We start from the raw sequence: 55,708 nt of genomic DNA, 5'->3' as shown, positions 1-55,708 counted from the left end.
CCCAATTTGTAGGGTAATCGACGCCAGCTTTTAATAAATACGATGAAGTTTTCATTACTACATATTGACACTGGTGGCGCTAAATGGATAGCCCTTATGAAAAAGCACTACATAAATTCAACATCGATGTTTGGGAACCTGACATGGACGCTATTAAGCAACATGCGGACGGAATAATTGATGACGTCAAAACTCAACTAACAAAATTCCTATACAAGTCTGCAAACATCAATTTCACCAAAGAACAGATGGCTCTTGGAGTTGACATAGTAATTGCTCATGCTTTTGTTGAGTGTTACGTGTTGGAGAACCCTAATGATACTGACTAGAGGTGCTAATCCGGAAATCAACGTTGTCTATATTGGAGCATTCGTAATAAAACGACTTCAAGAGTCAAGAGGTCGTAAAATGAAGATTACTCGCCTAATGAAGCTGGGAGAAAGTGAGCTTTCTATTTCCATCGACCATATGATCCTAACTCTTGACTGGCTATTCACTATTTCTGCTATTAAACATAATAACAATGAGGTTTCCATTAATGAAACTGCTCAAATTAAAGACAAAGGTTGATGGATGTATAATTCGAGAGATTGAATTCAAAGATACTCTAAATATCATCACCAATAAGAGAGATTCTAGTTTATCAGGTAACCAGATCGGTAAGTCTGTGCCTGGTCGTATCATCGATTTCTTGTTAGACGGTTCTATTGGCCCTATTTATATTGATGAAGAATTTGGCACACCTGAACCACACATTCATAATTTATTTAATGAACACAATGTAACCTGTACCCTTTCATATATTGGATTGGACGGTAACATCACTGAGATAAAACGAAACCTTGCCATTGAAAGTACTGATTGTTCTTATTATGTTAACGATGAAATTAAGAGCAAAAAAGAGTACAACCATCATATATTGAATACTATGTTCAATGTATATTCTGACAAGCCGACCCTTAGAAAGCTAGCACCAAAGTTTCTGAGAACAGATACTCATCGAATGACAAAGACAGTCAAGTTCAATGATGATAAGTTTAAAATATCTCAAGCAGATAGAAATACTCTGTTCTTATACCTATTTAACTTTAGTGATACTGAAATTCTGAGTGCAATTCAGGGTATTAAAACATTCCTTAGTAACTATGATAAGAAGCTTAAATCATTTAATGGTATTATAAAGGATGACAAAATCCTTAGTACTATTAACAGCACTCAAAAAGAGCTCCAAAAGCTAGAAAGATCACTACTACTGAGCGAAAACAATACAGATAAGCTAGCGATAATCGATGAAATTAATCGCATCGATAATGAACAAAATAAATTATCTGACCAGATTCTATCGTTAGATCTAAAAGTAAATAATATCAAGAAGACTCAGAAATTACTTGAAAGTAACAAAAACCATCAACTACTTAGTGAACTAGAGACTATCTATGGCTATGCATCTGTTAAGTTAGGGGCAGTTATTAATGACTATGATAGTGTACTTAAATTTCATAATTATTTGGTCGAGACGAAAACAGAATTTGTTACTGATGGTCTTGAGATACTTGAAGACCAACATATTAATACTACTATTAACTTCAAGGCGTTAGATCAAAAAAATCGTCGCTTTACCATGAACTGAAGTCTAAGAAGAAAATTGAAGAGATTTCTGAGTCCGTCAAGACTATTGGTGAACTAAATAAAAAGCTAATTGAGCTAAATGCTATTGTCGAAAAGAAGAATAGTATAGAAGACAGATTAAACAAAGAGACCGAAAGGCTAGAAAGGCTTTCCGAAAGACTTGCAGCTGAACTTCAAAACGTTCATATATTTGAAACCGAATTTAAGAAACACTTCAAGGCTTACACTAATACCTTCTATGGGGTCGAATATAACTTCAATCTGAACTTAGACGCTAAAAATGGCAATTGCCAACCAACTGTAGATGATATCCAGTCAAACAATGATGGAGGATTGAAGCGTCTTGAAGCAATCACTTTTGACTTGTCCTATATCAAAACTGTCGATTCGCTTGGCCTTAAAAGGCCAAAGTTTGTTGTACACGACTCTATAGACGAAGTTGACATTAAACATATACGTCAATTATTCGATGAATCGATAAAACTCTCTGGTCAGCAAGTCGTATCAATGTTAGTGAGCCAACTGGAAGATACTGATTATGAGAAGTACAAAGATTATATAGTTCTAGAGCTATCTCAAAAGGACAAGTATTTCAAAGTCTAGATTAATGTATGGAAAGCATTGCTTTTTTCCTTTGTGTATTTACCCATACTTGAAGTAATCAATTGATAGTTAATTTAGTAAGGTCGCTAACTCATTCCTGCCCCAAAGCTTATTAATCGCAACTATTTAATTGGACGATATTAATTAGCTAACTCTAGCTCCTTTGCAGCGCAAAAACGCCACCTTACGGTGGCGTTTGGCTCATAGATAAACCTAAAACAGACGATTACTCATCATCGGCTTTATATTCGACATAGGCTTCGCCTTGGCTTAACCAGGCTGGTGCGGGTTTGCCTTTAAGATAATGGTCGAAGTATTCCATCATCCGAATGCTGTAATCGAGCTTATTAGGGTATTTTTTCAGATGATGTGGCTCATCTTCATATTGTAAAAACACCACATCTTTACCCGCACGGCGCATCGCTAAGTACATTTCAACACCTTGCTCCCAGGGCACCGCATCGTCTTTATCGCCAAACATGATCATCAACGGCGTTTTAATGCGATCGGCATAAAACACGGGCGAGTTCTCAATGTATTTTTGTGGCGCTGCAAATAAACTTGCACCTATGCGGCTTTGGCCTGTTTCGTATTGGAATTGTCGTGCAATGCCGGTGCCATGGCGAATACCGCTGTAGGCGCTGGTCATATTCGCCACTGGCGCACCAGCCACCGCGGCTTTAAACATCTTAGTTTGGGTGATGGCAAACGCCGTTTGATAACCGCTCCAAGAGTGCCCTTGTAAACCAATGGCGTTAGCATCGGCAACACCCAGATCGATAAGCTTTTGCACGCCAGAGGTCAGCGCTTGAACCGAACTAGCACCGGGATAACCGATATCGAAACGAATATCCGGCAAGAATACCGCATAACCGTTATTCACATACCAAGCAAAGTTTGGTCTATGGTTAACCTTCATTTGCGGAAAGGCATGCAGTCTGTCGGTCATCAATTCATAGTAGTACACCAGCACAGGATAACGCTCGCCCGCTTGATAGTTGGTCGGTTTTATCAACACACCATCGAGGGGTTTACCATCACCATTGGTCCAATGCACTAATTCAGCTTGGCTCCAATTAAAAGCTTGGCGCTGCTTATCAAAATCGGTTTGCTTCACTGCTTGTTGTGGTGCTTGATAGCTTGCGGTGTATAAATCGGGAAAGAGATCAAATCGCTCCTTAGAAAACACCAAGGTATCGGCATCTTTACTGCGCCCAAGCACAGTTAATTTATACTCGCCTTCCATCAAGGTCTTAACGCCCGCTTCGCCAAGGGTCGCTTGATAAAAACCATCGGCCTTAGTCTTGTCGCTGTAACCATGCAGCAGCACAGTAGCGTTGTAGGCAAGCGTCGTTGGCTCATCGGGATTATCGACTAAACCTTCGACACGATATTGAATTTTTTGAGCGCGTCCCTGCCCTGCTGTTAAGGCAAAGCCCGTTTTCGATGCGGTGTTAAACTGCCACACATCGAATTTATCGTAGACAAGGAAGCCGGCATCGTCCTTAAGCCAAGGGCCAAAACCATAACCCGGTGCATTGGAGGGAGAATCATGATCTTCATCGGCAAAACTCACCTTTAAAGACTGGGTCAGATTAGTGCGGCGACCTTCGGCAATATCGTATAAATACACATGACCTTGCTGATAATAGGCCACATATTTACCGTCGCCCGATAAGCTTGGCTCAGCATCACTGGGTTGTTGGGTTAACAGCGGCAACTTGCGACCCGTGTTGATATCCACCAAGTAATAATCTTGATAGAACCCTGCCCAAGTGATCATCTTGCGATAGGGTAAGTCAGAGCTTGCCAGCATATAACGCTTGTGCTGTGACAGGGCCACATCCGGCACCGTTTTATCGCCAAGCTGCACCACATTGTTAGAGCCTAAATGCAGTACCGCTAAATAAGTACGCTTTTGCTCTGCCTCATATTGCTTAATTTCATGGGGTTTAATCCGCGGATCTTCCCCATGCCAAACTTTAAGTTTGCGCTGGCCAGTCACAATCTCTTTATCATAAAGATCTTTTTCTTCGGCGATTTTCTTCAGGCTGAGCTGTTGGCTCACCTCAGGCACACGGCCAAAGAAAAGTCGCTCACTGTCTAATGAAAAGTTTAAACTGGCGTAACGGTTTAACGTCCACTCTTTGGTGTTTGGCACAGGGCGAATTTTGCCCGAAGCAATATCGACTAGGCTTAACTGATAACTGCGGCCATAGGGTAATTCACTCGCATCACCTTGAGTAAAGGCCAGCCAGCGACCATTTTTTGAAAGTGCTAGCGCGCCAATTTGTTGGGTTTGAGACTCAAATGCCGTTGATTTTTTGTAGTTTTTCAAATCAATCAGTTGCAATTGATGTTGCTTTGCTTCGATATCATTAACCGCGACAGCCAAGCGGCGACTGTCTTTATCAAACTGATAGGCGGTCACATGCTCCAGATCCACCCGCTGCGAAGGCGAAGATAGATTCACTAAGCTAAAACGACGGCCTTGGTCGAACTTATCGACCTTCACCTTTTCGGCTTTGGGCTTATCTTCGGCGCCTTCAGCCTTCTCTTTGGCGTCTTTTTTGGCCTCTTCGTCGGCTTCAAACCAAATGGCTAAATGCGCGCCATCGTCACTAAAGACAAATTCTTTTACCCGTTCAAATTTAGTTTGCATGCCCGTTTCAGTGTCGAGCAGCACCATATCGGCCTTAAGCTTTTTCTTGGCTTTAGCATCACTGGTTTCAACTTTAAGCAAACTAGGCTTAACGGCCATCGCCACATAACGGCCAGTGTGACTCACGATAGGGTCTGAGCCACCTTCAATCTGAAAGTCTTTTCCTGTTTGCAGATTTTTAATTAAACCATGGCTATCGCCACGATCCGGCGCCACCTCAACCGCCAGCACCTGACCATTGTCAGCGATAACGGGCTTTTCGAGGGACTCAAAATGCATAATGTCGGTCAGGGTAAGCGGTTTAGTGCTAGTTTCAGCATGGGCATGCGGCAATATTCCGAGGGATAACAGCACTAGCGATGTGATAGGTAATAACTTCAATGTCTTCCTCTTTTATGTAGTTGTTAGACTAAAGTAGACTTTTTTAACCATTGGCTCTCCATCATCGTTATAACCCAGTATTTTTACAAGTTTTACCCAATAAAAAATCGTGATATTGCTCACTAATTCCTGTGAAGTTTGACCAAACACGGTTAAAATAATAGGGAGAAAAAATACCAAATTCATAGTCATGTTACCCGGCTGATCCCGGGTCGGACAATTGCAGTAACGACGAACCGTGGAAGGACTTCTCCATGTCAAAAAGAACGATAACCGTAATTCCAGGTGATGGAATTGGCCCAAGTATTATTGATTCAGCCTTAAAAATTCTTGATAAAGCTGGTTGTGATTTTGAATATGAATTTGCCGATGCAGGCTTAACCGCTCTCGAGAAGCAAGGCGAACTACTTCCGCAGCGTACTTTAGAACTGATCGAAAAAAACCGTATCACCCTCAAAGGCCCGCTGACGACACCAGTAGGCGAAGGTTTTACCTCTATCAACGTGACATTACGTAAGAAATTCGGCCTGTACGCGAACGTGCGCCCAGTGTTGTCTTTCAAAGGCACTCAAGCCCGTTATGAAAACATTGATATCATCACAGTGCGTGAAAACACCGAAGGCATGTACTCAGGCCACGGTCAAAAGGTTTCTGAAGACGGCAGCACCGCAGAAGCGACCAGTATCGTCACTCGCCAAGGCGCTGAGCAAATCGCGACCTTCGCTTACGAACTGGCCCGTAAAGAAAACCGCAAGAAAGTCACTATCGTGCACAAAGCAAACATCATGAAGTCAACTTCAGGTCTGTTCCTGAAAGTGGCCCGCGAAGTGAGCCTTCGCTACCCAGACATCAAAACTGAAGAAATGATCGTCGATGCGACTTGCATGAAGTTAGTGATGAACCCAGAAAACTTCGACGTCATCGTGACCACCAACCTGTTTGGTGACATTCTGTCGGATCTGTGTGCCGGTTTAGTCGGTGGTTTAGGTATGGCACCCGGCGCCAACATTGGCCGTGATGCAGCGATTTTCGAAGCGGTTCACGGCAGCGCGCCCGATATCGCGGGTAAAAACCTCGCAAACCCAACCTCTGTGATCTTAGCCTCTATCCAAATGCTGGAATACTTAGGCATGGCAGATAAAGCCGACATGATCCGTAAAGCCGTATCGGCAGTGATTGAAGAAGGCGACCGTACGACTCGCGATTTAGGCGGCACCCACGGTACGACTGACTTCACTCAAGCGGTGCTTGACCGTCTGTCATAATCGCTTTGCGCGAAACAAAAAACGCACCTTAGGGTGCGTTTTTTATGGCCGCCATTTAGGGCGTGTTGACGTTTCAGGGTTATTTTTGCAGCAATGTGGCTGGCTTTTATGCAAGGCAAAGTCCGTGCAGTGTAGTTATTCTACATAAACGGACGATAACGCGGCAGAAAAGCCAGCCAAATGCTGCCCGAAGGGTTCGTCTGGCAAGCCCTTGCTCTTTGTCACTCGTCATTTGAGTAGAATAACTACACATCATTCCTCGTTTCGCGAGCACGTGCTTGCCAGAACGAACAAAATCTAATCTCGAAACGTCAACACGCCCTAGCAGAACAGCCAAATAAAAAGCCCCAAACATGACTTGGGGCTTCACTCACTAACAGAACGGTAAAAAACCGTAGATTAGTTCCAAGGCTGGCTAGGCTTAAGCCATAAGTGCACCGTCACCTCATCGCGGTCATGGTATAAGTGCTTACACTGCAACTGGAATTCGTTGATGCCGTTTTCCTTGAGGATTTCCTGCATGGTATTCAAAATCGCCATCACTTCTTTATAACGGCTCTTCATCGGCAGCTTGAGGTTGAAAATGGCTTCTTTAAACCAGCCATTGATGGCCCAAGCCTCAATCAGCTCGGCTACACGCGCCGGTTTTTCAACCATGTCACACACTAACCAATAAATGTTTTTACGCTGTGGCTCGAAGCGGAAACCATCCTCACGGAAATGTTTCACTTGTCCGGTTTCCATCAGTTTTTCGTTCATTGGGCCATTATCGACCGCGGAGACCATCATGCCACGACGCACTAACTGATAGGTCCAGCCACCTGGGCAAGCGCCTAAGTCCACCGCATTCATGCCGCTGCGAACCCGCTCTTCCTGCGCTTCTTTAGGCACAAACTGCGCGAATGCTTCATCGAGTTTCAGGCTTGAGCGACTTGGTGCATCGGCGGCCATTTTCAGACGCGGGATCCCCATAAAATAGGGTGAGCTGTTGTTGCTGAAGGAATAACCAACGTAGGCGCGTCCTGGGCCAACAAAACACACATGAATAATCGGACGCTTAGGGTTTTCCTGAGCAAGTAAACTACCGGATTTTTTCAAATGCTGGCGTAAAGGCACAGTAAACTTACGGCAAAATGCCGACAGCTCTTTTGCTTCATTGGTATCAGGGGTTTCAACCCTCAGCTCGCCCGCTTTACTCACCTCACTGAGCGCTGCCACAATCGGGCTGACACGGTCAGACTCGGGCAAATCGGCTAGCAGTTCACTCGCGGCAAACATCTGACGAGCAAAGATCAGCGAATCTAACGACAGTTGCTTGGCCAAGGTATCGCCGCCATCATCGTCAAAACATTGGTATACCACATAGGCATCGTTATTGTTGGCCTTAACAAAGCCACCCACATTGAGCTCAGCCGCTCGCTGTTGGATTTCTGCTGCGCATTCTTTCTCATAGCCTGCACGGCAAAATAAAAATAGGTTTTTCATGGAGATCCTTAAGAAATCCAAGCCATAAACATGGCCGACTATCGATTTGGGCGCCAGTATAGCAATTTCAATACACAAAAGCCCGATTTGCTATCGGGCTTTTGTGCTATTGGCTGCGTGGACGCACGGCGCAGTGGCTGCGCCATACAAGCATTATGACTCGTTACCATCCACCACTTTATGGCGCCATACGGCCGCGGCCAGCAATAACCAACCTAAGAGGAAACAGCCGCCGCCCATCGGCGTGATAGGGCCAAACCATTTGCTGCCGACCAGCGCCAAACCGTAGAGCGACCCAGAAAACAGCACTATACCCGCAATAAATAAATACGCCGCCCAATCGAGTAAACGTGAGGTTAACCACTGCCCCGCAAAAGCCACCACAATCAAGGCAAAGGTATGGTAGAAGTGGTATTGCACCCCAAGATTAAACACTTCAATCAACTCAGGGGGCGCAACGGCTTTTAAACCGTGGGCACCAAAAGCACCTAGCGCGACCGCAAAAAATCCGCTTACCGCGGCGAGTAACAACAATCCTTTACGCATTTTAACCTCCAAAAACCAATAGGCTTTACAACGGATGACGCCCGAGCCGTTAATCCAGACTCTGAGCACTTTACGTCATATCAAGAAGAAACATTAGCCAATAAATTTTGCTGATAAATCAACAGCCAGTGCAAGGTTAGCCGCTTCAGTCGTACCTGACGACTTTCTTGGGACAAAACTATGATCCCCATCGGCTAAGTATTCAATTTGAATATTACTGTTAAGTGGCCAAGTGGGGATTTGTATCTTGCCGCCAAACTTATCCCGCTCCCCTTGCAGCACTAACACGGGCACTTGGCAGTCGTTCAGGGGTTCCAACCTAGGCTCACCGCCCTTAAGCGGAATAAAGGGATAACCTAAACAAATAACCCTATCGATACGGCTGGCTTGTACGCTATCACAAGCCAGTAACGCCGCCATGCGTCCGCCCATGGATTTGCCCATCAAGACCACCCGCTTAACCTTAGGCTGAGCGTGCGCCACATCGAGCATCTCGCTAAAACAGGCAAGCAGCTTTGGTGCCCTGTCTGGCGGTCGCTTTTTACCATCCATGGCATTAGCCTGCATGTAGGGAAAATTAAAACGTATCACTTGAAAGCCCTTGTCGACAAGACCTGCGGCCATTTGGCACATAAAGTCTGAGTCTCGATTCGCTCCCGCGCCATGCGCAAATAAAATCAAGATCTCTGAGGGTTCACCTTCTAACACATGGGCACTTAGTGCAACATTTACCAACGGATTATCCGGGCAACAACTCACTGCGTGACTCCTCGGCAAACATATCTAACATCCACTCACGAAACGCGACCACTTTACCCAGCTCGGCATGATTCTGTTGGCAAACGAGGTAGTAAGCATCTTTGCTCACTAGCACTTCTTGAAATGGGCATACCAGTCGTCCCGCCTTAATATCGGGCCGAGCCAACACGCTATAACCTAACGCCACACCTTGACCATGAGCCGCTGCCTGCAAGACGAGGGAAGAATGACTGAAAATTGGACCTTGGTTAACATTGATATCGGTAATACCGCATTGTCTAAACCACGCCTGCCAATCGTGGCGACTCATATCGTGTAGCAATGTATGGTGTTTTAAATCTTCCGGCTTTGACAGCGGCTTAGGGCCATTTAACAGCATGGGTGAACACACAGGAATAAGCACTTCATTGCGAAGTTTATCGGCCCGCAGCCCAGGCCAATTGCCTAAACCATAATAGATCGCGACATCAACATCGTCAGTTAAGGAACTGGCCTCTGTGTCCACCGCCTTGATCCGTACGTCAATATCAGGATTCTTTTCACTAAACTTGGACAGACGCGGCACCAGCCACTGAATCGCAAAGCTTGGCGACATGCTCACGGTCAACGAACCAATAGCACTACGTGCGAGCAGCCTATCGGTCGCATCAGCCAATTGAATAAAGATGTCCTTAATATCGAGAAAATAACTCTGGCCTTCCTCGGTTAGCAGCAGTGAACGATTTTTTCGGCGAAATAATTTTAATCCGAGAAAGTCTTCCAGCGCTTTAATTTGATGACTCACCGCAGCCTGAGTCACAAACAATTCTTCAGCCGCTCGAGTAAAGCTCAAATGCCGTGCGGCGGCCTCAAATGCTTTAACCGCATTCAGTGGTGGTAAGCGTCTTGACATAGTGATCTCTATCTCAATTTTTAATTAGTTTTTCTAATCCGTATTGTTACATTTAATCGTTTGTAAAGGCCAGCGTTTTTGATTAAATTTTGCGCCAACGAAACACATGAGTTGGACAATCTCGAACGGGTGATGGGAATGTCTGACAGCAATACTTTGTCAGCCCGGAGGCGACTATGTTCAATTTAAAATCTGCTTTTGCGTTAGTGTTAGTCAGCGCACTCAGTGCCAATGTCTACGCTAATGTTATCAATGCCGAAATTATTATCGACACCAGTGATTTACAAACAAGTATCAATGCCGAACTGACGGCAACGATGGAAAAAATGCACCAAGAAGCGCTGCAAGATCCCACCTTATTGATTGCCGATGAGGTGTTACCAGCACAGCAAGTGGTCAAAACCGAGTAAATTGCACTGCTTCGCAATAACATAAAAGCCGCATTCCAATGCGGCTTTTTTGTATTCGTAATCCCGTAGATTGCTGCATATCAAGGTCAAACCTGAGGTTTGACCTTGCATACGCTTTGCTGGCTATCGCTTAAGGGCGGTAAACCTTAACATTGTGATAACCTTGCTCAATCAGGTAAAGTGCCTGTAATTTACTCATCACGCCACGCTCACAGTACAGCAGGTAAGTCTTTTGCTTATCGAGATCGGCAAACTGAGTCGCTAATTTGAAGAAAGGAATGCGCTTGATTTCCACGCCTTCAATCTCCAGCGGTTTATTCTCTTCTTCCTCTGGGGCGCGAATATCAATCACCACTTCATTGGTGTCGATAGCAACAACGGTCTCAGTTTCAGTGATACGGGTATTCATTTGTTCTGCTATCTCCCGGATATCAATGGCCACGGCTTGCTCTACGATACGGTCAATCAAATCCTCAGAGAATTTCGTCTCTTCCGCTTCCACCTTAGCCAGTACCGCTTTAACAGTCGGCTTTTGTGAAATCACCCCGCAATATTCCGGCATAGACTTAGCAAAATCTTCGGTGCCGATACGACGGCATTCATTGATAATATCTTGCTTATCCATAGTGATCAGCGGACGCAAAATCAACATATCGGTGCAACGATCAATCACGTTTAAGTTGGTTAAGGTTTGGCTCGACACTTGACCCAAGCTTTCACCAGTCACAATCGCCTGAATGCCCATACGCTCGGCAATACGTGCCGCGGTGCGCATCATCATCCGTTTGAGCACCACGCCCATTTGACCATTGTCGATTTTCTCTAAAATCTCGGCCACCACAGGCTCAAACGGCACGGACACAAACTTCACCTTGTGGGATTCACCATAGGTTTTCCACAAATGGTAAGCAACCTGCTTAACGCCAATCTCATGCTGCGCGCCGCCTAGGTTGAAGAAACAGTAATGGGTACGAGCGCCCTTCTTAATAAATTGATAACTCGATACGCCCGAGTCAAAACCGCCCGAAATTAACGACAACACATCTTCCTGCGTTGCCATTGGGAAACCGCCTAAGCCTTCGATACGCTTAGTCACCATATACAGTTTATCGCCCTCGATTTCGAGGTTAACAGTGACTTCGGGGTTCTTTAAGCGCACGCCAATCGCATCGGTAAACTGGTTTAAGCCACCACCGACATAACGCTCTACTTCAATAGAGTTAAAATCGTGATTACCAGTGCGCTTGACGCGTACACAGAAGGTTTTGCCGGCAATTTGGTCGCGATAAACGGGCAACACTTGCTGATAAATATCATCCACAGAGGTAAAGCTGTATTCATCCACTTGCACTACGTGGGCGATCCCAGGGATACAAGCTAAACGCTCACCAAAGGCCTGAGCTAATTCAGGTTTATCATTTGGCACCTTTACCCAAATACGGTCCCATTGACGTTGCACTTTAGCATCTTCATCAACTTTTTTGAGCACGTTACGGATGTTGGTTTCAAGCATTTTAGTGAAGCGCATGCGCACAGGCTTACTCTTCATCATGATTTCTGGGTACAGCTTTACAATAAACTTCATGGGATTTCCGCGGGCAATTTTGGCAACAGCAAAATTGGTTAAAAGAATAATCGCCGGATTATAACAAACTCACGGCGATTGGCGCACCTGTTTCCACACTAGGGCTGCTCGTGGCGTGCGCTTACGCACAGTTGAACTTATAGTCAAAAAAGCCCAAATAAAAAAGCCGTGAGCAAGTCACGGCGTTTTTATCAAATAACTGATTTGGATTAAAAGCTATTTACCTACTTGAATTTCTTCGGATTCTTTTGCTTTACCTTGTTCAATCGCAATCTCAACTCGACGATTTCGCGCGCGATTTTCAGGCGAATCATTTAAAACAATTGGATTATTTGAGGCCATACCGACCACTTTCATCCGTTTAGGATCAAAACCCTTGACCTGCAATAACACATCAGCCACAGCTACAGCACGTTTACTGGAGAGATCCCAGTTTGAGCTATAGAGCTCATCACTTATCTGCATATCGTCGGTGTAACCCGATACGGTGATAATTCCCGGCACATCTTTGAGCAACTCCCCCACCGAACGCACCACTGGTTTAAATCGCGGTTGTAGGAAACCAGAGCCTGAGGCAAATGAACCTTTTTCACGGATGCGAATAATAATTTGCTGTCCAAGTGACTCAATTTCAATCGCCCCATCGGTGATCTCTTTATTGAGCTCCTGCGCCATTTTTTTCACTTGCTGATTAATCTTATCCTGCGCTGCCGCAGCCTCGGCCTTCACTGCATCTGCGGTTTCTTGGGCTGTAGCCGTTGCTTCGCCACCTCGCTGCGAACCGTTCTGTTGTTGTACCCCACCCGCACTATCATCTTCCCCCGCTTGGAAATCCAACGTGGGTTCGGTCATTTCATTGGTTTGTTGGTTGATGATCTCAATCGGCGTGGGATCGGGACGACCAGGACGGAACTCGAGGGCAATCACAGACGTCCCCTTAGGAATATCTTTGACTTCGACTTTGTTTTGTACCCCAAATGCATACTTCATCGAACCTGCAATCTGCTTAAACTTCATCACATCCATTTCGGAGAATGACAGCAGCAACACGAAGAAACACATCAAGAGGGACATCAAATCGGCAAATGTTGCCAACCAGAGTGGTGCTCCGGGCGGTGGACAGTTGCACTTAGCCATGGGCTACTCTCCGTCCGTTGTATCGATTTTCCGCTGTTTTTCAGCAAGATAGTTCTTCAAAAAGCCTTCAATTACTCGAGGGTTTTGGCCATCTTGAATCGCCAATACCGCATCCATAATCAAGTTACGGTTTAGCATTTCCTCACCCATTCTAAGGCTTAATTTATCGGCGATAGGAATACACACCATGTTAGCCACTACCGCACCATATAGGGTAGTTAACAACGCAACCGCCATTGAAGGGCCAATCGATTTCGGGTCCGACATATTGGATAACATCGCCACCAAGCCCACTAGGGTACCAATCATCCCCATCGCGGGTCCTACATCACCAAAAGCCCGGAAAATGGCGATGCCGTTGCGATGGCGCTCTTCGGTGAGGGCGATATCTTTTTCAAGCGCGGCACGTACCACCTCACCGTCATGACCATCCACTAACATATCGACGGCTTTTTGCATAAAACTGTTGGAAATTTGTGCTTCTTCAAGAGCAAGAAATCCACCTTTACGCGCCGCATCAGCCATCGTCACTGATTGTTCAATAAGATCTTCAGGTTTATCAATTTTAAACATAAAGGCTTTTACTGCGATTTTTACCGCACCTAAAAACTGTTTTAAATTGAATTTCATCATCACGACAAAGAAGGAGCCACCAAACACGATAAAGACGGAAGGAATATCGATAAAAATTGCAATGCCGCCGCTGGTTACCATGGCCCAAAGGATAAAACCAAAGCTCCCGACTAGTCCAATAACTGTAGCTAAATCCACAACGGCTCCTCAATATTCTGTATAAACGACATGATACTGACTCTATTGGCAAAATAACACTAAATGTCATCCGTCAACGGTTAACACTTTGGTCTTAACCCAAGCCTTATTTTATGATGTCTTAAGATGATTATAAGCATAATGCTACTATTGTCATTTATCGGACAAGCTCTAAGCAAGTTTAGCGGCAATTTCTATTTTCTGAAAAAAATTCAGCAACAAAGCGTGCTATCGAGCAAATATCCATCGACTGAATTTGACCCTTGAGCCGCCCTGATATACCTTGTGTCCGCTCTTTCAAAGGAATTATTAACGTGGCAAAGAAACCCGAAAATCTCAGTTTTGAAGAATCCCTTGGTGAACTCGAGCGCATCGTTGCTGAGTTAGAGCAGGGCGATGTCTCTCTCGATGATGCGTTAAAACAATTTGAACGAGGCATCAATCTGGTGCGTAACAGCCAGGCAAAACTTGAACAAGCTCAGCAAAAAGTGGCCATTTTACTCAAGCAGGATGAAAATGCGCCCCTCTCTCCCTATGCCGTTGAGGGCGAATAAGCGTGTTAGTCAATGCAATAAAAGAATATCAACTACGAGTTGATAACCAATTAAAACAACGTTTTAGTACACTCGAAGATACAGCTCCTCAGTTAAAAGCCGCGATGACCCATGGCGCCCTTTTAGGGGGAAAACGCATTCGTCCCTTCTTGGTTTACAGTGTCGGGCAAATGTTTGGCGTAGCACTTGAAAAACTCGATGCCTGCGCCGCCGCGATTGAATGCATCCACGCCTATTCGTTAATCCATGACGATTTACCCGCTATGGATGATGATGCACTTCGCCGTGGTCAACCCACAGTGCATATCGCTTTCGATGAAGCCACCGCAATTCTTGCTGGGGATGCACTACAAACTTTAGCTTTTGAGATTGTGACTGAAGCCGTGCCAGGGATTACCAGCGAGCAACATATCGCTATGGTCAGAGCATTGGCAAAAGCCTCTGGTTATCGGGGGATGTGCGGCGGTCAAGCCATCGACTTAGCCTCCACCGATAAGCACATTGATCTTAAAGCATTAACTCAACTGCATAATATGAAAACAGGGGCGCTGATCAGCTGCGCCGTTGAGTTAGCCTTGATCGCCGCGAACGCGCCAAAAGATCAATATCAGACTATGATGGAATTTGCCCATGCCGTAGGACTTGCCTTCCAAGTCCAAGACGATATTCTGGACATTATTGCCACCACGGAAGAACTCGGCAAACCTCAAGGCTCAGATGCCGAGTCAAATAAGAGTACTTTTCCGCAACTACTTGGACTGCAAGGCGCAAAAGATACCGCCGCGCAACTGATCCAAGAGGCACTATCAGCGCTGGCTAAATTGCCATACAATAGCCAGTTAATTGCAGACTTCGCCCGCTATATTATTGAGCGAAGAATATAAAAAGAGACGAAGTATCTCGCTATGAGTTTGGACATTTCTCAGTTTCCGGTGTTGGCACAGGCCAACACACCTAATGAACTCCGCCAGCTTCCACAGGCCCTATTACCCCAATTGGCCGATGAGTTGCGGGAGTTCCTTCTTAAGTCCGTTGGCATGTCCAGCGGACATTTTGCCTCAGGGCTTGGCACTGTCGAGCTGACTGTTGCCCTGCATTATGTCTATAACACCCCGTTTGACCGTTTGATTTGGGATGTTGGTCACCAAGCCTATCCCCATAAAATCCTCACTGGTCGCCGTGATAGAATGCACACCATTAGGCAAAAGAACGGTTTACACCCCTTCCCTTGGCGGGAAGAAAGTGAATATGACACCTTTAGCGTAGGACACTCAGGCACCTCCATCAGTGCCGCATTAGCCATGGCCGTTGCCGCCGAAAAAGAACAGGCAGGCCGTAAAGTGGTTGCCGTGATTGGCGATGGTGCAATGACAGGCGGCATGGTGTTCGAGGCAATGAACCACGCGGGTGATTTGCACAATGATATGCTGATGGTGCTAAACGATAATGAAATGTCGATTTCAGAAAATGTCGGCGCACTCAACAATCACTTAGCCCAATTGATGTCAGGCCGCTTCTACACCACGATTCGTGAAAGCAGCAAGAAAGTACTCAAGGGCATGCCTGTTATCAAAGAAATGGCCAAGCGCACCGAAGAACACCTCAAAGGCATGGTGGTTCCTGGCACACTGTTTGAAGAGTTAGGCTTTAACTATATCGGCCCTATTGATGGCCACGATGTCGATGCCCTAGTGGAAACCCTGCGCAATATGCGCAATCTAAAGGGGCCACAAGTGCTACACATTATGACCAAAAAAGGTCGTGGCTATGAACCAGCCGAGAAAGATCCTATCGGCTGGCACGCAGTCCCTAAATTTGACCCATCACAATTTAAGAAGCCAGCGACTAAGCCGGGACTACCAACCTTCTCTCAAGTGTTTGGTAAATGGTTATGTGATATCGCTGAGCAGGATGAAAAAGTCTTAGGCATTACCCCTGCCATGCGTGAAGGGTCGGGTATGGTGGAGTTCTCGCAGCGCTTCCCAAAACAATATTTTGATGCAGCCATTGCCGAGCAACATGCGGTGACCTTAGGTGCAGGGTTTGCCTGTGAGGGCTATAAACCTGTGGTCGCAATCTATTCGACCTTCTTGCAACGCGGCTATGATCAGCTGATCCACGATGTCGCATTGCAGCGTTTACCCGTACTATTTGCGATTGACCGTGGAGGTATTGTCGGTGCCGACGGCCCAACCCATCAAGGGGCGTTCGATTTAAGCTTTATGCGCTGTATCCCAAATATGGTGATTATGGCGCCATCGGATGAAAATGAATGTCGCCAGATGCTGTATACCGGGTATTGCTATGATGCAGGCCCAAGCGCAGTACGCTATCCAAGAGGTAGTGCAACAGGTGCAACTCAAGTTGAAGCCATGACGGCGCTGCCAATTGGTAAAGGGGTGATTAAGCGTTTAGGCAAACGTATCGCGATGCTTAACTTCGGGACTACCTTAGCCGCAGCACTCACTGCCGCAGAGAGTTTAGATGCAACAGTGGTCGATATGCGCTTTGTGAAACCGCTGGATGTGGATTTAGTGAAAGAGATGGCGCAAACCCACGATGTGCTAGTTACAGTGGAAGAAAACGCCATTATGGGCGGCGCTGGCTCAGGTGTGCTAGAGCTTCTGCAAAAGCTTAAAATGCCTAAACCTGTACTACAAATTGGCTTGCCCGATGAGTTTATTAAACATGGATCACCAGAAGAAGTGATCCATGACTTACAACTCGATGCCGAAGGCATGTTAGCGCAGATTAATGCCTATCTCGCCAATTAAGCTCAAGGGAGCTTGCTCCCAGTTTATGAAAAATAAGCTACTGATTAACTTACAATAAAATTTTTAAACTAAAAAGGACTGCATCTGCAGTCCTTTTTATTGGTTTAACGTTTTATCGCTTACGCTTCAATATCAATCGAAGCAGACTCTTGGCTAGGGCCACCTTGAGACACCATCACCATGGCTGGGCGCAATAAACGGCTATTCAGTTCATAGCCTTTTTGCATCACTAACATCACAGTATTGGCTGGGAATTCAGCACTTGGTTGCATACCAATCGCTTGATGTTGATCAGGGTTGAAGGCTTGTCCTTGAGGATCAATTTGTTTTACACCAAATTTCGCCACAGCGGTCAACAAACTCTTTTGTGTTAACTCAACACCTTCATAGATAGCTTTAGTGGTTTCATCCTGCGGATTAGTACCTTGCAGCGCTCGCTCCATATTGTCTATCACTGGCAGCAATTCGTTGGCAAATTTTTCCAGAGCAAACTTATTGGCTTTCTCTACATCCATCGCAGCACGACGACGAATGTTATCCACTTCGGCAGCTGCACGTATTACTGAATCTTTTTGCTCATCAACTTTCGCCAAAGCGTCAGCGAGTAACTGTTCCAGCTCTTCAATACGGAAATTGGCTTGGGTAAGCTCATCAATCAGACTTGCTTCTTCGGTAGAAACTTCAGACTCTACACCCTCTTGGATCAGATCCTGTTCTGCTTTAATCGACTCGTTGCTCATTTTCACTCCAGCTAAAAATGCTTTGTTTCTAAATACTCTGGGCATATTATGGGGATCAATTTTGACGTTTCAAGGCCTAAGGCCAGATCTAGCATAAATATGACCACAAAGTTCCACACCATTGGCCTAATTGGTAAGCCGCATCATCCAGGGACAAATCAAACCCTCAAACGTCTGCACCACTGGCTGACAATGCAAGGTTATGAAGTCCTCGTAGAAGAGCGGGTAGCAACTGAGTTAGGCCCACAAATTGTGGCGGTTGATTTATTAGAGATTGGCGAGCGTTGTGATTTAGCGATAGTCGTTGGCGGTGATGGCAATATGCTCGGCGCCGCCAGAGTACTGGCACGCTTCGATGTGGGCGTGATTGGTGTAAACCGTGGCAACCTTGGCTTTTTAACGGATTTACCGCCGGATGCATTCGAAGAGGCGCTCGCTAAAGTGCTCGATGGTGAGTTTGATACCGAGCACCGTTTTTTACTTGAGGCAGAGGTCTATCGCCATGGACAGCTAAAAGCCAGTAATACCGCGGTGAATGAAGCGGTGCTGCATCCGGGTAAGATCGCTCACATGATTGAATTTGAGGTCTATATTGACAATCAATTCATGTACAGCCAACGCGCCGATGGCATGATAGTTTCCACTCCCACGGGATCAACCGCCTATGCACTGTCAGCAGGTGGGGCGATTCTCACCCCCAATTTACAGGCATTAATTTTAGTCCCGATGTTTCCACACACCTTGTCATGCCGCCCTATCGTGGTCGATGCTTGCAGCACCATTAAGATGGTGGTTTCCCCTGAAAATGGCGAAAACCTTGAGGTTAGCTGTGATGGCCATGTGCATTTAGCGGTATTACCCGGCGATGAGATCATCGTGCGCCGCAGCTCTGAGCAACTTAGGCTTATCCATCCTAAAGGCCATAATTACTTCCATGTGTTGCGAAGTAAACTCGGCTGGGGCAGTAAGTTGTTTTGAGTTTGTACGATGAGATGATGCGAAGCTTAACTCAAGCAACCTACCATAAAAAAATAGAGATAATGACTGACTATAGTTGTTAACAAAATGGAGTTGTGCAGCTGCATTGCTGTAAACAGCTTTATTAACCGTTATTAAATTTCAGATTAACTCATATTTCATAAAGTGACATTGCTCACACTCAATTTCCCCATCCGATAAAGTGTGAGCTACATCACGCTAAAAATCTCAGTCTAAAAATGATATAAAATAATAAAAATCATATATTTAAAATAAATCATTAAAAACCACCGTTCCTTTTAATAAGAATCTGAGTGACATAGATCACACCTTAATATTGTCTTAAAAATTCATTAAGTGCCCATTAATGAAATAAATGGATCAGTTAATTGCAATACTGATCGCTAATTTAGTGAAGATCTGATTTTTTATAACTAAAAAGCATACAAGTTAAATTAATTACTGAGCATAGGAATATACAAACCACTCTTTAAGTGACATTGGTCACAGTTGAAGAAATCCTATGAGAGAAGCCTCCCGCAGCACTGTAAATTAGCATTTCATACAGCAGTCAAAATGATCTAGATCATATAAGTTCAACCCCGAATAGCGTCTAGTACACACCACAGAATGTCGTAACAGTGATTATTAGTAGTGAATACTGCTGATTTATCCACCATAAGTTCTGATATCGAAGCACCAATAAGATTCCTATAAAAAATAAGACAGACCACTTTATGTAGAGGCAAGCATGACAATACTCCAACTCCTCGCCAGCTTGACGCCAGTGCTCAGTGTAATGATCTTTCTTGTATTACTGAGAATGCCCGCGTCAAAAGCTATGCCCATTTCCATGGTAGTTACGGCCATCGCCGCCGTATTTATTTGGCAAATGGATACCACTCTATTGGCCGCATCCGTTCTTGAAGGACTGCTGTCAGCGATCACGCCATTAACCATCATCTTCGGTGCGGTATTCCTACTTAATACTCTGAAATATTCAGGTGCAATGGATACTATCCGAGCAGGCTTCACTAACATCAGTGCCGATGCCCGTGTACAGGTGATTATTATTTGTTGGTTATTCGGCGCCTTTATCGAAGGTAGTGCTGGCTTTGGTACGCCAGCCGCCATTGGCGCGCCACTGCTGGTATTACTGGGAGTACCTCCTGTCGCCGCCGCCGTAGTAGCCTTAATTGCCGACTCAGCCTGCGTATCATTTGGGGCAATTGGTTTACCCGTGCTCTTTGGGATGGAACAGGGTCTTATCCAAGGTGGTGTAAGTATGGCTGCTGAGCAGTTTGCTGCCCATGGTGGAACCTATGCAGGTTATGCTCGATATATCGTAATGCATATGATCACTATCGACTTAATCACAGGTTCATTAATTCCACTGGTTATGGTGACGATGCTGACCGGGTTCTTTGGCCGCAATAAATCCTTTAAAGAAGGCTTAGCCATTTGGAAATTTGCGATTTTCGCAGGTCTTGCCTTTACTGTCCCCGCCTGGATTATTAACTACCTTGCAGGCCCTGAATTCCCATCGGTTATTGGTGCATTAATCGGTATGGCACTGGTGATCCCTGTTGCGCGTAAGGGCTACCTACTGCCTAAAACACCTTGGAATGATTTCGCAGAGAATGACAACCAAGAAGGTGTGAAGATCGAAGCGAAAGCCCAGTTTTCACAAATTGCCGCCTGGACACCTTATATCATCATGGCTGCGCTGTTAGTGTTATCTCGTACAGTCACGCCACTGAAAGCTTGGTTATCGAGTTTCAACATTAGCTGGACAGGCCTTATGGGTACTGAGCTTAAAGCGAGCTTTGCAACCTTATACGCCCCTGGCGCCTTCTTCGTCGCAGTGTGTATTATCGGTTTCTTCCTGTTCAAAATGAAAAGTCCTGCGATTAAGCAATCCATCGGTGTTTCATGCAAATCAATGTTACCGACGATTATTTCATTAGGTGCTTCAGTACCTATGGTGAAAATCTTCTTAAACTCAGGTGCTAATGGTGCTGGACTAGCCTCTATGCCAGTGGCCTTAGCCGATATGTTGGGCCATTCAATGGGCGCAGTATGGGCATGGATGGCGCCTATCGTGGGGATTTTTGGTGCCTTCCTGTCAGGTTCAGCGACGTTCTCAAACATGATGTTCTCAAGCCTGCAATACAGTGTGGCTGATAATGTTGGCATGAACCATACGCTGATATTGGCACTGCAAGGTATCGGTGCAAACGCCGGTAACATGATGTGCGTAATGAACGTGGTTGCCGCTGCAACTGTAGTAGGTATGGCGGGTAGAGAGTCGGAAATTATTCGTAAAACCATGCCTGTTGCCCTTGGCTACGCCTTACTTGCAGGCACTATCGCAACACTTTGGGGTGGCTTCTAATCCATCTTGTTCGAAGTCACGCCGAGTGACTTCGACTTTCTTCTATAAGATAAAGAGAGTGATGTTATGTCGATTAACTACAAAGAGGTCATCAATGATCTCAGAACACAATTAGGTGATCGTCCGGTGACGGATGATCCCGTCCGTCGTTTTGCTTGGTCTACCGATGCCAGCTACTTCAGAATCGTGCCCGAAGTTGTTGTCCATGCCGAGACCTTAGAACAGGTAAAACTCACCTTAGCCGTTGCCCGCAAGCATAATGCGCCCGTCACATTTAGAGCAGCAGGCACCAGTTTATCTGGCCAAGCGATTGGTGAAGGGATACTACTTATCCTTGGCCATGATGGTTTTAGAAAGATTGAAGTCAGTAGCGATGCAAAACAAATTACCTTAGGTGCCGCCGTTATTGGTTCAGACGCGAATGCTGTGCTAGCGCCACTGAATCGCAAAATCGGCCCCGATCCAGCGACGATTGCTTCGGCAAAAATTGGCGGAATTGTTGCTAACAACGCTTCAGGCATGTGCTGTGGTACTGCTCAAAACAGTTACCAAACCATCGCATCGGCAAAACTGTTATTTGCCGATGGCACTGAACTCGATACTGGCTGTGAAAAATCTAAGGCTGAGTTTGCTAAGACCCACGGAAAATTACTGCAAGATCTGAGCGAGCTCTCCCATCTGACACGCCATAACACCGTATTAGCCGAGCGCATTCGTAAAAAGTATTCCATCAAAAATACCACTGGCTACGGTATTAACTCCTTAATCGATTTTACCGACCCATTTGACATCATTAACCACTTAATGGTCGGGATGGAAGGTACGTTAGCTTTCATTAATGAAGTCACTTATCACACTGTAAATGAAGCTAAATTTAAAGCCTCAGCCATGGCTGTATTCCATAATATGGAAGATGCTGCACGCGCCATTCCGCTGATTAATGGTGAAAGTGTTTCTGCTGCCGAACTCCTTGACTGGCCATCCATTAAAGCGGTAACAGGCAAGCCAGGCATGCCAGATTGGTTGTCGGAACTGCCTGCGTTATCCGCGATTCTATTGATTGAATCCCGTGCGGATGATGCTCAAACGCTCGAACGCTATACCCAAGATGTCAGTACCAAACTGGCTGGTTTTGACTTCATCCGTCCGATGGAATTCAGTACCAATCCCGCGGTTTACGACAAGTACTGGGCGATGCGTAAAGGGCTTTTCCCCATTGTCGGTGGCGAGCGTCCAAAAGGAACCTCAGTTATCATCGAAGACGTGGCCTTTGAGCTTGAACATCTAGCCGCAGCAGCTCACGATATCACTGAGCTTTTCCATAAACATGGTTACCCTGAAGGCTGTATTTATGGCCACGCGCTAGCAGGTAACTTCCACTTCATTATTACTCCTACCTTCTCCACTCAAGCCGATATTGACCGCTTCCATGCCTTTATGGACGATATTGCCGATATGGTGATTAACAAGTACAACGGATCCATGAAAGCTGAGCATGGCACCGGCCGCGCTGTGGCACCGTTTGTTGAAAAAGAATGGGGACAAGATGCTTACACTTTGATGAAGAGCATCAAACAACTATTTGATCCTCAGGGTATTCTAAACCCAGGCGTTATTCTTAACGATGATGCGAACGTCCACGTTAAAAATATTAAGCCCTGCCCTGTTGTCGATGATTTTGTTGATAGATGTATTGAATGTGGCTTCTGCGAAAAAACCTGCCCAACATCAGCACTTAACTTCTCGCCACGTCAACGTATCGCTACTCTGCGTGAAATCGAACGCTTAGAGCAGTCCGGTGATAAAGCTGCGGCCGCTAAAATGCGCGCCGATGCAAAATACGATGTGATTGATACCTGCGCCGCCTGTCAGCTTTGTACTATCGCCTGTCCAGTCGATAACAGCATGGGTCAGTTAGTCCGTAAACTACGTACACCTTATATCAGCACCACAGAGCAAAAAGTATTGGATTTCCAAGCCAAGCATTTTGGCGCGGTAAACCAAGTGATCAGTACGGGCTTTGATGTACTTGGCGTTATCCATAAAATCACCGGCGATGGCATTACTAATGCGCTGATGAAAACGGGTCGGCTGATTTCTAAAGAAGTGCCCTACTGGAATCCGGACTTCCCCAAAGGCGGCAAACTGCCTAAACCGTCACCCGCCAAAGCAGGCCAAGAAACTGTAGTTTACTTCCCAGCCTGTGGTGGCCGGACCTTTGGTCCAACACCTAAGGATCCCGATAATCGCACCTTGCCAGAAGTGGTTGTAACCCTACTAGAGCGCGCGGGTTATAACGTTATCACGCCAGAAAAGACCCGCGATTTATGTTGCGGCCAAATGTGGGAATCAAAGGGCGACTTTAAAAACGCCGACGCCAAACGCCAGGAGCTTATCGATGTGCTCAGCAAGATGAGCAATGGCGGCAAGATCCCAGTGTTAGTCGATGCCTTATCTTGTACTTATCGCACCCTCACGGGTAACCCAAAGGTACAAATAACGGATCTAGTTGAGTTTATGCACGACAAGCTGCTGGACAAGCTGACCATCAACAAAAAGGTCAATGTTGCTTTGCACTTAGGTTGTAGTGCTCGCAAGATGAAGTTAGAGCCTAAGATGCAAGCAATTGCCAATGCTTGCTCGGCGCAAGTGCTCAAACCCGCGGGTATTGAATGTTGTGGATACGCCGGTGAAAAAGGTTTATATAAGCCAGAAATCAACGCCAGCGCCCTGCGCAATATTAAGAAGTTAATCCCAGTTGAGGTTAAAGAAGGCTATTACGCCAACCGTATGTGCGAGGTCGGTTTGACCCAACACAGTGGTATTTCCTACCGCCACTTAGCGTATCTGCTTGAAGAGTGCAGTCGCTAACACACTGACCAAACGGGGCTAAAGATAGCCCCGTTTTTCTTTAGAAGAAAACTATTCTCATTTATCGACAACTCCGCAAAGTTAACGAAATAAATCTTAAAATAAAAACCAAATTAATCATTTAAAATCATATTGTTAAAAACTTCTCATTTTTGCAAAAATCTAGTAGATCATTTACTAAATTAGGGCTACTTATTTACTTTAGATAAGCCTATATTGGATCAACTACCTTAGCATTTGTGTGGACTTTGGGGCCACAATGCAAGGCAATGTCGTTCACTAACAAGAAAGAGAAAGCACAATGAAAATCGCCCTTTTCATCCCGTGTCTTGTTAACCAAATGATGCCGGATGTGGCCATTGCCACTCTGGAATTACTGGAAAAACTCGGACACCAAGTGATTCTACCCGCAGGCCAAACTTGCTGTGGCCAACCGATGACTAACTCGGGTTGCTTTGATGCAGCACGCAGTACCACCTTGAAATTACTCAATGCCTTCAAAGGTGTAGAATGCGATGCCATTGTTTGTCCTGCCGCTTCTTGTTTAGTGGCCGCCAAAGAAAATTTCCACGAGTTTGATAGCAGCCCAGAAGCTCAAGCCGTTATCGACAAACTCTATGAGCTGACCGAGTTCCTCCACGATATCGCTCCCATTCCCGCCTTCAACAAACCTTTTGCCCATAAGATCAGCCTGCAACTAAGCTGTCACGGCATTCGTATGCTGAGCCTTGCCACGCCAAGCGAGCAAATGGGCCCACGATTCAACAAAGTTGAAGCCGTGCTTGCCAATATCGCAGGTATCGACATTGTCTATCCAGACCGCCGCGATGAATGCTGTGGCTTTGGTGGTACGTTTGCCGTCGATGAAGGTGCCGTATCCGCCAAGATGGGTAAAGACAAAGCCCAAGCACACGCGGCAACAGGCGCGCAATATGTGGTTGGCTTCGATCCCTCTTGCCTCTTGCACCTCGATGGCATGATCCGCAGACAACAATTGCCGATTGAAATTCGCCACATAGCGCAAGTGCTTAACGCCGCGCTCTAGGAGACCCACTATGGCATATCAACATAATCACGGGGCCACGGGTTCACAGGTTCACGCTCATAAAGCCGATATTTTCTGCCGCGATGAAACCCGAGTTGACTGGCACTCTAAAGCCCTTTGGGTGCTGCGCGAAAAACGCGATCGCGCCGCTGGCAGCTTACCCGAATGGGAGCAACTGCGTCAGTTAGGTTCTGAAATCAAACTGCATACCTTAACCAACCTTGCACAATACCTTGAAACCTTTGAGCAAAACTGTCTTGCCAACGGCATCAAAGTGCATTGGGCCAAAGATGGCGCCGAGCACAACCGTATCGTGCACGAGATCTTAGCTAGCCATAAAGTGAAGAAGTTAGTTAAGTCCAAATCCATGCTCACCGAGGAATGTCATCTCAATCCTTACTTAGAGCAGCGTGGAATTGAAGTCATCGACACCGACTTAGGTGAGCGCATTATTCAGCTCGCGAAAATGCCGCCTTCGCACATTGTGGTGCCCGCTATCCACATGAAAAAAGAAGAAGTCGGTGACCTCTTCCATGAGAAACTCGGCACTAAAGCGGGGGCAGCCGATCCCTTGTATTTAACCCGTGCCGCCCGCGCGCATTTGCGTGAAAAATTCCTCAGCGCCGATGCCGCCATGACAGGGGTAAACATGGCGATTGCCGATAAGGGCGCCGTGGTCGTTTGTACTAACGAAGGTAACGCCGATATGGGCGCTAACCTGCCCAAGTTGCAGTTGCATTCAATGGGGATCGACAAAATTGTCCCCGATATCGACAGCGCCGCCGTGTTACTACGCACCCTCGCACGCAACGCAACTGGCCAACCCGTCACTACTTATAGCGCCTTCTACCGTGGACCACAGGTCGATGGAGAGATGCATGTGATCATCGTCGATAACGGCCGTACCGAGATGATGAAGGATAAAATCCTTGCCGAATCATTGAAATGTATTCGTTGCGGCGGTTGTTTAAATACTTGTCCTGTGTATCGCCGCTCTGGTGGTTACAGCTACAACTACACCATTCCCGGCCCGATTGGGATTGCGGTGGGTGCCAAGCATGACGATACCAACTCCATCGCTTGGGCTTGTACTCTGTGTGGTAGCTGTACCTATGTCTGCCCGACCAAGGTGCCGCTCGATAAGATTATTCACCACCACAGACGCCTTAAGGCCGAAGCCGGACAACTCCCCTACGGCAAAAACGGCTATATGCCATTAGTGGGTAAATTTATGGCAAGCACCACTCTGCTCAATTGCTCAATGGGCGCGGCCCGAACTGCACTGCGCATTCTGCCGGGTAGTCTGCTCAAGCCCTTTAGTGGTGCCTGGGGTAAATACCGTGAACTGCCAGTCGCCCCCAACTCCAGCTTCGAAGCTTGGTTTAAGAAACACAGGAGCCTATAAGATGTCTAGTAAGCACGAAATTCTCAATGCGCTCAAACTGTCGGCTTTAACAAACCATCCTATGCCGAGCATCGATGTCGCCCCAAGGGTTGAAGATCTGGTTGGCCAGTTTGAAACCAATCTGAAAACCGTTGCGGGTACACTTCACCGTGAAGGCGGCCTCGCGGCACTGCAAGCCAAAGTGGATGAGCTTGTCGCCCAAGGCTTACAGGTTATCTCCCTCGTTGAGGGCATCACAGCAAACCGTGATGTGCCACCAACGGCTCACGAGCTCAGGGATATCGATTATGCGGTGATCCCTGGGGATATTGGTGTTGCCGAAAATGGTGCCATTTGGGTAAACAATAAGAACTTAGGCCACAGAGTAACGCCTTTTATCTGTGAAAACCTGATCTTAGCCCTGCCAGCCAATAAGATTGTGCCAAACATGCATCAAGCGGCAAAAGAAATCACGCTAGCCTCAGGTGAGTTTGGGGTGTTTATCGCCGGTCCCTCAAAAACCGCCGATATCGAACAAGCCCTCGTCGTCGGTGCTCACGGCGCCTGCAGCTCGAACGTGTATTTGCTGTAATGCCTCAAGATTTAATGTAACCAAGAAACGCAAAGGTTACGGGACAATCGAAACATGAAAGCCGACCTTTATTGGCGGCTTTCTTATTTAAAATTTAGCATAACAATATTTGAAACATTTGATTTATAAGGATTATTCGCCTACAGGTACAGGCTTGCCATGGCATTCGCCGCCGACTCGGTGAATAGAGAAATCTAGGATTTCTAAGCTTATGAACGAGAGCCATGGTCGTTCTCACGTATCCCTGCATTGCACGACATTCAGGCGTCCTGCCTATAAGATGGCGAACGGGCTGTTAAACACGGATGTAGTGCAAGTCAATCAGTGGATGCAAGGCCGCGCCGTTCTGCTCTTTGATGAGCGCCGCAGCCTAAAGCAATAGCTAGTGATAAGTAAAGGATCTTTATCAAGTCGCTTTAACCAGATGCGATAGCGCAATACTGAGGATACCTTACGAGTATACTCGACGCGGCTGGTCGTATTCTCGACTATATCTATTAGGCATTTATAGTAAAGGTGAGTAAATGAACGAGGTATTACTACAAATAAAGGCGCTCACCAATAGTGATCCTTTGTTGACGGCTGTCATTGTTGGAGTATTAACATTTACGTTAATTGGGCTCGTAGGCTACATGCTAAAAGATGTCCCCGCGAAACTGTTAAGCTGGCTCAGTAGCCAGCTATTTGTGCGGCTCACTATAGACGATAGCCATCAGGCACGCACAGAGATCTTCAATAAGCTGTCCTTTTTGATCAGTAATACTACCATTCCGTTTTTTTCACGTTCGATCTCTGAGGCTGTGTACTTTGACTATGGTGTGAATTACGACGGGCGTGTCAGTGTTAAGTCTATCGGCTATGGTATGCATCTGTTTAAATACGGTGGTTGTTTTATGTTGGCAACCCGTACTAAGGTCGATAGTACGATGGCATACGATTCTATTACTGTAAGAGCACCATGGTGGGCAAAAGATAAACTATATCGTTTTTTAGAAGATACTCGTGGAGACATTTCTACTGAGCCGAAAGTGAATATTTTCGAAGAAACCGAATGGTGTCGCTACGGTACATTGAAATCATCGGGTTTTAGTGACTTAGTGCTAGATGAAGGGTTTAAGCAGGACTTGATGAGGGAAGTTGATAACTTCGCAAGTCGGGGAAAATCGGTTGTCAGTAAGCTAACCATACTGCTACATGGAAAAACGGGCACGGGTAAGACGGGTATCGCGAGGGCCTTAGCGGTTGAGTATCATCGCGATCTATACATATTGAATCTATCGACTGTCAATGATGCCACTATTCATAAGGCGATTAGAAAAGTAGCGCCCGGAGCGATGTTGTTAATAGAGGACTGTGATTGTGTAAAGGCTACGGTATCACGTACAGCTGAAAGCAACGTAGACAACCCACCACTCACTTTAGGTGGCGTACTCAACGCGTTAGACGGCGTCATTCCTCTTGATGACTGCCTTGTCATAATGACCACAAATCATCTCGATCATCTTGACCCTGCGTTGATACGTAAAGGTCGTGTAGATGTCAGTATTGAAGTACCACTTATCAGTGCAAAGCAAGTTAATGAGGACTACTTTGAGCGTTTTGGCGCAGTTCTGAATAGAACTGAGCCATTGTTAGGTTGTGAAGTCTATGAACTCCATCGCAGAGCGAAGTTAAGATATGGTAGTGTCCATAATTCTGTGTGATTTCAGTAAAAATCTGACTATCCATTTTAGATCAACAACATAAGCACTTTTGGTTTGTCTACAACTTGTACGAGCTAAAGCTGAGACATGAAATTGAGCTAACTCATTAAAATATTGGTGTATTTAAGACATATTAACCCACCCAATAAAACCAATGAGCAGTAATTGGTTTGGTTAAGCAAGGTTACAGTGAGTTGCAGGATATGACATCCCATTTTAGAGATTGGCCAGTCTAATTGATTTTTTACTTTTTATAAGGGAACAACCAAGTGTTGTTGGGCGTTTTTATATTTGGGTTAACTAACCGCAATGCATCGTATAGTTCGCTTCGCTTATATGGATAGTTAGGGCTCAATAAAACTGATGAACCATTATTCATTTTCACTAAAATAAGGCTAGCGTTTGATCCTATATCTGTGCTGTGCTCAATTTCAATAATGTCTTGCGGATTGACACTGAACGTCCATTCTTTAAAAGTAGGGTGAAATGAGCTGAACTCGGAGTTTGTCAGCTTGATATAAAATTTCGCAGGATGAGTAAGCAACCATGCTGTTAGCGATAACAGAGCAAGTTCAGAAACCACAACAATATATTTTACGTAAAATAAAAATTCGTTATAAAAAGGATCACTTTTTGGAATGAATATCAAAATAAGCCAAAGGATAACGGGCAAAAAAAGCATATTAAAAGCGAGCATTTTGGCTTGTTGTTTTCTGTTTCTTTCATAATAGAAAAAGGTGCGTTTAATATTCATATAATTAACGCCTAGATTCAGATCGAAAAGCACCGCAGTTGGTTGACGTTATCACCTGCACCTTCTGCAGGCGATAAAATTTGATTATTACAAGTCTGAGCATTCATCAAAAATCCGTATAATTGGGATTGTCTGAAACTCCATCTCAACGACTCCATCACTGAGATAATCAAACAACTGGCGATTTTAAATCAACAACATAATGTACTTTCGGTTTGCCTACAACACGCTCAGATTAAAATGGTTTATTAAACGATCGGTTGGGTAAATTGCGTATATAAAAAATGGCAGAGAAAAATTGTTTCTCCGCCATTTTGATGAAAAAGCTCAATCTATGTTTCTACAACAACCTGCTACATAAAGGCTTTCGTAAACGCTTCCTTCGACTGGCGAATATAATTGCGTGCACTTTGAGCATGTTGTTCCCATACTGCCCTATCGCTTGGATCGGTAAAGGGATTTTGCTCGGCGGCAATCGAGCGCTCAAAGCGGTCATAGAAGGTTAACATCGCTGAAGTAATTTGATTAAAACGTTCTTTAAACTCCTGAAACTCATCCATTTTTTCAGTCGTTTTAATCATGTACTGCACTAGCTCAGCATTACTATTTGAGGCAAGTAAAGCTTCGGCCTTTGCGCTGATATTGGCATTCACTTCAGCCATGATTTGCGCCCGAGTCTGCTCATCTTTACTCATCACCTTACTGTAATTTTCGGGCGTACGGGCAATGCTGGCGTGTTGCAGATAGCTACGCAGATGTTTGTCTAAATCCTTGCGGAAATTGTCTAAGTTCTTCTGCATACTGACTAAATCATTATCGAGTGCGGTCACCTGTTGCAACTCTTTTTCGATTTCAGACATAAAGCGCTCGGCCTGCTGGTAAATCTTCAGGCCGTTTTCCTCGGCAAACTTTTTATCACTGCGACTTAAGTCGCTGTTGTCATAGTTTGAGCGGTCAAAGGTGGCCGCAAGGAAGGATTTAAAAGGTTCAGCAAAGGCTGAGTAGGCGCCAGCACTCACCACATTTAAGGTGGCGGTTGCTAAGTCGCCAAAGGGCTTAACCATAGAGCCTAAACGCGCCTGTTGAATCGGCGACGCAATCCGCTTAGCGTCAGTTAACACCGACCTAAAGGTGTTATAACCCAAAGGGTTAGACATTTTATTGCGCTCAGAGGTCGCCAGTACAAAGGTGATACTGGAATAAATCGCGTTCGAATACTCAAGGTATTGTCTTTGGCTTTCGAGCTGGGCGGCGTAGTTTTTCCCCAGCGTTCTAAAGGATTCGGCCTGAACCTCGTAGTTTTTGTCTTCTTTAAGTTTATCTAAAATGCCGCCGATAATTTTTTGCTCGTTTTTTTGCAGGGCAATATCTAAGCGAATTTTATCGAGGGTTAAATCATCCAAACTGATAGGGCCATTAATCGCTTCAATATCGAGGCGAACATATTGACGACTCGGATCGTCAATCGACACCCGATGGGCTAAATATTCATTTGTGCCAGGAGTAACATCGATAAGCGCCACATGCTGCCACTGGGCATCCAGTTTTAATACGGGCGATGTGAGCACATTAATCCGATATTGGGTTTGGATATTTTGAGTTTTTACCCAAAACTCTAATAGACCCGCTTCCGATACAGGGTATTTACTGACAATACTGCTATTGCCTTCTGCACATAACAACGCACTCTCGCCACTATGGGGCTCAGCACCCTCAAATTGGCACCCCATGATCCAAGACCAAGGTTGTGATAAGCGGTTACCCTCAAAATCGCTAGCAAACACTAACTCATTATCCTTGGCGCTGGCGTTAACACTGGTTAACATGCCAAACAACAGCATAGAGATGACTGCAGCGGTGCGCATAAGAGCCTCTTAAAACTTAAATAACAAACGAAAAGCCAGACAAAGTGGCCCAGAATTTATCCTATCCACCTGCATTACTGTCAGTCGGTAACGGTATTTTATCGACAACACTCATACTACAGACTGAGCTCATTTTAAGCAGGGTTTAAACCAGCGAAATGTATCAGAGCCCATGCCGACACGCCAGTATTAAGTCGGTTTCAAGACTAAGATAATAACTAAACAAAAATTAGGCTTTAATCTTAAGCCGCTGCATAGCAATGAACATCCAAATGACCAATAGCGTGCTACAGGTCGCGAGCGATATCCACACACCGATCACGCCAAAAGCCCAAGCAAAACAGTAGATAATCGCAGCAATCAGTATGAGTTTTGCGCCAGTTAGAATCGATGCTTGTTTCGAACAATTAATCGCTTGGAAGAAGCTCGCCCCCACTAAAATGAGGCCTTCCATCGGCAAGCCCCAGAAATACCATCGCATGCCTTCAATCGCGACGGGCGTAAGGCTTGGGTTATCACCGGCAAACAGGTACACCAACCATTCAGGGCGGGAATAAATCAACACTAGACCGAGTGCGGCGGTGAGTAGGGTCATGCCAAAGGCAATATTGCGTGCCTGTTTAACCCTATCGAAGCGCCCTGCTCCCGCATTAAAGCTATAAATCGGCTGAGTACCGAGGGCAATCCCCTCAAAAATCAGGTAGAAAAACGCTTCGGTATAACTGACCACCCCGTATGCTGCCACATGCAAAGGGCCACCAACCCATAAAAATGCGGTGTTATGCAGAGTCAATACAATCGACAGATACAGATTCATTAAAAAGCTTGGCAAACCAACACGGGCGATGTTGATGCAGTTATCAAGCTTAAGCTTCATCTGCTCTAGGTTGATTTTGAGCTGAGTGCGCGCCCCAAAAAAATGCTGCAGGCAGAGCAAGCCAGTCACAGCCTGCGACAACATGGTGGCAATCGCCGCCCCTGCTAAACCGAAGGGAAACACCACAATAAACAGCCAATCTAAAAAGGTGTTCAGCACGCCACCTAAGATCAGCACAAAGGTCACCATGGAGGGGCGACCATCGTTACGCAGCAAGGTGGTAAATGTCATTGAGATAATAGGGAAATGACATAAGGCAAAATACCAAAACAGGTATTCATTAGCATTTTCGAGTATTTCTCCCTCAGCGCCGAGGGCGATTAAAATATCTCGCGAAAAAATCCCGCCGATTAAGGCAAAAAATGCCCCTGCCAGTAAACACAAGCTAAAGGCGTTGCCGAGCAACTTACGCGCCTTGGCGACATTACCTTGCCCCAAGTTAATCGAGACTAACGCGGCACTGCCCATGCCAATCATGGCACCGACGGCGTAGAGAATCGCGCCCACGGGATAAGCCAGCATCATGCCAGCAAGCCCCGTTTCACCGAGATAATGGCCGACGAAGATACCATCAATGGTGACATATACCCCAGTCACCAGCATGGAGGCGATTGTTGGAATGGTATAGCGCCAGAAAAGCTTCGAAATCGGCTCTTGCAGCAGGCGTTGATCCGTTGCGCTATGGGAAACAGCAGTCATAACCAAATCTCACAAAAATAAAGGCAGGGTGCGCACTCAGATTGTTCTAGCGGTATTCACTTAGATAAATAGAATGATGAACAAAAATGCGGCAATGGATTGTACCTAAATTTTACTTTAATACCAAACCCGATTAGCAGGATAAATTTATAACAAAAACTAATCTACACAATATCTTACTGATGGCACACTTTTACCAACCCATCACGACAAATAAAACACTACTCAATAACAGATGTGGCGAAACTCATCATTTTTCACTACTTTTTTGGTATTTACCCCTTAATTAGGTAAAGTGTAGGTTTATATTGCCCGAAATGAGTTAATTATCGAGGCATTATTTGTCTCTGCAATTTAGCTAACCATTTAATTAATAATGAATTAGTGAAATTAAAGTCAATAACAATAATAAAGGGAAGGACATGAGTCACAATAGTCCAAATGCAGAGAATGATCTGCGCGAAGTCAAACAATTAGGTATGTGGGCCTCCATCACTAGCCTAAGTTATATTTTTTGGTTAGTGGGCGGCATGGAGTTGGTCGAGCGTATTGCCTATTACGGTGTCAAAGCCAGTGCGGGCTTATACGCCAAAGCGCCTGAATCGGCTGGCGGTCTGGGGATCAGCCTCAGCGACTATGGCATTATTATTTCGCTCTGGGCGATTATGCAAACATTTGTACCCGTCTTTACTGGCGGGATTTCCGACCGGGTCGGCTACAAGGAAACCATTTTCGGCTCGACCGTGATTAAAATCATGGGCTACCTGACTATGGCGTTCTTCCCTACCTTTTGGGGCTTTTTATCGGGGGCACTGCTACTCGCCATCGGCACGGGTATCTTTAAACCCGGTATTCAAGGCACCTTAGTGCTCTCCACCAATCGCAATAACACCTCCATGGCTTGGGGGATATTTTACCAAGTCGTGAATATCGGTGGATTTTTAGGGCCACTCGTTGCCGTGCATATGCGCCAGCTTTCTTGGGATAATGTGTTTTATGCCTGCGCTGCAATTATCTCGCTAAACTTCCTGTTTTTATTGACATATACCGAGCCAGGAAAGGCCGAGCGCCTCATCCGTAATCAGCAAATTAAATCAGGTGAAGTCAAACAAGAGTCCCTATGGCGCGACGCTTGGCATGAGCTTAAAAAGCCAATTGTGATCTATTACATGCTGGTATTTTCAGGTTTTTGGTTCTTGTTTAATGCGCTGTTTGATGTACTACCGATTCATATTTCCGAGTGGGTCGATACCAGTGTGATTGTCACTTCGCTCTTTGGTAGTGAAGGCACCAGCAACGGTATTTTACAATTCTGGCTCGGATTAAATAATGAAGGCACGAAAGTGATGCCTGAGGGCATGCTTAACCTCAACGCCGGCTTGATTATGACCAGCTGCTTTTTAATTGCCGCCCTGACCGCCAAATACCGCATAACTACTGCCATGTTGATCGGCTGTTTACTCAGTATTTTAGCCTTTGTGTTTATCGGTGCCTTCCATGCGGCTTGGTTTATTGTGCTCGCCATCGTCATGTTCTCGATTGGCGAAATGATGATTAGCCCAAAGAAAAACGAATTTATGGGTAACATTGCCCCCGAAGGTAAAAAAGCCATGTACCTTGGCTTTGTGATGCTACCTCAAGGGATTGGTTGGGGCTTAGAAGGTTATTTTGGCCCAAAACTCTATGAGATTTTCGCCTCGAAAGAGTTGTTCTCACGCGACTTATTACTCGAGCGCGGCATGAGCGCAACGGATGTGAATGCCATTCCGCAGGGTGAAGCTTTTACCACCTTAGTCAGCTTTACTGGCGAAAACGCCCATGACCTCACTCAGCTGCTCTACCACAGCCACAATATTGGTATGGCTTGGTATATTATTGCGGCGATTGGTACTATTTCGGCGGTGGGTATTTATTTCTATGGTAAGTGGTTACTGACGCTGCAACGTGCGCAGCAGGCAGCGAACTAATACCTTAACTACGTTATCTAAGCCGCTAATTAATTCCAATTAAAAAGTGAGTGTGCATGCACTCACTTTTTATTTAACGGCCTTGATACGCGACTAAGTCATTAAATCTAGTCATTAAATCTAGCCTTAAAAACCCGCTAACAGTTCGACCTCAAATTGTTCAGCCGATAGCGCTAATCCTAAAACGTCACATTGTGCCTGTAACTGTGCAAGCTCCTTATCAACCGCTGATAAGGTCAAGGTATTATCATCCAGCAAATACACTTGGCGTAAACTGGTGAAGTAAAACAGCAATGTAATCAACGCATTTATATCATTACCCGCAGCTGCTGCTTTGACTTTAGCCAGCTTGCGATAAATGCGATTTTGCAGTTGCTTTAACTGCCACACATAATAAATCTCTTTAAAAAAGGGCTGAGTTTTTAGCTGATAGACAATGGCACTACAAAGTAATACCGCCAAAATCACCCCGAGTAAATTCCAGTGGAAATTTCCTGTAGGCTCACCGGGTAAAGCCTCAACGCCAAAGAGCGCAATTAATCCAGCCCCAAAGCCAAGGGAGCAAACGATCAAGGCCAACACTAAGGCCACCATAAACAGGTTCATATTGCTACGATAAAGGGATTTATCAATTTGCTGTAACTTCATGGGTTCTCTTTTAATCAAAATACGCATTGGCGGCGCAGCATAACCCAGTTTGCTTGAGCTTGCCTGAATAATATAAGTCTTCCGCCATCACACCAACCACAAAGGATACAATTTGAAACAAATATGGTTAAGGATTTATATTATAAAATTACCAATCTTTTTATTTAGTTATCTTCCGGTTATTGAGGCACGGTTATCCGCATTAATGACAGGTACGTGCAGATAGGGATCTAAATCAGTGTACAATTTGCTGATATTCAAAGTACGTAACGATTTATTTAACAAACTCCCCTTACTTGCACCACATTCCACTTGGAATGAAGCAACCATCACAGGAATGAAATGGCATTAAAGAACACCTTGCGAAGGTTAGTTTTGCTCACCCTCATTTGCTTAGTCGCCCCTATAAAAGCAGAGGAACTCTTTGCGGTGGGGACTCGTTTTAGCCAAATTTTTGAACAAAAACCGAACGGCGAATACATCGGTTTAGGGGTAGATATACTCAATCGTTTTGCCCAGCAACAAAAAGTGACCATTCATTATCAAATAGCGCCTTGGCGCCGAGCGCAATCTATGGTCGAGCGCGGCCAAGCAGATATTTTAATTGGCCCCTATTTTTCGGAAGAACGGCAAAAGCACTTAGCCTTCTCGGCCCAACCCTTTTATCGCGATGAAATCGTTTTTTATGCCAGAGTCAATCATCCCACGCCTTGGGATGGTAGTTATGCCAGTATCCATGGATTAAGAATTGGCAAAATGCAAGGCTGGAGTTACGGCTATTTGTTTAACGAACGCACCAAAACGCTCACAATTAATGAATTTGCAGATCTCAAAAGTGGTATTGAACGCTTATCCCGTGGCGATCTCGATTTGCTTGCCACCAACATACGCAATACTCAAGCGGTGCTCGCACAAATCAAAATTCCACAGGCAATCACACCTATAATGCCAAGAATTGATATCCAAGATGGCTTTATGGCCTTTCCAAAAGACGTAAAATTTCAACCACTTCAACAACGTTTCGATCTATTTATGCAACATATGGTTGAGACAGGCGAATTGGCTACACTGGCAAAAATACGTGGCGTTACCATTCCCACCTCAATGCTCACCGATTAATCCCCTTCAATTAACCGGCTAAACATTCCATTAAGGCCAGTTCAATGTGGTCCCAATCCAGCTCTTGGGTTGCAATCATTTCGAGCCGAGAATCAACACAATCATCAAGTTCAGTGACAGTCATATCCCCACTGCTCCAATTGATCCCTGCAATACCATCGCTGGTAATCATCACCGCTTTTAAACGCAGTAAAGTAGGACTTGTTTGGGTCTGGAGGGTAATAAATTGCATTAATTTATCAAAATCAAACTCTTGCATAGGTTCAAATACCCAGCCGCAGCTAAAACAGCCCTCCCCCTGATTTTGCTTACGTACTATGCCACGCGCATCAAACTGGTAGACCAGCTCGCTTGCCTCCTCGGTAAACAGCCCCTGCAAACCCAAAGTGTCGGCAGTGTTACGCAACACACTCCGAGATTGGCTCGATGCGTTAATGCTAGCGGCTAGGTTAATGGCCGGTTTAGGTAAATCACGGCGGGGTTGCTTAAGGAGCTCAAGTAATTGAGCCGATAAGCCTTGAGGCAAACTATGCTCCACCACTGGCGTATTATCGAGTTGTAAGGCATTGAGATAATGAGTTAATTCCTGAGCTAATTGCCTGCCCTGCAATACCTCAAACTCAGGATATAAATCGGTTTTGGTCGCAACAATCACATCGGCTACTTGCAACTGCTGCACAAAATTATCATGTCCGCGGTAGCGTTCATCCATTAATTTACGGGCATCGATTAGGCATAAAGTGCTTTGAAGGCGGATAACATGTTGATAATGGGGCGCACTGAGGACTTTAATAATTTCATTAGGGTGCCCAAGTCCCGTAGGTTCAATCAGCAAGCGATCAGGCTTAGCACGGGCGATCAGTTGATTGATTGCCACTTGCGTGGGTACGCCCGCCGCGCAGCACATGCAGCCCCCCGCAACTTCACGAATCTGCACCCCACTGTTGTTTGCCTCTAAGAGGCCCGCATCGATACCGACTTCACCAAATTCATTGACTAATATCGCCCAAGTTTCGCCCTCAGGTTTAGTCTTCAAAAGTTGTTTTATAAGCGTTGTTTTACCGACACCTAAAAAACCTGTGATGATATTGGTGGGAATGGCTTTGACGATCATGGACAACACTCGCAGGGTAACGGGCAACGTTTAGGGGCATTCGAGTGTAGGGATATTCTAGTTAAAGCTCAACAAAAAGCGCGCCTTGGGCGCGCTGCGTACTGCACTATTTTACTTTATTGCCGCCCTGCGGCTTTCCACCAGAACGCTGAGTTTGAAATGGGCTAAATTTCGCCTTATCTTTTGAATACTTACCCTCGCGGGTAGGAGATTTTCTTGCTCTAGCTTGGCTCTCACTCGACTTTCCAGCAGCACTGACTTTGCCAATAGTGCGATCTTTTGGTGCTTTATAACTCCATTTAGTTTTAGTGGTTGCCGCGGGAGCATCGCGGTAACGTGCAGGCAGTGGCGTGCCCTCCTCGTAACCAGGCTGCACGGTGACAGGGAGTTGCTGACCAATTAAAGCTTCAATTTCTGCGAGCATTTCATCATCTGCTGGGCTGACAAATGAAATCGCTCGACCTGACAGGCCCGCACGACCAGTGCGGCCAATACGATGGACATAATCTTCCGCGAGGAAAGGCAACTCTAGGTTTATCACTAAGGGCAGCGCCTGAATATCAAGCCCGCGGGCCGCCACATCGGTTGCCACCAACACGCGCAGTTTTCCGGCTTTAAAATCATCGAGCACACGATTACGCGCCCCTTGGGTTTTATCCCCATGAAACACGCCCGCGCTGATCCCATCGAGTGTTAACTCCTGCAATAAATGCTCAGCGCATTCCTTAGTACTGGCGAACACCAACACTTGGCGCCAATTATTGCGCCCCACCAGCTCAGATAATAACTCTGCTTTGCGGCGCTTATCGACCCGATACACTAGCTGTTCTACGGTCGATGCCGTGGTATTTTCGGCAACATTAACCCATTCAGGTTGATTGAGCATCTTATGGGAGAGTTGCTTCACCGCATCGCTATAGGTGGCTGAAAACAACATCGTTTGATGTACTGGGGCAATAAGGCGCTTCACCTTTTCAATGTCGCGTACAAAGCCTAAATCGAGCATACGATCCGCTTCGTCGACCACTAAGGTCGTTACACTGGACAGGTCTAAATTGAACTGACCAATAATATCGAATAGTCGCCCTGGCGTTGCGACGAGGATATCGACGCCCTGCTCGACGCCTTTACGCTGCGGATTCATATTCGCACCGCCATAAACCGCTAAGGTTTTAAGGGGCAAAAACTGGCTATATTTTTGAATATTCGCACAAACTTGAATTGCCAACTCACGGGTTGGCGTCATCACTAAGGCGCGCAGCAAGGGTTTATCGGCAGGCTGGGCAGCAAGTTGCTCAAGCACGGGCAAGGCGAAGGAAGCGGTTTTACCTGTTCCAGTCTGAGCACAGGCCATAATATCCTTCCCCGTTAAGGCGAGAGGAATAACCTGTTGTTGCACTTGAGTGAGTTGCTGATAGCCACACTCAGTTATCGCATTAAAAATAGGTGAAGATAAGCCGAGTGTGTCAAATTTCATAGGAACTCTTAGGTGTTAGTCGGTGGAATTGCTCAATGCGCAGCAAAAAAGTGACGAATCGAAGAGATGACTTATTGTACTCTTCAACATTATTAATTTTCTGCATCATGCCCTTAAATGGGGCCGCGGAGTCTAGCAAAATTCGCGGCGGATTTATAGGCAAAACGTCGCACGCCTGATAAACCTTTCTCGCCTAGGTGTTTATGTCAGCAAATACTTGCTGGCAAACTCACTGGCACTGACGGGTTTAGAGAATAAATAACCTTGGCCATAGTCGCAGCCTGCATTGAGCAACACCTGCCGCTGTGCCTCGGTTTCAACCCCTTCGGCGATGACTTTCATGCCCAATTTATGGGCCATCACAATGATGGCTTCACACAAGGTGTGGTCATTTTCATCCGTATCAATATGACGGGTAAATGATTGATCTATTTTCAAATAGTCGATATCGAATTTCTTCAAATAGGCCAGTGATGAATACCCGGTACCAAAGTCATCTAAGGAAACTTGCACGCCCGCATCCCGATAGGCTAACAATTTTTCGGTCACGCCCATGCTAGCATCAAGCAATAGCCCCTCGGTAATTTCCACACAAACGCCAGTACCAGTGACATCTAACTGCTGCAGTAATTCAAGCCAATTGTGTAACAGTGTGCCCTCGTCACGGAACTGTATAGGCGATTTGTTAACACTGATCTGAATTTCCACGCCCAACGTCTTGCGCCACTGGGCGCTTTGGCGTGCTGCTTGTTCAAATACCCAGTTACCGATTTCAACAATCAGCCCTGTATCTTCAGCAACGGGAATAAATTCTGCTGGCGATACAGAGCCGCGCTCCGGATGGAACCAGCGCAATAAGGCTTCTGCCTTAGCCACTTCACCAGTCGCCATCGCTACTATCGGTTGATAATGCAGTTCAAATTCTTTATTCAGCACGGCTTGACGGAGATCGTGAATTAATCGCATGCGGTACTTAGCGTATTCCTGCATCGAAGGCGTGAAATAGTTAAACCGATTGCGGCCTTGATCTTTTGCCGCATACATAGCCTGATCCGCATGTTTAAGTAAACCTTCAATACTGGTCGAATCATCGGGGTAAAGCGTGATACCAATACTGGCGCTAATATAAGCAGTTTCTTCACCGAGCAGATAGGGCTCGGCAATACGCCTTAAAATATGTTCGGCAACTCGCTCAATCCCCTTATGATCAGCCATAGCACTTAATACTACGGTAAACTCATCACCGCCAAGTCGCGCCACTACATCGGCATCCCGCACACAGGATTTTAAGCGACTGGCGGTTTCTATCAGTAATTGATCCCCCATGGCGTGACCTAAGGTATCGTTAACCTCTTTAAAGTAATCGAGATCGAGGAACATCAGCGCAAAGTGATTGCGATTACGGTCGGCATTCTTGATTTCGGCACTTAAATATTCGAGCAACATGCGTCGATTAGGCAGGCCAGTCAAGGTATCGTAGTTGGCTTGTTTCCAGATTAAATGTTCACTTTGTTTTTTATCGGTAATATCAGAAAAAAGCGCAACACGACGATAAGGCAAACCCTCGGCATTATTAATCGTATTAATGGTTAGCCAAATGACATACTCTTCATTATTCTTACGCCGTTGGCGCATTTCACCCTGCCACTCGCCTTTTTCGCGAATGTCATTATTCATGCGCTGATAAAAATCGTGACCATTAAGGTCGCAATACATCATACGAATATGCTGTCCACGAATTTCAGACTCGCTATAGCCAGTGATATCGGTAAATGCGGCGTTTACGGTAATAATCACTCCGTTTTCATCGAGTACACTCATGGCTTCGGAGCTATTGTTATAAACTAACGCAGAGAGTTTTAAAGACTCTTCAATCAACTTAGCATCGGTGATATCGGTATAAGTACCGCACATTCTGAGCGCATTGTTATTGGCATCACGGCTCACCACTTTACCGGTATCTAAAATCCAGCGGATGTCGCGGTTAAGGGTTTTTAAGCGATATTCCATCTTATGTTGCGGCGTTTCGCCACGAATATGGGCCTCGATAGAATGCAATACTTTGGGCCTATCCTCAGCCACTATCGAGTCCATCCATTGGCGACTATTGGCATTGAGCATATCGATATCGCAACCTAAAATATCGGCACTGCGGGCATTTCGCTCGATATGGTCATTACGAATATCCCAGTCCCATACCCCAAGATCGCTACTGCTCAATACCAACTCAAGTTGCTCACGACTGGCGAGCACCTCCATGTCAGCTAATGTTTGCGCCGTGACATCCAAAAAGCCTGCAATCACTAATAATACCTGATGATTTGCGCGCTTACAGGCTACTGTCATATGGGTGTAAACAATCGAGTTATCCTTGGCAATAAAGCGTTTATCTAATTCGTAATTATCGATTTTGCCTTCAAGCATTAGCTCAAACTTTAATAGATCAGCTTCAACATCACCGGGGTGAGTAAGCTGCTTCCAAGTCATATGCAGCAACTCATCCTCTGAGTATTTAAGCATCTGGCATAACCTTGGATTCACCTTGATCCACTTTTGATCGACGCCAGTAATGGCAATCCCAATATTGCCGACGTTAAATTGGCTGCGGAATAAAAAATCATCTTGCAGGCGAATTTGCTCGTCCCGCTCTAGCTCAAAACGGCGAGATAGCAAAAGACTTAGCAGCCAGGTAGCAAGGGGATAAATCAATAATATTGGTAAGGCGATTTTCGACAATACGGGCAATGCAAGCTGGTTAGGCAGCAGAAAAAACCATGACAACATCACTAAATGCACTAAAAAAGCAAAACCAAAGACTTCTTTACCGGAAATATTGGCAAGATAGGACTTACGATAATGCCGCCATATCACACCGATAAGACCGGAACTGATAATTACGCCAACGCCAACCCACATGGCGACACCGCCAATACTGAGTCGGTACAGCGAAGTGATAACAACGGCAATCGCCGTCGGCAAACCACCAAAAAACAGGCCCGAAACACACAAGAGTACAGAGCGGGTATCGAAGATAATACCGGGTTCGTACATCCATGGGGTGCTCATAATCGCGACACCAATGCCACCGATAAATAAGCCAATCCCCAGCCGCCATAGTAAAAAATACTGCCGCTGATGCTTTTTAGGAATCGCATCGTACAAAAACACTAAGGCGAGCAGTAACGCTGCATTTTGTACTAAGGGTAAGAAAATGCTTTTATCCATGGATGTGGAAGCAACTCCAAAAATGAGGAAATGGTCTATCTTACGAAAACTCTCCCCCAAAAGTGTAGCAGAATTGCTTACAAATCATGATCTAATTACATGGGGTAATTCACAAAATGTTGTAAAGTTGTTTCTTGTAATCAAAGGCGATGCTATGCCAATCGAAGCGCCGCGCTTTCGCCTTGCGTTTTAATTGCGTCCAATCACGCGTATTAAATTTATCGAGTGCTTCAGCCAGCTTTGCCAGCATAGCCTCGCCCTGGCTTTTGATATCTTCGCCATAAAACACAAAACCATCGATATTGTCCTCGACCGTATCCCTTAATCCGCCCACGCCATGTACTAAGCAAGGCTGACCGCTACGCATGGCGAGCATTTGGCTAATACCACAGGGCTCAAAAGAACTCGGCATCAGGAACAAATCACCCACTTGATAAAGACACTGGGAGAGTTCCTCATGGTATCCCTGCAGAAATACAAAATGGGCATACTTAGCCGCAAGGGTTTGAAAAAACAGCCCTATCTCTGGGTCGCCGCTGCCAAGCAGCACAAATAGCGCCTTGGGCTGCGTCAGCTGCAACTGTTGCAGTAATGTCTCTAATACCGATAAGCCAGAAGGTAAAATATGGCGCAGGATCAATACTTTTTGATCGGTAAGCCGACCAACAGACGTCAACAGAAAGTTCGGGAACTCCCCCACAGAGGCTTGGCGCCACAGGGCTTGCAGCCGCGTAAAAGCAATCATATCGACGCCACTCACCTGAGTTCGCCCACCCTGCCACTGGGCTAAAGCTGACTCGATGCAACTCAGTAGCTTCGTAAAATCCGTTAATTCCATACGTTCGAGGGAGGTTTGAGCTAAAGCCTCTGGGTATTCGCAACCGTTTAAAATCCCCAGTACTCGACCTTGATCAGCTTTATGTTGCAAATCGGCCTCAAGCCCTTCTCCACCGAAAAAGCCCAACTCTGGGCGAGAGGGAAGCAAGACTTCCTTCGCGTAGGTAGGTGAGACTAAATGCACCCTATCCGCCAGCCTAATCCCCATCCGCATCGGATTAATGCAATGGGGATAACGGGGGTCGATATTCTGGGCGCGTTGGCCCTCATCCAACTGGGCAAATAAGTGAGGAAACCAAGCCGCAAAGCTTGACGTATCATGGCTCAGCGGCCTAATGCCCTGCAGGGCAAGATTATGAATCGAAAACACACATTCTATGCTTTTTAACGCTTGATACTCAGGCGCCAGCGCTCGCAGCATGGCTAAACATCCCGTGTGCCAGTCATGCAGATGTAAAAGCTCAGGCATAGGCACAAGCCCTGCCACTAAGGTCTTGGCTACGCTTGCACACAACAGCGCAAACTTAGTCGCATCATCGGCAAAGGGGCGATCACTTGTGCCTTGGCTATAAATCTGCCCGGGGCTCGATTGCCAGAGCCCATGCTCGAGCAAGTAAATATTGGCGCCCAGCACCTTGGGGTGCGCCAGCCAATACAACTTAATCGGCTCCTGTCGCCCGGCAAAACTCACCTCAAACTCATGGATAAGTTTGGCGTCAAAGCCCGTTAAAAATCCGTAGCTTGGCATAATGACATCAGCTTGGATCTCAACCCCCGCCAGCGCTTGGGGCAAGTCACGGATCACATCCGCCATGCCGCCCACTTTCGCCCCTTTCAGCGCCCCATTTTCCGCCGCGACCATTAATATGCGTTTCACCTAACTTCATACTCCAACAGGGTTAATATTCAAGCTAATTAATGGGTTTACCTTACTCGTAGCCCACCGGCAGCCCTAACATATCGCGGGTGACTAAGGTAATGCCTTTCTCGGACACCCTAAAGCCTTTTGCCCTGTCATGGTCGTGGTTATAACCGATCACTGTGCCTTCGGGGATAATACAACCCCTATCGATGATGGCGTTTTTAATCTTGCAGTGGCGCAGCACCACCACATCGGGCAGCACGACTGAATCCTCAACCACTGAGTAAGAACAAACCCGCACCTCGTTAAACAGCACGCTGCGACGCACGGTCGCGCCCGAGATAATGCAGCCGCCGGAAATAATCGAATCCACCGCCATGCCGCGTCTATCGTCATCGTCGAACACAAATTTAGCGGGAGGTAATTGCTCCTGATAAGTCCAAATCGGCCATTTGGCATCGTAGAGGTTTAAGGCAGGCGTGGGCGATAGCAATTCCATATTGGCCTGCCAAAAAGAATCCAAGGTGCCCACATCGCGCCAATAGGCTTGCTCATTCGGGAAGGCGCTCTTAAAGGGATAGGCAAACACTTTATGTTTTTCGATGATCGAGGGAATAATGTCTTTGCCAAAATCCCGATCGGAATTGGCGTTTTGCGCGTCTTTCTTCAACTGTTCGAACAAAAACTCAGTGTTAAACACATAGTTGCCCATCGAGGCGAGGCACTTCTCTGGATTGCCTGGGGAATGTTTAGGGTATTTAGGTTTTTCTTCAAAGCCTAGGATGCGCATCTCGTCATCGACTTCCATCACCCCAAATGCGCCCGCGGCTTCGGCCACGGGCACCTCAAGGCAGGAGACTGTCATATCGGCGCCGGATTCGGCATGGGCGGCCAGTAAGCCAGCATAATCCATGCGATACACATGGTCACCCGAGAGCACCATCACGTACTTAGGCAACTCATGGCGGATGATGTCGATATTTTGGAATACCGCATCGGCCGTGCCTTGATACCAATTCTCAGAGTAACGTTGTGAGGCGGGCAGAATTTCCACCGACTCACCTAATTCCTTTTTAAAGTGGCCCCAACCGCGCATCACGTGGCGAATTAACGAGTGCGACTTATATTGGGTCACCACCCCAACACGGCGGATCCCCGAGTTGATGCAATTCGACAGCGGAAAATCGATGATCCTAAACTTGCCCCCGAAATACAGCGCGGGTTTAGCGCGCCAGTCGGTGAGTTCATGTAAACGCGAGCCTCGGCCACCAGCCAGAATCAATGCATAGGTTTCACGAGTTAAATTACTGATATAACGTACATTAGACATAGGCTCTACTCCCCAAATAGCACATCAGTGCCGATTGCTTCACAACCACTCTTCCCTGCCGCCCTAAGGCCGCAGCATTGCATACAACTGCGTATTCCTTCGCTCATTAACGACTCCCTTACAGTTTCCAAATTTCATCCCGATAGCCTGCAATCGTCACATCACTGGAGAAGCGACCACTGGCCGCCGTGTTGCGAATGCTCATTTGCGTCCACTTTTTCGGATCTTTATAAGCCTTAGCCACAGCCTCTTGGGCGAGGCGATAACTATCGAAATCCGCCGCAGTCATCCACTGGTCGTCCGCGCTTTCAATCGAGGCGATAATCGGGTCGAAAATTCCCGGTTCCAGTAGGTTAAAATGGCCGCTCTTCAGTAAGGCCATGACTTCGGATAAGGCGTGGGACTCGGCGATAATGCGCTGAGGTTGGTAATCACAGCGCATTTGGGCCACTTGATCGGCGTTGAGGCCAAAGAGGAAGAAGTTATCCTCGCCTACCTCTTCGAGCATCTCGATATTGGCGCCATCTAAGGTGCCTATGGTGAGTGCCCCGTTCATCATAAACTTCATATTGCCCGTGCCAGAGGCCTCCTTACCCGCGGTGGAGATTTGTTCGGAGACATCGGTGCCGGGGCAGATTTTTTCCATCGCACTGACGTTGTAATTGGGCAGAAACGCAAAGCGCAGATAAGGCGCCACCACAGGATCGCAATTGACCATATGGGCAACATTACTGGCGAGTTTGATGATGAGCTTCGCCATAAAGTAACCGGGTGCAGCCTTGCCACCGATCAGCACGCAGCGTGGCACCAGATGCTCTGTATGCCCCTGCTGGATTTGATGGTAAAGATGAATAACATGCAGAATATTGAGTAGCTGACGCTTGTACTCGTGGATCCGCTTGACCTGCACATCAAACAGCATTGAAGGGTCAAACTCGACGCCACATTCCTTAGCAATCATCTTGGCCAGCACCGCCTTGTTGGCTTGCTTCACATCACGCCACTTTTGGATAAAGCTGGCGTCCTGGGTTAAGGCATTGAGTGCCGTCAGTTGGCTTAAGTCCGTCACCCAACCTTTGCCTAAATGGTTGGTTAACAGTTTGGCGAGTGAAGGATTGCAGTGGGCTAACCAACGCCTTGGCGTCACCCCGTTAGTGCGATTGTTAAACTTCTGCGGCCACAGGCTATAAAAATCCTTAAACAGGCCCGACTTTAACAATTGGGTATGTAATCCAGCGACACCGTTCACCGAAAAGCTGGCCACGATGGCTAAATAGGCCATGCGGACGTGTGGATCGGGGCCATCTTGAATAATCGACATGCTGGCCAGTTTGGCACCATCCCCTGGCCAGTGGTGGGCAACTAAATCGAGGTATCTGGCGTTGATTTCATAGATGATTTCTAAAATACGCGGCAGCATCAATGCCATCATACGCACAGGCCAGCGCTCTAATGCCTCGGGTAGCAGCGTATGATTGGTATAAGCAATGGTTTGACTGGTGATCGACCAAGCGGCATCCCATTCGAGGCCATATTCATCCACCAGCAGCCGCATTAACTCGGGGACCGCAATACTGGGATGAGTGTCATTCAATTGCATCACATTTTTTTCAGCAAAATGAGTGAAATCATTGCCATGGTGATGTACCCAACGTTTTAAAATTGCCTGTAAGCTAGCGGAAGACAAAAAATATTGCTGACGCAGCCGCAGCTCCTTACCGTTTTCGCTGGCATCGTTGGGGTAAAGCACCATAGTGATCTGCTCGGCGAGGTTTTTACGCGCCACGGCCTCTGTGTAATCGCCTTGGTTAAATTCTGCTAAGTCAAAATCATCCGTCGCTTCGGCCTTCCAGAGTCTTAAGCTATTCACGCGACCATTGCGATAGCCAGGAACAGGCATATCGTAGGCAACAGCGAGCACATCTTGGGTATCGACCCAAATCATGTGCCTGCGCCCTTGTTTATCGACATAGGATTCGGTGTGACCAAAGAACTTTACCGTCACATTATGGTGCGGAACACGCACCTCCCAAGGGTTGCCCTCACGTAACCAGCGATCAGGGCGCTCAACCTGATAACCATCAACTATCTTTTGGGCGAACATGCCGTATTCGTAACGAATGCCATACCCAGTCACGGATAAGTCCATGCTGGCGCAACTATCGAGAAAACAAGCTGCAAGCCGCCCAAGGCCACCATTGCCTAAGCCCGCGTCATGTTCGGCCTCTTCTATCTCCTCGAGTGAAACAGAGTAATGGCTTAACGCCTCGCGGCTATCTTGCTCTAACTCTAAGTTTAACAAGGCATTGCCCAGTGTCCTGCCCATTAAAAACTCGAGTGACAAATAGGCCACTTGTTTGTTGTCGTAACAGCTATCTTTGATGCGCGTCTCACGCCAATCATCCAGCATTTGCTCTTTTACGCTGAGAGCCAGCGCTTGAAATAATTCACCACGCGCCCCTTCGCCGCGGCTTAATCCATAGCGAACATGGCGAGTAAAAGAAGCGGGTAAGGCATCACAGGGCTCGCAGGGTTCGGGTGCTATTTTGCTCTTACTTTCAACCGTCTTTGTTGAACGTTTTTTGGGAGTAACGCCGCTGGTATTTGGGCTCAGCTCACTGTTATGACTCATAGTTAATTCCTTATAAAATCAGCATGAAACAGCATAAGACTGCGATCCTGTAGCAAGTACCGCGTCGGTGAGGACTGAGCATCCAGCGGCTCAGTGGGAGTTAAAAATTGTGGGTCCGTTTGGGTATGCAGCAGGCATTGCCACGGCCCTAAACCGTCAAAAACCGGCAGGGTAAAGGCCAAAGGGTGCTCATCAGCATTAACCATCAACAGCAGTGCTTGAAGGTTGTCACCCTGAGTCTGCGGCTGAGTGGCGGTTAAATTACCTGATAACACCACACTAAGACTGCGCCCAATGGACTCGCTCCACAGGCTTTTACTCATGGGCTCCCCTTGACGACTAAACCAATCCAGCCTCACCCCCGTTGGGGTTGAGACAGGGCTTGCCGCTTGGATTGCAGATGCCTCAGGCGACCAATTGAAGGCATTGGCCACTAGCTGCTCATGGATAAAACGTTTGGCGCACAGCAGCGGGAAGCGTTTACGCAAGGCAATGAGCTGTGAGGTGAAATTCAGCAATGAGCTATCCATGCCATCCGCTGACCAATCGAACCAATTCAAGGGGTTATCTTGGCAATAGGCGTTATTATTCCCGCCTTGGGTGCGGCCCGCCTCATCACCACTGAGTAACATAGGCACTCCTTGGGAGAGAAATAGCGTGGTCAATAGATTGCGTTGCTGGCGGGCGCGCAGCGCAAGAATGGTGGCATCCTCAGTGTCGCCCTCTACCCCATAGTGATAGCTGAAGTTCTCATGGTGGCCGTCGCGGTTTTCTTCACCGTTGGCCCAATTGTGCCGCTCGCAATAACTCACTAAATCTTTGAGGGTAAAACCATCGTGACTGGTTAAAAAGTTGATACTGGCGGCAGGAGGCCGGCCGCTATGCTCAAAGAAATCCCCCGAGCCATGAAAACGCCGCGCAAACTCGGGCAACATGCCGTGATCGCCGCGCCAAAAACGCCGCATGGTGTCGCGGTATCTGTCATTCCACTCGCTAAAAGCCACCGGGAAATTGCCGAGCTGGTACCCACCAGGGCCAATATCCCAAGGCTCGGCAATCAGCTTCACCCGGCATAACACAGGGTCTTGCAGCAGCGCATCAAAAAAACCGCTACCTGGGTCAAATCCATAGGCTTCACGGCCAAGGCAGGCGGCTAAATCGAAACGAAAACCATCGACGCCCATCACTTCGACCCAGTAACGCAGCGAATCTAACACCAACTGCAACATGCGCGGATGGTTGAGGTTTAAGGTATTACCGCAGCCAGTATCATTGATATAAAAGCGTTTATCATTTGGATGCAGGCGGTAATAACTCAGATTGTCGATACCGCGAAAGCTAAAGGTCGGCCCGAGGCGACTGCCCTCGGCGCTGTGGTTATAGACCACATCGAGAATGACTTCGATACCCGCGCCGTGCAGCGCATCCACCATGTTACGAAACTCAGCGATATCCTCAATCGAGAGATAACTCGGCTCAGGCGCAAAAAAGCCAATGCTGTTGTAACCCCAATAGTTAGATAGCTGTTTTTCAAGCAAAAATGGCTCGGAGAAGAATGTCTGAACCGGCAGTAACTCGACGCAATTTACGCCGAGATTAACTAAGTAATCTATCGCCGCCTTCGATGCTAGCCCTGCAAAGGTGCCTCGCAGCGGTGCATCTATCTCAGGGTGCAGTGCGGTAAAACCCTTTATGTGCATCTCATAGATAATGCACTGCTCAAGCGGTAGTGGCTCACGCTTACTTGTAAGAGGCCGAATAGTATGCGCCTTAGCGGCATTAAAAAGAGGTCGAGTATCGACCACTTTGCATTTGGGGACAAAAGCTGCGTTATCTAAGGTGCTGAAAGATAAGTCTTCATTAGGACTATCTATCTCATAGCCAAAGTTGGCGATATGGTGGTGATAACGCCCCACGAGCTGGCGCGCGTAAGGGTCTAACAATAATTTGTGTGGATTAAATCTGTGGCCTAATTGCGGCTCGTAAGGACCATAGACACGGTAGCCATAAAGCTGGCCAGCACTCAGCCCATGCACATACAAATGCCAGATTTGCTGGGTCTGCTCCGTCAAGGCGATGCGCTGAATTTCCACCTCGCCTTGGGCATCAAACAGACATAACTCCACCCCTGTGGCATGGGCCGAAAACAGGGCGAAATTCACCCCGCCATCATCGACCGTCGCCCCAAAGGGAAAAGGCTGCCCCGCACTTAGGTTAAAGGCGGTTGAGCCATCAGCATTTACAGGCACAGGATTCGTCATAGGCTAACATCTCTATCGGGCGCATCCATCGCTGGCCCGAGGATTAAGCAACCCAGAGGCGGCACAGTGATCAACGCGCTCGACGCCATACCCTGCCAAGGTAAATCTTCGGCAATCACCTTGCCCGCATTACCCTGATTACTGCCGCCATAGAGATGGCTGTCGCTATTGAGGTACTCACAGAAATCCCCGCCTTGGGGCAAGCCAATACGAAATCCTTGGTGCAGGGTTGGTGTCATATTCACCACAAACACTAAGGGCACATCACTGCCCTCGCCATAGCGAACAAAGCTAAAAATACTGTCGCGGCCATTGTCACAATCGAGCCAGCGAAAACCCTGCGAGTCATAGTCGAGCACGGATAAGGCGGGGAATTGGCGATAGAGCTGATTCAAATCCCGAAGCCAGCGCTGCACGCCTTGGTGAGGCTCGAAGGCGAGCAAATGCCAATCGAGGCTATGGTTATGGTTCCATTCGTCGCGCTGGGCGAACTCGCTGCCCATAAACAGTAGTTTTTTGCCCGGATGCCCCCACATAAAGCCGTAATAGGCCCTGAGGGTAGCGAATTTTTGCCAATCATCGCCGGGGATTTTATGCAGTAAAGAGCCCTTGCCGTGCACTACTTCATCGTGGCTTATCGACAGCATAAATTGCTCCGAATAGGCATACATCAAACTAAAGGTCAGCTGGTTATGGTGATACTGGCGATAGATGGGATCGCGGCCCAAGTAACTTAGGCTGTCGTTCATCCAGCCCATATTCCACTTAAAACCAAACCCCAGCCCGCCGCAATCCGTCGGCTTAGTCACACCAGCAAAGGCAGTTGACTCTTCTGCTATCATGCAAATGCCGGGGAAGGCTTGATACAAGCGTTGATTCAACATTTGCAGAAAATGAATCGCCTCTAAATTCTCCCGTCCGCCATAGGCATTGGGCAGCCATTGCCCAGGTTCGCGGCTGTAGTCGAGGTACAACATGGATGACACCGCATCGAGCCTTAGGCCATCGAGGTGAAATTCCCGCAGCCAATAACAGGCATTGCTGAGCAGAAAACTGCGCACCTCACCGCGGTCGTAGTTATAGATCAGCGTATCCCAATCGGGGTGTGTGCCTTTGCGCGGATCCTCATGTTCATAGAGGCAAGTACCATCAAAACGCACAAGGCCATGGGGATCCTTAGGGAAATGCGCTGCAACCCAATCGAGTAACACGCCAATCTCGGCCTGATGGCAGGCATCGATAAAGGCCTTTAAGCCATTAGCATCACCAAAACGATGGGTCGGCGCATACAGACCAACGGGTTGATACCCCCAAGAGCCATCGAAGGGATATTCACTGATCGGCATCAACTCGATATGGGTAAAGCCTTGCTCTTTCACATAGGGGATCAACTGCTCGATTAAGTCTTGATAATCAAAATATTGCTCACCAAACTCGCCTTTTCGGCGCCAAGAGCCTAACTGCACTTCGTAGATAGACATAGCGGCGCGATGCCAAGCCGTGCTCCCCCGTTTGTCCATCCATTGTGTATCTGCCCAAGGGTGTTGGTGTTTTTTCGGCACTATAGAGGCATTGTGCGGCGCACATTCCATTTGGGTCGCCATAGGGTCAGATTTGGCGTGACGCTCGCCATTTTGATAAATCAAATCAAACTTATAGTGCACGCCTTCGGCAACATCAGGCAGGAAAATCTCCCATAAGCCGTTGGCCAGATGTTGGCGCATCACATGGCGAGTATCATCCCAGTGATTAAAATCCCCCACCACAGAGACTCGTTTAGCATTGGGCGCCCATACGCAAAAATGCACGCCTTCGACGCTATCGACTTGGTGCCAGTTCGCACCTAAAAAGCGATAGGCCTGCTCAGAGCTTCCTTCGCCGAAGAGGTATAAATCTTCACTATTGAGGAGTGAACCAAACTGATAAGGATCGATAATATCCAGCTCGCAAAGGGGATAAGTCACCCGTAGCGCATACAAAAAGGGCTTAACCCGTCTGCCAAGTGTACCCGCAAACAGCCCTGCCTCATTGATGCGTTCAAGGCTCGCCACCTTACGGCCATCCTTAAGACTTATCACATCAACCTTTTGGGCGTTGCGTAAAAAACAGCGCACCACCAAGGCCTTGCCCTCGTTGATGCTGTGCATACCGAGCAGGGAAAACACATCCGTATATTGACCGTTTAACAGCGCGACATCGCTACCGTCATAGAAGTAAGTCTGGGCTTGAGTCATCATTTGGCTTCCATTTTTAGTCAAAGGGTATCTGTATGCGCAGCCGTTTCTGGCAAATGTCTTGCCGCAGCAATGCGTTGCAAACGCTTAGCCAGCATAGGCCTACCTGCGGCTTCACTTAGGCTAATGGGCAATCGCCGCTGCCAATTGGGGTACTCGAGCCAAGTGCCGGGGATATTCACCGCATGGCGATCCCCCAGCAAATCGCACCATTGCACGCTGTAAAGTGCGCTGTTGCCCGAGGCGCCAAAGGGCATCCACGCCGTTAATAAATCTTCAATATCAATCTGTTGAATATCTGTCTCAGCTAATAAGCCCTGGGAGATTAAGCACTGCGCGAGCTGGCGTTTTTCCTGCTCACGTCCGGCTAAGGCCTCACCTAATTGCTCGTCGGTATTGAACAGTTCGAGTTGTCGCCTCAGGTGCAAATCGCTGCCCGTCCACCAAGCGACTAAGGTCGGCACATCGTGGTTTGCCAGCATCATCAAACTCTGGAACTTATACTGGCTCGGCGGCTTAAAGCCTTGATGGTCTTTGCAGAAGTAGAACAACTCGTTGGAATAGACCCCCGCCTGATACAGGCGATGAATAATATCGGGCGGCACTAGGCCCAAATCCTCACCAATCACCACACAGCGGGCACGTTGACTCTCAAGGCAGAGAATCGCCAACAGGGTTTCGACCGGGTAATACACATAGGCGCCATGGCCGAGGCGCTTATCTAGTGGCCACCACCAGAGTCGCAGCAGTCCCATCACATGGTCGATTCGCAGCGCACCGCAGTGGGTCATGTTGGCGCGAGTCAGCTCAATAAAATGACGATACTGATGTTGCTTTAACTTAATCGGGTCGAGGGGGGTTAAGCCCCAATTTTGACCTTGGGGCGCAAAAGGATCCGGCGGCGCACCTATACTGGCGTTTAAGCAAAACTGCTGCGAATTGGCTTGAACCTCAACGCCTTGCAACGCGGCGCCCACGGCCAAATCGCGGATAAGCCCTATGCCCATTCCCGCTTCTTTAGCTTTGAGCTGGCACAATTGCAGTTGATCTTCGGCCACAAACTGCAGGTATAAATAAAAGCCTTCATCCTGCGCTATGGCCCTTGGGCTGCGTAGCGATTCGGCTTGGGCAAATTCCCTGAGCGGCGCGCCCTGCTCTGCCACAAAATCCTCAAATCGCAGAGCCCTTGGTGTGTTTGGCTGTAAATGGTGTTCGCAAAAGACTGTGTATAAACGTGCAAAGGCGCGGTACTTAAGCTCACTCACCTTGGGATAATCGAGCCAGTTCTCCGCATTGAGTAGGGCAATGGCTTCTTGCCATTCCTTCGCCCCAAACTCCGCCTTTAATGGCTCAAATTCAGGCACACTAGGTAAATGAATATACAGCGGATTCAGCCTTCGACGATCGCAGGGACTATAAGGGCTCGGATGTTCTGGCGCGGCAATATCTAAGGCATGCAATGGATTAAGTTGAATAAAATCGGCGCCATACTCGGCCACTAAACCGATCAGTTGCTCTAAATCGCCAAAGTCGCCCATGCCCCATTGGCTTTCGCTGCGCAGACTATAAAGCTGAAGACTCACTCCCCAGGGTTTATGGCGCTTTCCTTGCGCCACAGCGCTCATCACCCCTTGATAGGCGGTTCTCGGTGCCACCATAAAAGTGCCATGGAATTCAGTCGCCTTACTTGCTACAGAAATGCTTGCTGCTGAGGCGCTTGCCGATGCTAGGCCGTGCTGAACATCTGCCAGCCCAAGCAAACTGACACTCAGTGTGTGGTACCCAAGCCCGAGGCAAGATAAATCACTTAAGTTGTCTTTATTGCCTGACGTGTTTGACGCGGCGCTGACATTTTCCCATGAACGGCGCGGCTCAGCGCTGCTATCTTGCTCAGCGGCAGCGGCATCGCCCGCATCACGGCAATGAAACTCATGACCTAAGAGGTCGAGGCGGTATTGCAGGAACTGACACTCATTGGTAAAGGAGGTGGTGCCAAACTGCGCCAACTCCTGCGCCTGAATACGATAATCCCCAATCGGTTTTAGCGCCAAAAATGGCACCTCAAGAATAACCCTCTCCCCTTGCTCACAGGTAAAGGTGAGCAGCAGATCGCCACGGTAAGATTGAGGTAAATACAGGCAGACCCAAGGTTCATCGACATAACACCAATGAAACGCCGGCAACACTTGTGTCCAATGGTGTGCATCGAGTTGATACACCTGAGCGTCAAGCTCGTCGCCACTGGGTAAACTCGTTAACGGTTCATCCTTTGCCTCGCAGGACTGAGTATTTTTTTCCTGCAACATACAGGTCAAAATCCCTTGCCTGTCAGCCTCGGGAATGCGGATGTACTGGCCAAAGCAGTCGGTAAAGTCTGCCCCCACGCCCCGCAAATACAGCAACTTCTCCAGCCCCATATTTGTCGCCCCCGCGACTGCTCATCCATAGCCTTAGATAGGCAGTAACCATGCCAGCGCAAAATAACAGCATGAAGACAGATTTGTGTCAGCCAAGTGACAAAAAAGAAAACTTATAAATCAGCATCTTGAATAAAATACGTGCCTTTATCACCCAAGCCTTTGCCCACCGAGCTATCTAGCAAACGCACTAGTTTGAAGCAGGGAGTGATTAAAAAAGGTGCAACGC

General features: G+C 46.9%; 41 protein-coding genes. 19 read left to right on the top strand and 22 right to left on the bottom strand.

Annotated features, from left to right (window positions below; translation table 11 throughout):
• Positions 1–83 precede the first annotated feature (83 nt).
• From HG547_RS03685 to HG547_RS20960, 4 genes are read left to right on the top strand one after another with little or no spacing between them, the layout of a single operon-like run.
• Positions 84–329 carry a hypothetical protein gene (locus tag HG547_RS03685; RefSeq protein ID WP_248278680.1) on the top strand — a complete coding sequence of 82 codons (246 nt, stop codon included), beginning with the start codon at positions 84–86 and terminating at the stop codon, positions 327–329.
• Positions 316–570, top strand: a complete 255-nt coding sequence (locus HG547_RS03680) for an ABC-three component system middle component 6 (protein WP_037416551.1) — start codon at positions 316–318, stop codon at positions 568–570. Before HG547_RS03685 ends, HG547_RS03680 begins: the two co-directional genes overlap by 14 nt.
• The gene (locus HG547_RS20795; protein ID WP_248278679.1) at positions 539–1,630 is read left to right on the top strand and encodes a hypothetical protein; all 1,092 of its coding nucleotides are present in this window, start codon (positions 539–541) and stop codon (positions 1,628–1,630) included. Before HG547_RS03680 ends, HG547_RS20795 begins: the two co-directional genes overlap by 32 nt.
• On the top strand, positions 1,627–2,232 hold the full coding sequence (locus tag HG547_RS20960; protein WP_348981355.1) for a DUF2326 domain-containing protein: 606 nt from the start codon (positions 1,627–1,629) through the stop codon (positions 2,230–2,232). Before HG547_RS20795 ends, HG547_RS20960 begins: the two co-directional genes overlap by 4 nt.
• 226 nt (positions 2,233–2,458) lie before the next feature.
• On the opposite strand, the gene HG547_RS03670 is transcribed toward HG547_RS20960, so the two are convergent.
• Entirely contained in the window at positions 2,459–5,275 is a 2,817-nt protein-coding gene (locus HG547_RS03670) for a prolyl oligopeptidase family serine peptidase (RefSeq protein WP_169547030.1), read from the bottom strand.
• 254 nt (positions 5,276–5,529) lie between these two features.
• Between HG547_RS03670 and HG547_RS03665 the strand changes: the two genes are divergently transcribed.
• The gene (locus tag HG547_RS03665; protein ID WP_037425822.1) at positions 5,530–6,540 is read left to right on the top strand and encodes an isocitrate dehydrogenase; all 1,011 of its coding nucleotides are present in this window, start codon (positions 5,530–5,532) and stop codon (positions 6,538–6,540) included.
• Between the two features lie 399 nt (positions 6,541–6,939).
• Here HG547_RS03665 and rlmM read toward each other — a convergent pair whose 3' ends face one another.
• The 4 genes from rlmM to HG547_RS03645 form a co-directional block, all read right to left on the bottom strand.
• Positions 6,940–8,025: a 23S rRNA (cytidine(2498)-2'-O)-methyltransferase RlmM gene (gene rlmM / locus HG547_RS03660; protein ID WP_037416532.1), complete on the bottom strand. Its 1,086-nt coding sequence runs from the start codon at positions 8,023–8,025 to the stop codon at positions 6,940–6,942.
• Between the two features lie 153 nt (positions 8,026–8,178).
• Positions 8,179–8,571: a DUF423 domain-containing protein gene (locus HG547_RS03655; protein ID WP_037416529.1), complete on the bottom strand. Its 393-nt coding sequence runs from the start codon at positions 8,569–8,571 to the stop codon at positions 8,179–8,181.
• Positions 8,572–8,664: 93 nt separating this feature from the next.
• Positions 8,665–9,330 carry an alpha/beta fold hydrolase gene (locus tag HG547_RS03650; RefSeq protein WP_169547029.1) on the bottom strand — a complete coding sequence of 222 codons (666 nt, stop codon included), beginning with the start codon at positions 9,328–9,330 and terminating at the stop codon, positions 8,665–8,667.
• Entirely contained in the window at positions 9,311–10,222 is a 912-nt protein-coding gene (locus HG547_RS03645) for a transcriptional regulator GcvA (protein WP_037416523.1), read from the bottom strand. Before HG547_RS03645 ends, HG547_RS03650 begins: the two co-directional genes overlap by 20 nt.
• Before the next feature lie 176 nt (positions 10,223–10,398).
• On the opposite strand from HG547_RS03645, the gene HG547_RS03640 reads away from it, so the two are divergent.
• Positions 10,399–10,632 carry a hypothetical protein gene (locus HG547_RS03640; RefSeq protein WP_037416521.1) on the top strand — a complete coding sequence of 78 codons (234 nt, stop codon included), beginning with the start codon at positions 10,399–10,401 and terminating at the stop codon, positions 10,630–10,632.
• Positions 10,633–10,762: 130 nt separating this feature from the next.
• Here HG547_RS03640 and thiI read toward each other — a convergent pair whose 3' ends face one another.
• From thiI to pomA, 3 genes are all read right to left on the bottom strand, one after another.
• Positions 10,763–12,217, bottom strand: a complete 1,455-nt coding sequence (gene thiI / locus HG547_RS03635; protein ID WP_037425834.1) for a tRNA uracil 4-sulfurtransferase ThiI — start codon at positions 12,215–12,217, stop codon at positions 10,763–10,765.
• A 216-nt stretch (positions 12,218–12,433) separates the two neighbouring features.
• On the bottom strand, positions 12,434–13,354 hold the full coding sequence (locus HG547_RS03630; RefSeq protein ID WP_037425837.1) for a flagellar motor protein MotB: 921 nt from the start codon (positions 13,352–13,354) through the stop codon (positions 12,434–12,436).
• A gap of 3 nt (positions 13,355–13,357) precedes the next feature.
• Positions 13,358–14,125, bottom strand: a complete 768-nt coding sequence (gene pomA / locus HG547_RS03625; protein ID WP_047535853.1) for a flagellar motor protein PomA — start codon at positions 14,123–14,125, stop codon at positions 13,358–13,360.
• Positions 14,126–14,439: 314 nt separating this feature from the next.
• On the opposite strand from pomA, the gene xseB reads away from it, so the two are divergent.
• The 3 genes from xseB to dxs are packed head-to-tail and all read left to right on the top strand — an operon-like array spanning position 14,440 to position 17,453.
• The gene (gene xseB, locus HG547_RS03620) at positions 14,440–14,679 is read left to right on the top strand and encodes an exodeoxyribonuclease VII small subunit (RefSeq protein ID WP_011623480.1); all 240 of its coding nucleotides are present in this window, start codon (positions 14,440–14,442) and stop codon (positions 14,677–14,679) included.
• 2 nt (positions 14,680–14,681) lie between these two features.
• Positions 14,682–15,563: a (2E,6E)-farnesyl diphosphate synthase gene (ispA, locus tag HG547_RS03615; protein WP_069454565.1), complete on the top strand. Its 882-nt coding sequence runs from the start codon at positions 14,682–14,684 to the stop codon at positions 15,561–15,563.
• 21 nt (positions 15,564–15,584) lie between these two features.
• Positions 15,585–17,453 carry a 1-deoxy-D-xylulose-5-phosphate synthase gene (gene dxs / locus HG547_RS03610; protein WP_055647999.1) on the top strand — a complete coding sequence of 623 codons (1,869 nt, stop codon included), beginning with the start codon at positions 15,585–15,587 and terminating at the stop codon, positions 17,451–17,453.
• Positions 17,454–17,572: 119 nt separating this feature from the next.
• Here the strand turns inward: dxs and grpE are convergent, their stop codons facing one another.
• A complete protein-coding gene (grpE, locus tag HG547_RS03605) occupies positions 17,573–18,193 on the bottom strand; it encodes a nucleotide exchange factor GrpE (RefSeq protein WP_037416074.1) in 621 nt (206 codons plus the stop codon).
• A 99-nt stretch (positions 18,194–18,292) separates the two neighbouring features.
• Here grpE and nadK point away from each other — a divergent pair, with 99 nt between their 5' ends.
• The 8 genes from nadK to HG547_RS03565 all read left to right on the top strand — a co-directional run bounded on the left by nadK (position 18,293) and on the right by HG547_RS03565 (position 29,161).
• A complete protein-coding gene (gene nadK, locus HG547_RS03600; RefSeq protein ID WP_086023973.1) occupies positions 18,293–19,171 on the top strand; it encodes an NAD(+) kinase in 879 nt (292 codons plus the stop codon).
• A 751-nt stretch (positions 19,172–19,922) separates the two neighbouring features.
• The gene (locus HG547_RS03595) at positions 19,923–21,566 is read left to right on the top strand and encodes an L-lactate permease (protein ID WP_047535865.1); all 1,644 of its coding nucleotides are present in this window, start codon (positions 19,923–19,925) and stop codon (positions 21,564–21,566) included.
• Positions 21,567–21,632: 66 nt separating this feature from the next.
• Complete coding sequence (locus HG547_RS03590; RefSeq protein WP_069454564.1) at positions 21,633–24,437, top strand: FAD-binding and (Fe-S)-binding domain-containing protein; 2,805 nt, start codon at positions 21,633–21,635, stop codon at positions 24,435–24,437.
• A 301-nt stretch (positions 24,438–24,738) separates the two neighbouring features.
• Complete coding sequence (locus HG547_RS03585) at positions 24,739–25,482, top strand: (Fe-S)-binding protein (protein ID WP_037416062.1); 744 nt, start codon at positions 24,739–24,741, stop codon at positions 25,480–25,482.
• A 10-nt stretch (positions 25,483–25,492) separates the two neighbouring features.
• Entirely contained in the window at positions 25,493–26,887 is a 1,395-nt protein-coding gene (locus HG547_RS03580; protein ID WP_055648002.1) for a lactate utilization protein B, read from the top strand.
• A gap of 1 nt (position 26,888) precedes the next feature.
• On the top strand, positions 26,889–27,458 hold the full coding sequence (locus tag HG547_RS03575) for an LUD domain-containing protein (protein WP_037425853.1): 570 nt from the start codon (positions 26,889–26,891) through the stop codon (positions 27,456–27,458).
• A 211-nt stretch (positions 27,459–27,669) separates the two neighbouring features.
• A complete protein-coding gene (locus tag HG547_RS03570) occupies positions 27,670–27,840 on the top strand; it encodes a hypothetical protein (protein ID WP_169547028.1) in 171 nt (56 codons plus the stop codon).
• 142 nt (positions 27,841–27,982) lie between these two features.
• Positions 27,983–29,161: an AAA family ATPase gene (locus tag HG547_RS03565; protein ID WP_169547027.1), complete on the top strand. Its 1,179-nt coding sequence runs from the start codon at positions 27,983–27,985 to the stop codon at positions 29,159–29,161.
• Positions 29,162–29,405: 244 nt separating this feature from the next.
• Here the strand turns inward: HG547_RS03565 and HG547_RS03560 are convergent, their stop codons facing one another.
• The 3 genes from HG547_RS03560 to HG547_RS03550 form a co-directional block, all read right to left on the bottom strand.
• Positions 29,406–29,915, bottom strand: a complete 510-nt coding sequence (locus HG547_RS03560; protein WP_047535877.1) for a hypothetical protein — start codon at positions 29,913–29,915, stop codon at positions 29,406–29,408.
• Positions 29,916–30,268: 353 nt separating this feature from the next.
• Positions 30,269–31,780 carry a hypothetical protein gene (locus HG547_RS03555; protein WP_169547026.1) on the bottom strand — a complete coding sequence of 504 codons (1,512 nt, stop codon included), beginning with the start codon at positions 31,778–31,780 and terminating at the stop codon, positions 30,269–30,271.
• A 229-nt stretch (positions 31,781–32,009) separates the two neighbouring features.
• Positions 32,010–33,356 carry an MATE family efflux transporter gene (locus tag HG547_RS03550; RefSeq protein ID WP_169547025.1) on the bottom strand — a complete coding sequence of 449 codons (1,347 nt, stop codon included), beginning with the start codon at positions 33,354–33,356 and terminating at the stop codon, positions 32,010–32,012.
• Between the two features lie 422 nt (positions 33,357–33,778).
• Between HG547_RS03550 and HG547_RS03545 the strand changes: the two genes are divergently transcribed.
• On the top strand, positions 33,779–35,323 hold the full coding sequence (locus tag HG547_RS03545; protein ID WP_169547024.1) for an MFS transporter: 1,545 nt from the start codon (positions 33,779–33,781) through the stop codon (positions 35,321–35,323).
• Between the two features lie 126 nt (positions 35,324–35,449).
• Here HG547_RS03545 and HG547_RS03540 read toward each other — a convergent pair whose 3' ends face one another.
• A complete protein-coding gene (locus tag HG547_RS03540; RefSeq protein WP_169547023.1) occupies positions 35,450–35,971 on the bottom strand; it encodes a DUF3087 domain-containing protein in 522 nt (173 codons plus the stop codon).
• 342 nt (positions 35,972–36,313) lie between these two features.
• On the opposite strand from HG547_RS03540, the gene HG547_RS03535 reads away from it, so the two are divergent.
• Positions 36,314–37,090, top strand: coding sequence for a transporter substrate-binding domain-containing protein (locus HG547_RS03535; RefSeq protein ID WP_037416042.1), 777 nt, complete (start codon positions 36,314–36,316; stop codon positions 37,088–37,090).
• Positions 37,091–37,100: 10 nt separating this feature from the next.
• Here HG547_RS03535 and HG547_RS03530 read toward each other — a convergent pair whose 3' ends face one another.
• From HG547_RS03530 to malQ, 9 genes are all read right to left on the bottom strand, one after another.
• Positions 37,101–38,204, bottom strand: a complete 1,104-nt coding sequence (locus tag HG547_RS03530) for a GTP-binding protein (protein WP_169547022.1) — start codon at positions 38,202–38,204, stop codon at positions 37,101–37,103.
• Between the two features lie 106 nt (positions 38,205–38,310).
• Complete coding sequence (locus tag HG547_RS03525; protein ID WP_169547021.1) at positions 38,311–39,681, bottom strand: DEAD/DEAH box helicase; 1,371 nt, start codon at positions 39,679–39,681, stop codon at positions 38,311–38,313.
• Positions 39,682–39,882: 201 nt separating this feature from the next.
• On the bottom strand, positions 39,883–42,906 hold the full coding sequence (locus HG547_RS03520; protein WP_169547020.1) for an EAL domain-containing protein: 3,024 nt from the start codon (positions 42,904–42,906) through the stop codon (positions 39,883–39,885).
• 109 nt (positions 42,907–43,015) lie between these two features.
• Entirely contained in the window at positions 43,016–44,605 is a 1,590-nt protein-coding gene (locus tag HG547_RS03515) for a glycogen/starch synthase (protein ID WP_169547041.1), read from the bottom strand.
• Between the two features lie 67 nt (positions 44,606–44,672).
• Positions 44,673–45,935, bottom strand: a complete 1,263-nt coding sequence (gene glgC, locus HG547_RS03510) for a glucose-1-phosphate adenylyltransferase (RefSeq protein WP_047535906.1) — start codon at positions 45,933–45,935, stop codon at positions 44,673–44,675.
• A 118-nt stretch (positions 45,936–46,053) separates the two neighbouring features.
• Complete coding sequence (locus tag HG547_RS03505) at positions 46,054–48,567, bottom strand: glycogen/starch/alpha-glucan phosphorylase (protein WP_169547019.1); 2,514 nt, start codon at positions 48,565–48,567, stop codon at positions 46,054–46,056.
• Positions 48,568–48,569: 2 nt separating this feature from the next.
• Positions 48,570–50,828: a glycogen debranching protein GlgX gene (glgX, locus tag HG547_RS03500; protein ID WP_169547018.1), complete on the bottom strand. Its 2,259-nt coding sequence runs from the start codon at positions 50,826–50,828 to the stop codon at positions 48,570–48,572.
• The gene (gene glgB, locus HG547_RS03495; RefSeq protein WP_169547017.1) at positions 50,825–53,065 is read right to left on the bottom strand and encodes a 1,4-alpha-glucan branching protein GlgB; all 2,241 of its coding nucleotides are present in this window, start codon (positions 53,063–53,065) and stop codon (positions 50,825–50,827) included. The genes glgX and glgB overlap by 4 nt, the downstream gene beginning before the upstream one ends.
• Before the next feature lie 17 nt (positions 53,066–53,082).
• Entirely contained in the window at positions 53,083–55,479 is a 2,397-nt protein-coding gene (gene malQ / locus HG547_RS03490; protein WP_169547016.1) for a 4-alpha-glucanotransferase, read from the bottom strand.
• Between the last annotated feature and the right edge of the window lie 229 nt (positions 55,480–55,708).

Origin of the sequence: Shewanella sp. DNRA4 (assembly GCF_012843185.1) — a bacterium.
Lineage (GTDB): Bacteria > Pseudomonadota > Gammaproteobacteria > Enterobacterales > Shewanellaceae > Shewanella > Shewanella xiamenensis.
This window is presented reverse-complemented; position numbering and strand designations above follow the sequence as displayed.

Bases quoted from the DNA above. Each gene is read 5' to 3' on its own strand.
- HG547_RS03685 (WP_248278680.1), top strand. From the start codon at position 84: ATGGATAGCCCTTATGAAAAAGCACTACATAAATTCAACATCGATGTT.
- HG547_RS03680 (WP_037416551.1), top strand. From the start codon at position 316: ATGATACTGACTAGAGGTGCTAATCCGGAAATCAACGTTGTCTATATT.
- HG547_RS20795 (WP_248278679.1), top strand. From the start codon at position 539: ATGAAACTGCTCAAATTAAAGACAAAGGTTGATGGATGTATAATTCGA.
- HG547_RS03665 (WP_037425822.1), top strand. From the start codon at position 5,530: ATGTCAAAAAGAACGATAACCGTAATTCCAGGTGATGGAATTGGCCCA.
- rlmM (WP_037416532.1), bottom strand. From the start codon at position 8,025: ATGAAAAACCTATTTTTATTTTGCCGTGCAGGCTATGAGAAAGAATGC.
- HG547_RS03655 (WP_037416529.1), bottom strand. From the start codon at position 8,571: ATGCGTAAAGGATTGTTGTTACTCGCCGCGGTAAGCGGATTTTTTGCG.
- HG547_RS03645 (WP_037416523.1), bottom strand. From the start codon at position 10,222: ATGTCAAGACGCTTACCACCACTGAATGCGGTTAAAGCATTTGAGGCC.
- HG547_RS03640 (WP_037416521.1), top strand. From the start codon at position 10,399: ATGTTCAATTTAAAATCTGCTTTTGCGTTAGTGTTAGTCAGCGCACTC.
- thiI (WP_037425834.1), bottom strand. From the start codon at position 12,217: ATGAAGTTTATTGTAAAGCTGTACCCAGAAATCATGATGAAGAGTAAG.
- HG547_RS03630 (WP_037425837.1), bottom strand. From the start codon at position 13,354: ATGGCTAAGTGCAACTGTCCACCGCCCGGAGCACCACTCTGGTTGGCA.
- dxs (WP_055647999.1), top strand. From the start codon at position 15,585: ATGAGTTTGGACATTTCTCAGTTTCCGGTGTTGGCACAGGCCAACACA.
- grpE (WP_037416074.1), bottom strand. From the start codon at position 18,193: ATGAGCAACGAGTCGATTAAAGCAGAACAGGATCTGATCCAAGAGGGT.
- nadK (WP_086023973.1), top strand. From the start codon at position 18,293: ATGACCACAAAGTTCCACACCATTGGCCTAATTGGTAAGCCGCATCAT.
- HG547_RS03595 (WP_047535865.1), top strand. From the start codon at position 19,923: ATGACAATACTCCAACTCCTCGCCAGCTTGACGCCAGTGCTCAGTGTA.
- HG547_RS03590 (WP_069454564.1), top strand. From the start codon at position 21,633: ATGTCGATTAACTACAAAGAGGTCATCAATGATCTCAGAACACAATTA.
- HG547_RS03585 (WP_037416062.1), top strand. From the start codon at position 24,739: ATGAAAATCGCCCTTTTCATCCCGTGTCTTGTTAACCAAATGATGCCG.
- HG547_RS03580 (WP_055648002.1), top strand. From the start codon at position 25,493: ATGGCATATCAACATAATCACGGGGCCACGGGTTCACAGGTTCACGCT.
- HG547_RS03575 (WP_037425853.1), top strand. From the start codon at position 26,889: ATGTCTAGTAAGCACGAAATTCTCAATGCGCTCAAACTGTCGGCTTTA.
- HG547_RS03570 (WP_169547028.1), top strand. From the start codon at position 27,670: ATGAACGAGAGCCATGGTCGTTCTCACGTATCCCTGCATTGCACGACA.
- HG547_RS03565 (WP_169547027.1), top strand. From the start codon at position 27,983: ATGAACGAGGTATTACTACAAATAAAGGCGCTCACCAATAGTGATCCT.
- HG547_RS03560 (WP_047535877.1), bottom strand. From the start codon at position 29,915: ATGAATATTAAACGCACCTTTTTCTATTATGAAAGAAACAGAAAACAA.
- HG547_RS03555 (WP_169547026.1), bottom strand. From the start codon at position 31,780: ATGCGCACCGCTGCAGTCATCTCTATGCTGTTGTTTGGCATGTTAACC.
- HG547_RS03550 (WP_169547025.1), bottom strand. From the start codon at position 33,356: ATGACTGCTGTTTCCCATAGCGCAACGGATCAACGCCTGCTGCAAGAG.
- HG547_RS03545 (WP_169547024.1), top strand. From the start codon at position 33,779: ATGAGTCACAATAGTCCAAATGCAGAGAATGATCTGCGCGAAGTCAAA.
- HG547_RS03540 (WP_169547023.1), bottom strand. From the start codon at position 35,971: ATGAAGTTACAGCAAATTGATAAATCCCTTTATCGTAGCAATATGAAC.
- HG547_RS03535 (WP_037416042.1), top strand. From the start codon at position 36,314: ATGGCATTAAAGAACACCTTGCGAAGGTTAGTTTTGCTCACCCTCATT.
- HG547_RS03530 (WP_169547022.1), bottom strand. From the start codon at position 38,204: ATGATCGTCAAAGCCATTCCCACCAATATCATCACAGGTTTTTTAGGT.
- HG547_RS03525 (WP_169547021.1), bottom strand. From the start codon at position 39,681: ATGAAATTTGACACACTCGGCTTATCTTCACCTATTTTTAATGCGATA.
- HG547_RS03520 (WP_169547020.1), bottom strand. From the start codon at position 42,906: ATGGATAAAAGCATTTTCTTACCCTTAGTACAAAATGCAGCGTTACTG.
- HG547_RS03515 (WP_169547041.1), bottom strand. From the start codon at position 44,605: ATGGTCGCGGCGGAAAATGGGGCGCTGAAAGGGGCGAAAGTGGGCGGC.
- glgC (WP_047535906.1), bottom strand. From the start codon at position 45,935: ATGTCTAATGTACGTTATATCAGTAATTTAACTCGTGAAACCTATGCA.
- HG547_RS03505 (WP_169547019.1), bottom strand. From the start codon at position 48,567: ATGAGTCATAACAGTGAGCTGAGCCCAAATACCAGCGGCGTTACTCCC.
- glgX (WP_169547018.1), bottom strand. From the start codon at position 50,828: ATGACGAATCCTGTGCCTGTAAATGCTGATGGCTCAACCGCCTTTAAC.
- glgB (WP_169547017.1), bottom strand. From the start codon at position 53,065: ATGATGACTCAAGCCCAGACTTACTTCTATGACGGTAGCGATGTCGCG.
- malQ (WP_169547016.1), bottom strand. From the start codon at position 55,479: ATGGGGCTGGAGAAGTTGCTGTATTTGCGGGGCGTGGGGGCAGACTTT.